This is a genomic window from Fibrobacter sp. UWB16, assembly GCF_900215325.1.
Lineage (GTDB): Bacteria > Fibrobacterota > Fibrobacteria > Fibrobacterales > Fibrobacteraceae > Fibrobacter.
In genome coordinates, this window is record NZ_OCMS01000002.1 from 1,037,241 (window position 1) to 1,094,911 (window position 57,671).

The 57,671-nt window shown below is 48.1% G+C and carries 49 protein-coding genes and 1 tRNA gene (1 of these 50 only partly in view); 27 read left to right on the forward strand and 23 right to left on the reverse strand.

The features are described from left to right. Together CRN95_RS09675 and CRN95_RS09680 are read right to left on the reverse strand one after the other, a co-directional pair. Positions 1–1,176: the 5' portion of an FKBP-type peptidyl-prolyl cis-trans isomerase N-terminal domain-containing protein gene (locus CRN95_RS09675; protein WP_088629690.1), read on the reverse strand. It extends 141 nt beyond the left edge of the window; only the first 1,176 of its 1,317 coding nucleotides appear in the window; it begins with the start codon at positions 1,174–1,176; its stop codon lies beyond the left edge, outside the window. A 74-nt stretch (positions 1,177–1,250) separates the two neighbouring features. Continuing rightward, positions 1,251–2,369 (reverse strand): DUF2914 domain-containing protein, encoded by a 1,119-nt coding sequence (locus CRN95_RS09680; RefSeq protein ID WP_088629689.1) that lies wholly within the window; start codon positions 2,367–2,369, stop codon positions 1,251–1,253. A gap of 190 nt (positions 2,370–2,559) precedes the next feature. Here CRN95_RS09680 and CRN95_RS09685 point away from each other — a divergent pair, with 190 nt between their 5' ends. Together CRN95_RS09685 and CRN95_RS09690 are read left to right on the forward strand one after the other, a co-directional pair. Further along, positions 2,560–4,254, forward strand: a complete 1,695-nt coding sequence (locus CRN95_RS09685) for a proline--tRNA ligase (RefSeq protein ID WP_088629688.1) — start codon at positions 2,560–2,562, stop codon at positions 4,252–4,254. Positions 4,255–4,440: 186 nt separating this feature from the next. Beyond that, positions 4,441–5,733 carry a PAS domain-containing protein gene (locus tag CRN95_RS09690; protein WP_088629687.1) on the forward strand — a complete coding sequence of 431 codons (1,293 nt, stop codon included), beginning with the start codon at positions 4,441–4,443 and terminating at the stop codon, positions 5,731–5,733. A gap of 343 nt (positions 5,734–6,076) precedes the next feature. On the opposite strand, the gene CRN95_RS09695 is transcribed toward CRN95_RS09690, so the two are convergent. Together CRN95_RS09695 and CRN95_RS09700 are read right to left on the reverse strand one after the other, a co-directional pair. Further along, positions 6,077–8,605: a GH36-type glycosyl hydrolase domain-containing protein gene (locus CRN95_RS09695; protein ID WP_088629686.1), complete on the reverse strand. Its 2,529-nt coding sequence runs from the start codon at positions 8,603–8,605 to the stop codon at positions 6,077–6,079. 227 nt (positions 8,606–8,832) lie between these two features. After that, positions 8,833–9,429: a PadR family transcriptional regulator gene (locus tag CRN95_RS09700; protein WP_088629685.1), complete on the reverse strand. Its 597-nt coding sequence runs from the start codon at positions 9,427–9,429 to the stop codon at positions 8,833–8,835. A gap of 164 nt (positions 9,430–9,593) precedes the next feature. Here CRN95_RS09700 and CRN95_RS09705 point away from each other — a divergent pair, with 164 nt between their 5' ends. The 5 genes from CRN95_RS09705 to CRN95_RS09725 all read left to right on the forward strand — a co-directional run bounded on the left by CRN95_RS09705 (position 9,594) and on the right by CRN95_RS09725 (position 15,206). Continuing rightward, positions 9,594–12,170 carry a response regulator gene (locus CRN95_RS09705; protein WP_159462298.1) on the forward strand — a complete coding sequence of 859 codons (2,577 nt, stop codon included), beginning with the start codon at positions 9,594–9,596 and terminating at the stop codon, positions 12,168–12,170. Positions 12,171–12,221: 51 nt separating this feature from the next. After that, entirely contained in the window at positions 12,222–12,899 is a 678-nt protein-coding gene (locus tag CRN95_RS09710) for a hypothetical protein (protein ID WP_097020736.1), read from the forward strand. 6 nt (positions 12,900–12,905) lie between these two features. Further along, positions 12,906–14,600, forward strand: coding sequence for a M3 family oligoendopeptidase (locus CRN95_RS09715; protein WP_097020737.1), 1,695 nt, complete (start codon positions 12,906–12,908; stop codon positions 14,598–14,600). A gap of 183 nt (positions 14,601–14,783) precedes the next feature. Beyond that, positions 14,784–14,868: transfer RNA gene (locus CRN95_RS09720), tRNA-Ser, on the forward strand. 23 nt (positions 14,869–14,891) lie between these two features. Then, the gene (locus tag CRN95_RS09725; RefSeq protein WP_097020738.1) at positions 14,892–15,206 is read left to right on the forward strand and encodes a hypothetical protein; all 315 of its coding nucleotides are present in this window, start codon (positions 14,892–14,894) and stop codon (positions 15,204–15,206) included. Between the two features lie 253 nt (positions 15,207–15,459). On the opposite strand, the gene CRN95_RS09730 is transcribed toward CRN95_RS09725, so the two are convergent. Then, the gene (locus tag CRN95_RS09730; protein WP_088629680.1) at positions 15,460–16,617 is read right to left on the reverse strand and encodes an RICIN domain-containing protein; all 1,158 of its coding nucleotides are present in this window, start codon (positions 16,615–16,617) and stop codon (positions 15,460–15,462) included. A gap of 143 nt (positions 16,618–16,760) precedes the next feature. On the opposite strand from CRN95_RS09730, the gene CRN95_RS09735 reads away from it, so the two are divergent. From CRN95_RS09735 to CRN95_RS09745, 3 genes are all read left to right on the forward strand, one after another. Next, positions 16,761–17,144, forward strand: coding sequence for a DUF4398 domain-containing protein (locus CRN95_RS09735; protein ID WP_088629679.1), 384 nt, complete (start codon positions 16,761–16,763; stop codon positions 17,142–17,144). Positions 17,145–17,156: 12 nt separating this feature from the next. Further along, on the forward strand, positions 17,157–18,038 hold the full coding sequence (locus tag CRN95_RS09740; RefSeq protein ID WP_235002977.1) for an OmpA family protein: 882 nt from the start codon (positions 17,157–17,159) through the stop codon (positions 18,036–18,038). 176 nt (positions 18,039–18,214) lie between these two features. Beyond that, positions 18,215–19,213, forward strand: coding sequence for a class II fructose-bisphosphate aldolase (locus CRN95_RS09745; protein WP_088629678.1), 999 nt, complete (start codon positions 18,215–18,217; stop codon positions 19,211–19,213). Between the two features lie 66 nt (positions 19,214–19,279). On the opposite strand, the gene CRN95_RS09750 is transcribed toward CRN95_RS09745, so the two are convergent. Beyond that, the gene (locus CRN95_RS09750) at positions 19,280–19,513 is read right to left on the reverse strand and encodes a hypothetical protein (RefSeq protein ID WP_097020739.1); all 234 of its coding nucleotides are present in this window, start codon (positions 19,511–19,513) and stop codon (positions 19,280–19,282) included. Positions 19,514–19,566: 53 nt separating this feature from the next. On the opposite strand from CRN95_RS09750, the gene CRN95_RS09755 reads away from it, so the two are divergent. Beyond that, on the forward strand, positions 19,567–20,382 hold the full coding sequence (locus CRN95_RS09755) for a hypothetical protein (RefSeq protein ID WP_088629677.1): 816 nt from the start codon (positions 19,567–19,569) through the stop codon (positions 20,380–20,382). A 50-nt stretch (positions 20,383–20,432) separates the two neighbouring features. Then, entirely contained in the window at positions 20,433–20,669 is a 237-nt protein-coding gene (locus tag CRN95_RS09760) for a zinc ribbon domain-containing protein (RefSeq protein WP_235002978.1), read from the forward strand. A gap of 67 nt (positions 20,670–20,736) precedes the next feature. Here CRN95_RS09760 and CRN95_RS09765 read toward each other — a convergent pair whose 3' ends face one another. Both CRN95_RS09765 and CRN95_RS09770 read right to left on the reverse strand, forming a co-directional pair. Next, positions 20,737–24,720 carry a response regulator gene (locus tag CRN95_RS09765; protein ID WP_088629675.1) on the reverse strand — a complete coding sequence of 1,328 codons (3,984 nt, stop codon included), beginning with the start codon at positions 24,718–24,720 and terminating at the stop codon, positions 20,737–20,739. Further along, positions 24,717–25,802, reverse strand: coding sequence for an HD domain-containing phosphohydrolase (locus tag CRN95_RS09770; RefSeq protein ID WP_235002979.1), 1,086 nt, complete (start codon positions 25,800–25,802; stop codon positions 24,717–24,719). Before CRN95_RS09770 ends, CRN95_RS09765 begins: the two co-directional genes overlap by 4 nt. Positions 25,803–25,972: 170 nt before the next feature. On the opposite strand from CRN95_RS09770, the gene CRN95_RS09775 reads away from it, so the two are divergent. After that, positions 25,973–27,790, forward strand: a complete 1,818-nt coding sequence (locus tag CRN95_RS09775) for a glycoside hydrolase family 43 protein (RefSeq protein ID WP_097020740.1) — start codon at positions 25,973–25,975, stop codon at positions 27,788–27,790. 46 nt (positions 27,791–27,836) lie between these two features. Here CRN95_RS09775 and CRN95_RS09780 read toward each other — a convergent pair whose 3' ends face one another. Both CRN95_RS09780 and CRN95_RS09785 read right to left on the reverse strand, forming a co-directional pair. Continuing rightward, complete coding sequence (locus CRN95_RS09780) at positions 27,837–28,433, reverse strand: hypothetical protein (protein WP_097020771.1); 597 nt, start codon at positions 28,431–28,433, stop codon at positions 27,837–27,839. 2 nt (positions 28,434–28,435) lie between these two features. After that, positions 28,436–29,032: an FISUMP domain-containing protein gene (locus CRN95_RS09785; protein ID WP_097020741.1), complete on the reverse strand. Its 597-nt coding sequence runs from the start codon at positions 29,030–29,032 to the stop codon at positions 28,436–28,438. A gap of 155 nt (positions 29,033–29,187) precedes the next feature. Between CRN95_RS09785 and CRN95_RS09790 the strand changes: the two genes are divergently transcribed. The 5 genes from CRN95_RS09790 to CRN95_RS09810 all read left to right on the forward strand — a co-directional run bounded on the left by CRN95_RS09790 (position 29,188) and on the right by CRN95_RS09810 (position 35,012). After that, positions 29,188–29,883 carry a hypothetical protein gene (locus tag CRN95_RS09790; RefSeq protein ID WP_015732445.1) on the forward strand — a complete coding sequence of 232 codons (696 nt, stop codon included), beginning with the start codon at positions 29,188–29,190 and terminating at the stop codon, positions 29,881–29,883. Next, the gene (locus CRN95_RS09795) at positions 29,883–30,566 is read left to right on the forward strand and encodes an N-formylglutamate amidohydrolase (RefSeq protein WP_097020742.1); all 684 of its coding nucleotides are present in this window, start codon (positions 29,883–29,885) and stop codon (positions 30,564–30,566) included. Before CRN95_RS09790 ends, CRN95_RS09795 begins: the two co-directional genes overlap by 1 nt. Positions 30,567–30,707: 141 nt before the next feature. Next, the gene (gene nifJ, locus CRN95_RS09800; protein WP_097020743.1) at positions 30,708–34,277 is read left to right on the forward strand and encodes a pyruvate:ferredoxin (flavodoxin) oxidoreductase; all 3,570 of its coding nucleotides are present in this window, start codon (positions 30,708–30,710) and stop codon (positions 34,275–34,277) included. A 280-nt stretch (positions 34,278–34,557) separates the two neighbouring features. Then, complete coding sequence (locus CRN95_RS09805; RefSeq protein WP_088629668.1) at positions 34,558–34,776, forward strand: hypothetical protein; 219 nt, start codon at positions 34,558–34,560, stop codon at positions 34,774–34,776. Continuing rightward, positions 34,773–35,012 (forward strand): PIN domain-containing protein, encoded by a 240-nt coding sequence (locus CRN95_RS09810; protein WP_088629667.1) that lies wholly within the window; start codon positions 34,773–34,775, stop codon positions 35,010–35,012. Before CRN95_RS09805 ends, CRN95_RS09810 begins: the two co-directional genes overlap by 4 nt. A gap of 148 nt (positions 35,013–35,160) precedes the next feature. Here CRN95_RS09810 and CRN95_RS09815 read toward each other — a convergent pair whose 3' ends face one another. The 6 genes from CRN95_RS09815 to CRN95_RS09840 all read right to left on the reverse strand — a co-directional run bounded on the left by CRN95_RS09815 (position 35,161) and on the right by CRN95_RS09840 (position 39,884). Then, positions 35,161–35,835 carry a radical SAM protein gene (locus tag CRN95_RS09815; RefSeq protein WP_097020744.1) on the reverse strand — a complete coding sequence of 225 codons (675 nt, stop codon included), beginning with the start codon at positions 35,833–35,835 and terminating at the stop codon, positions 35,161–35,163. Positions 35,836–35,983: 148 nt separating this feature from the next. Continuing rightward, on the reverse strand, positions 35,984–36,313 hold the full coding sequence (queD, locus tag CRN95_RS09820; RefSeq protein ID WP_088629666.1) for a 6-carboxytetrahydropterin synthase QueD: 330 nt from the start codon (positions 36,311–36,313) through the stop codon (positions 35,984–35,986). A 1-nt stretch (position 36,314) separates the two neighbouring features. Continuing rightward, on the reverse strand, positions 36,315–36,968 hold the full coding sequence (gene queC / locus CRN95_RS09825; protein WP_088629665.1) for a 7-cyano-7-deazaguanine synthase QueC: 654 nt from the start codon (positions 36,966–36,968) through the stop codon (positions 36,315–36,317). Positions 36,969–37,070: 102 nt separating this feature from the next. After that, a complete protein-coding gene (bioD, locus tag CRN95_RS09830) occupies positions 37,071–37,802 on the reverse strand; it encodes a dethiobiotin synthase (protein WP_235002980.1) in 732 nt (243 codons plus the stop codon). Between the two features lie 57 nt (positions 37,803–37,859). Beyond that, positions 37,860–39,104, reverse strand: a complete 1,245-nt coding sequence (locus CRN95_RS09835; RefSeq protein WP_088629664.1) for an 8-amino-7-oxononanoate synthase — start codon at positions 39,102–39,104, stop codon at positions 37,860–37,862. A 3-nt stretch (positions 39,105–39,107) separates the two neighbouring features. Beyond that, positions 39,108–39,884, reverse strand: coding sequence for a 6-carboxyhexanoate--CoA ligase (locus CRN95_RS09840; protein ID WP_088629663.1), 777 nt, complete (start codon positions 39,882–39,884; stop codon positions 39,108–39,110). 109 nt (positions 39,885–39,993) lie between these two features. Here CRN95_RS09840 and CRN95_RS09845 point away from each other — a divergent pair, with 109 nt between their 5' ends. Then, the gene (locus CRN95_RS09845) at positions 39,994–41,307 is read left to right on the forward strand and encodes a GGDEF domain-containing protein (RefSeq protein ID WP_088629662.1); all 1,314 of its coding nucleotides are present in this window, start codon (positions 39,994–39,996) and stop codon (positions 41,305–41,307) included. A gap of 7 nt (positions 41,308–41,314) precedes the next feature. Here the strand turns inward: CRN95_RS09845 and bioA are convergent, their stop codons facing one another. Both bioA and CRN95_RS09855 read right to left on the reverse strand, forming a co-directional pair. Then, the gene (gene bioA, locus CRN95_RS09850) at positions 41,315–42,646 is read right to left on the reverse strand and encodes an adenosylmethionine--8-amino-7-oxononanoate transaminase (protein WP_097020772.1); all 1,332 of its coding nucleotides are present in this window, start codon (positions 42,644–42,646) and stop codon (positions 41,315–41,317) included. A 237-nt stretch (positions 42,647–42,883) separates the two neighbouring features. Continuing rightward, a complete protein-coding gene (locus tag CRN95_RS09855; protein WP_085490398.1) occupies positions 42,884–43,465 on the reverse strand; it encodes a flavodoxin family protein in 582 nt (193 codons plus the stop codon). A gap of 110 nt (positions 43,466–43,575) precedes the next feature. Here CRN95_RS09855 and CRN95_RS09860 point away from each other — a divergent pair, with 110 nt between their 5' ends. The 5 genes from CRN95_RS09860 to CRN95_RS09880 all read left to right on the forward strand — a co-directional run bounded on the left by CRN95_RS09860 (position 43,576) and on the right by CRN95_RS09880 (position 48,804). After that, positions 43,576–44,916, forward strand: a complete 1,341-nt coding sequence (locus CRN95_RS09860; RefSeq protein WP_097020745.1) for a carboxylesterase family protein — start codon at positions 43,576–43,578, stop codon at positions 44,914–44,916. A 163-nt stretch (positions 44,917–45,079) separates the two neighbouring features. Continuing rightward, the gene (locus CRN95_RS09865) at positions 45,080–46,153 is read left to right on the forward strand and encodes a family 16 glycosylhydrolase (protein WP_088629660.1); all 1,074 of its coding nucleotides are present in this window, start codon (positions 45,080–45,082) and stop codon (positions 46,151–46,153) included. A gap of 188 nt (positions 46,154–46,341) precedes the next feature. After that, entirely contained in the window at positions 46,342–46,821 is a 480-nt protein-coding gene (locus tag CRN95_RS09870; RefSeq protein WP_072828643.1) for a single-stranded DNA-binding protein, read from the forward strand. 15 nt (positions 46,822–46,836) lie between these two features. Further along, positions 46,837–47,793: a hypothetical protein gene (locus tag CRN95_RS09875; RefSeq protein ID WP_088629659.1), complete on the forward strand. Its 957-nt coding sequence runs from the start codon at positions 46,837–46,839 to the stop codon at positions 47,791–47,793. A 21-nt stretch (positions 47,794–47,814) separates the two neighbouring features. Next, positions 47,815–48,804: an aspartate-semialdehyde dehydrogenase gene (locus CRN95_RS09880; protein ID WP_088639785.1), complete on the forward strand. Its 990-nt coding sequence runs from the start codon at positions 47,815–47,817 to the stop codon at positions 48,802–48,804. A gap of 244 nt (positions 48,805–49,048) precedes the next feature. On the opposite strand, the gene CRN95_RS09885 is transcribed toward CRN95_RS09880, so the two are convergent. The 5 genes from CRN95_RS09885 to CRN95_RS09905 all read right to left on the reverse strand — a co-directional run bounded on the left by CRN95_RS09885 (position 49,049) and on the right by CRN95_RS09905 (position 54,104). Beyond that, the gene (locus CRN95_RS09885; RefSeq protein WP_097020746.1) at positions 49,049–49,435 is read right to left on the reverse strand and encodes a hypothetical protein; all 387 of its coding nucleotides are present in this window, start codon (positions 49,433–49,435) and stop codon (positions 49,049–49,051) included. 27 nt (positions 49,436–49,462) lie between these two features. Next, positions 49,463–50,437 (reverse strand): hypothetical protein, encoded by a 975-nt coding sequence (locus CRN95_RS09890; protein WP_097020747.1) that lies wholly within the window; start codon positions 50,435–50,437, stop codon positions 49,463–49,465. 161 nt (positions 50,438–50,598) lie between these two features. After that, on the reverse strand, positions 50,599–51,837 hold the full coding sequence (locus CRN95_RS09895; protein ID WP_097020748.1) for a hypothetical protein: 1,239 nt from the start codon (positions 51,835–51,837) through the stop codon (positions 50,599–50,601). Positions 51,838–51,939: 102 nt separating this feature from the next. Beyond that, positions 51,940–53,055, reverse strand: a complete 1,116-nt coding sequence (locus CRN95_RS09900; protein WP_097020749.1) for an aminopeptidase — start codon at positions 53,053–53,055, stop codon at positions 51,940–51,942. A gap of 101 nt (positions 53,056–53,156) precedes the next feature. After that, a complete protein-coding gene (locus CRN95_RS09905; RefSeq protein WP_097020750.1) occupies positions 53,157–54,104 on the reverse strand; it encodes an AgmX/PglI C-terminal domain-containing protein in 948 nt (315 codons plus the stop codon). 499 nt (positions 54,105–54,603) lie between these two features. Between CRN95_RS09905 and alr the strand changes: the two genes are divergently transcribed. From alr to CRN95_RS09920, 3 genes are all read left to right on the forward strand, one after another. Beyond that, positions 54,604–55,827, forward strand: coding sequence for an alanine racemase (gene alr, locus CRN95_RS09910; RefSeq protein WP_097020751.1), 1,224 nt, complete (start codon positions 54,604–54,606; stop codon positions 55,825–55,827). 17 nt (positions 55,828–55,844) lie between these two features. Continuing rightward, positions 55,845–56,405, forward strand: a complete 561-nt coding sequence (locus CRN95_RS09915) for a methylated-DNA--[protein]-cysteine S-methyltransferase (RefSeq protein ID WP_097020752.1) — start codon at positions 55,845–55,847, stop codon at positions 56,403–56,405. 127 nt (positions 56,406–56,532) lie between these two features. Continuing rightward, a complete protein-coding gene (locus CRN95_RS09920) occupies positions 56,533–57,456 on the forward strand; it encodes an FISUMP domain-containing protein (protein WP_159462299.1) in 924 nt (307 codons plus the stop codon). Positions 57,457–57,671: the final 215 nt, after the last annotated feature.

A 57,671-nucleotide genomic window follows, 5' to 3' on the forward strand; every position in this document is an offset into this window, starting at 1 on the left:
GTCATCCTTTTCGCGTTCGAATGCAGCGTACTGCTTGTACGAGCCATCCGGGTTCACGAGATAGACCTTTGGAACGTAGCCATCGCTATAAAGTTCACCGAACTGGCGGGATTCATCCCACATAACGCTGATCGTTTCGTCAAACTTGGCATCGTCGATAAAGCGACGAATACCCGGCTTATTGTTTCCACCGCTAGCGATAGCAACTGTGGTAAGACCCTTCGGAGCAAATTCCTTTGCAATTTCGAGAATCTGCGGAGCGGCGTGTGCGCAGTGACCACAAGTAGCGGAGAAGTAGAACATGAGGAGCGGCTTACCTGCATAAGCACTCAAGTCTTCGCCCTTGACCGTAACGCCAGAAGCCTTCACCTTGAAATTCATCTTGGCCGGCATACCATTGGCAAGCGTGTCACCACGGAGAGATGCGACTTCTGCTTTGAGCTTTTCTTCTTCTTCCTGCTGCTTCTTATTCATTTCTTCACGGATTGTCTTCAATTTTTCTGTAAAGCGATCACCCACAGCCTTAAGAGAATCATCCGAGAGAACCAACGTTACCGTCGAATCACGATGCTTCTTGCCAGCATCGCGAAGACCGAGAACAAAATATTCCGCATCAAATTGAGTCTGGAACTGGCGGCCAATGCTAAAGAACTGGTTACCGAACTGAGCACCGACAACATAGGAGAACTTCTGCTGTTCAGAAGCATTTGCCTGGAGCATGACCTTTTCGTTCTTGACTGCCGGAGCGGCTTCAACCGGCAAAGCCTTGCGGAGAGAATCCACATAAGCACGGATTTGCTCGTCGTTCATACCCTTAACAACAGCGGTATCCGGCTGGGTTTTGAAATAACGTTCACGCATAGATTGCTGAACACGTCTGCTAACAGCAGCAATGGAATCCTGCGGAAGCTGGAGCTTAGCCGTAGAATCGTTCAAGTTTGCCAAAGCATCGCGGAAACCCTGAACCGTAACATCTTCATCAATGCCATGACCCGTCTGCCACGGAAGATTCGTAAAATTCTGAAGACCGAACTGAGCACCAAGCATGTAGGCAAACTTTTCGTCATCTGTAGAGTTCGGCGTAACAGCAGCAACCTTAGCAATCGGTTTCTGGGCTTCACCGCATGCAACCAAAGCAAGAGCGGCTGCACCAAGAGCAATCTTTTTCAGTTTCATTTTTTTAGACTCCTAAGTCAAAAAATCTTTAGGAATGCACCCATTCCTATTATCGCGCTTTAATATACATATTTTTAGCGTAGGGAATCACGGACAAAACCTTTTTTAGGCATTCCTTCAAGCACTTTAAATGAAGTCGAACCGATAACAGCCCCATCTTTATATGCTGTTTCTACACGATAATCCCCTGTTGGGATATTTTTCTTTTTGGAATAGCTGCGATACCCAGCATCTCGCCCTCCACGAATGACCATTCGACTCGACGAAATCTTATCCGTCAACTTAAATTTTCCCGTAGAAGGTTCTTTGTAGTACCATCGGAATTCAACAGGGGCCTTGAGCTCTGCCGGGCCATAGACCGACGACATAAAATAAATTTCGTCCCCTTCATCTTTATGGATAGTCGCCTGACTAAAGCCATTCCGTTGCCAAAAATTGAGCCGATCAGCATCACACGAGTATGTTTCGTTATCAAAGTTCTTGCAGACAATTTGCTGTTTCAGAACTAGCGGAACAGGCGGAATCCAATTGACGATATAGGCAATAGAAAGCAAGACGCTTATAGCGACAGGAGCAATCAAGACTCGCTTATGGCGTTCCGATTTAAACCAAAGTAAATAACAGATTGCAGCAGAAACAAACGTACTTAAAAAGAACCAGAAAGCCCCCATCCCATGAACCAAATGCGGAATTAAAAAATTAAAGAACATCGTTCCAAGCAGGCAAAAGAACGCAAGGCTTACGCCAAATTTTTCATATTTCTTTTTCAAGAATTCATTTCCAACTAGGAGCGCAACTAGGATTAATACGATGATAAACGCTGCAATAGAACCGGAGCTTTTGAAATAGCAAATGACAAGCGCACTATAAAGGTTACCAAAGCAAAATTGCACAGCCCAGGTCAATCGATCAATCCAAGACGAATCCCATTCGTGATTCAAGACTCTGCTAAAAAAAGATGATTCTACATCAATTTGATTTTCATCTTTGACAACACTTTTTGAGGCAATAAAAAATATCGAAACTAAAGCAAGCAAATAATAGAACGACAAGAAAATCAAATCGCTCCCATAGACCTTACTCCCGATAGTCATCGAGTCCCAGCTAAATCCACCCAAAAATGCTACAGCCGGGATAAACTTTTCAAGTTTTTGAACTGCGGCTTTTTCCCGCAATCTGTCTAAAAATTCCATGATAGCAAAATAAAAAAAATCCCATAAAGATTAATAATCTTTCGTCTCTCGCCTTTGCACATTCACTTCGTTCATGTGCCAAACGCTAGCCTCGGCCATAACAATACAAGTATTGTTTCGGCACTCGACTTACGCATTTGTCGTCTATTTTCTACATTTACGCCGTAAAAAATTTTAAAAGGCAAAAACAATGAAACTCTCCAAGTACTTTTACGTCACGCTCCGCGAAACGCCGAGCGATGCCACCATGCCCTCCCACATCTTCCTCATGCGCGGCGGCTATATCAAGCCTGTTTCTACCGGTATCTATTCCATGATGCCGATCGGTTACCGCGTCATCCAGAAGATCGTAAACATCATCCGCGAAGAAATGAACAAGATTGGCGGTATCGAAGTGGATCTCCCGGTGGTGCAGACCGCTGAACTCTGGAGCGAATCGGGCCGTTACCAGGCTATTGGCGAAGAACTCCTCCGCTTCAAGGATCGCAACAACCACAACATGGTGCTCGCCATGACGCACGAAGAAGCCATGACCGACCTCGTGCGCTACGTGCTCAACAGCTACAAGCAGCTGCCGGTGATGCTCTACCAGTTCAAGACCAAGTACCGTGACGAAGCCCGTGCCCGTGGCGGTCTTATCCGCGTCCGCGAATTCTTGATGAAGGATGCTTACAGTTTCCACACCAGCCAGGAAGACCTCGACCGTCACTACCAGGAAGAATACGACGCCTACCTCCGCATCTACCGTCGCGTGGGCATTGAACCGGTGGTGGTGCAGAGCGATACGGGTATCATGGGCGGCAAGGTCGCTCACGAATTCATGCTGGATACTCCGAACGGCGAAGACTACTTGATCCTTTGCAAGAAGTGCGGCTACCAGGCCAATCGCGAAATCGCCAAGTTCCAGCGTGTGCCGTTCAAGGGCGACGAAAATGCAGCTCTCGAAAAGGTCGCTACGCCGAACAGCGAAAGCATCGACGAACTCACCAAGTTCCTGAACGTGCCTGCCGAATCGACCGCCAAGTGCGTGTTCTTCGACTTCGAAGGCAAGCTCATCACGGTTGTGGTTCCGGGCAACCTCGATGTTTCCGAAATCAAGCTCCACAACCTCTTGAAGGCCAAGGAACTCTATCCGGCTGAAGACAGCCTCATCAAATCTTGCGGCATGGTTCCGGGCTTTGCTTCCCCGATTAACGCTCACGACACGCGCATCATTGTCGATGAAGCTATCGCTGATTCCTTCGACCTCGTCACCGGCGCAAACGAAGAAGGCTATCACTTCAAGCATTGCAACCCGAAGCGCGACTTCCCGAAGTTCGAAGTGGCGGACATCGCAGAAGCTTCCGAAGTTTGCAAGTGCCCCTGCTGCGGCGAACTCCTCACCGAAACTCGCGGCATCGAAATGGGCAACATCTTCAAGCTCGGCACCAAGTTCTCAGAATCCATGGGCGCCAAGTTCCTCACCGCCGAAAAGACGACCGCTCCGGCCATCATGGGCTGCTACGGCATTGGCGTGGGTCGCTTGATGGCATCCGTCGTGGAAAACAGCCACGATGACTTCGGACCGATCTGGCCCAAGTCCATCGCTCCGTTCCAGGTGGAAATCGTCCCCATCGGCAAGGAAGCCGAACTCATGGAACTCGCTGAAAAGTTCGAAAAGGAACTTGAAGCCGCCGGCATCGACGTGCTCGTGGACGACCGCGACGAACGTCCGGGCGTGAAGTTCAAGGACGCCGACCTCTGGGGTTCTCCGGTGCGCATCGCCATCGGCAAGAAGGGCCTCGCAAACGGCGAAGTCGAATGGAAGTTCCGCAACGAAAAGCAGTTCACCATGGTCAAGGTCGAAGACGTCATCGCCAAGGCCAAGGAATACTTCGCAGAATAAGACGAAAGAACGCCCGCATTAGCGGGCTACAGACGAGAGACGAAAGCGTGTACAGATGTCATGCCGCACTCTGTTGCGGCATCGCCATTTCAACACAGACTTTTAAATTGCAAGCCTGCCATCGTGGCAGGCTTTTTTCTTTGCTCTATTGTCCCACCCCTGTAAAATTGATTATCTTATAAACGTATGATGAACTCGATTGACTGGTCTGTGGGTTGGTGCTATGTCTGCACCGTACTCTTGCTATTATTAATTGTCACCATTTTGCTGTTGCTCGACTACTGGAAAAGGCAAAAGCTTTATACGCTTTTCGCGGGCAACCTCGGTGAGTTCATCGTCGTACTTTCCGACAAGTTTGAATTTATCAGTTCTCTGCCGCAGTTCATGTCGGACCCGCTCTTTGACAACTTGAGCAAGGACCGCTTGTTCCGAGACATTCTTCCGCCAAAGGACTGGGCTCGCCTTAAGCTTTACTTCGATGACATTGACAAGCACCCTGAAATGCCGTTTATGTTCTCGTACAAGCGCGATGATGGTACTACGCTCTGGTTTGAAATGCGATGCCAGCACCAGCGTCTTTCGATGGACGAATCTCGTTATATCTGCTTGATTAAGAATATTTCGAACACCGTCGAAAACCAGCACCGCCTAGACGAAGCCGAAACAAAGCTCAAGTCCTTGCTCCGCAATACCGGCGATTTCCTGTGGAAATTCGATTTCGAAAGCCGACAGCTCTTTTTGCTCACACCGATGATGGACGATGACTACCGCGACGTTCCTCGCTCTGGCGGCGTTGTCGATATCGAATCGCTCATGCCAGAAGACGATTTCAAGTTGCTTGAACGCGTGATGAACGAATGCATGATGAAGGCCGGTGGCGAAGCCGCTTATGATGACAAAGGGCACTTGCTCGATGAACAAAGCCAGCTCAACCGCCTCGCCAATGAAAACGCCCGCTTCGGCACGCTCAAGATTCGTTGCTGGAACAGTGAAAAGAACCTCGTGTGGTACGACTTCCGTGGCCACCTCGCCCCCGATGATGAAGACCGCATTGTGATGATGGGGTCTGCCCGCCGTGTTGAAACATCCCCAGAAATTCCGTTCCTCATGAAAAGCGGCGTCGAGGAATCTTTGATAAATTCACTTTTCAACTTCCCAAACATCGGTATTTTCTGGGTCGACCGCAACTTCACCATTCTCGGCTGCAACAACGCGTTCGCCACAGATTCTGGCTTTGCCAAAACGGACGAAGTCGTCAATCAATCTTTGAAAGACGTCATCTCCGTCAAGTACCTTCCCTATTACGATTCCATGATCAGGGACGTATTCGATAACGGCTCGCCCAAAAGCTGGAAGGGTAAATTTGATGATAGCAATCTAATTTGTACCATCAACGTGGTTCCCATGCTTAAATCGCTTCTCAAATCCGGTTATACCGTAAGTCGTGTACTTTGCGTTTATATGCGAATTTCAGGATAAAACGCCTTTAAGTATAAATTCAAAATTCCATTGCGAACACAACGGGAATTTTTGTATAAAAAACACCAGCCTCGTAAGAGACTGGCGCTTTTGAAATGTTCAAGATTCTCCGAGAAGGAGGAGCCCGCTCGATGGCGGGCATGACATCCTCATTCAAGAAATACAGAGAGCAAAAAAAGTCTGCCTCGTTTGAAGCAGACCTAACATTTCGAATTTGGATTAGAACGAATCTTCTCATTCAAGAAACACAGAGAGCCTAGCGAGAGCAGGAAAGATCGCCCGTAGCGTAGTTTCCTACGTGAGGGCGAGATTGACGAACTATCGCGACGGCTATATGTGTTTCTTAACCCAAAGTGACTTCGACCTTGTGCACACCCTTCGTAAAGATCGGAGCGACGTTGGAATCGATTTCCTGACCGTCAACAACCATCTTTGCAACGCCCTTGCAGACGTGATCCGGGTTCTTCACCGTGATCTGGTAAGTAGCACCGCGGAACTTACGGGTAGCTTCGAAGCCAGCCCATGCGCTCGGGATGCAAGGATCGACAACGAGACCGTTGAAGCTTGCGCGGATACCGAGGATGAACTGCGTTGCTGCCTGGTAAGTCCAAGTAGAAGTACCGGAGAGCCATGCGTTACGGCCCATACCGAACTGCTTGTGTTCGTCACCGAGGATGTTCTGCGGATAGCAGTACGGTTCAGATTCGAACACGTCAAGGATGCCATTCTTGGAAGCCGGGTTGATCTGGTTATAATACTGGAATGCGTTGTCGCCACGGCCGAGGATCGTTTCGGCAATCATCACCCACGGGTTCGTGTGGAGGAAGATACCGCCGTTTTCCTTTGCTCCAGGAGGATAGGTGGAGATGCCACCGACAGCCGGTTCAAAGCCACGGTAACCCGGAGTAGAGCTCTTCACACCGTACTTGGTGTTGAGAAGCTTGTTCAAGCTGTCCATGCCCTGCACTGCGCGGTCGCCGAAAGCGATGCCAGCGATGACCGGCCAGGACTGGCCGTTGCAGTAAATCTTGCCGTACTTGGCAGAGGAAACACCGTAGCCGTTGCCGTCCTTGTCGAACCAACGAGTCCACCACTTGCCGTCCCAAGCGCTGTCGTTGAATGCCTTCTTGACATCTTCGTACCAGCCCTTGTACATTTCAACGGCTTCCTTGTCGCCGAGAGCTTCTTCAATGCCCATCATTTCGAGCAATGCCTTAGCGTACAAAGCAGTGTTGAACGTAGATTCTGCACCGAGCGGGAGGTTCATGCAGTCGTTCCAGTCGGCAAAGCCGAGGAGCGGGAGGTTGTGCTGACCGAGGTGTTCGCGAGTGAACTTGAGAGCGCGCTTCAAGTGTTCGAGAACAGTGCCCTTCGGACGTTCAGCATGCTTCTTGCCTGCAACGTAGAACGGAATTTCTTCGTTGAGGAGGTCCATCTTGCCGGTTTCCTTGAGGTAGGTAGCGACAGTGAGGACGATCCAGAGGTGGTCATCGCCGTACCAGTCAGCGTATGCCGGATTGCCGTTAGCGTCGAGAACGCCAGCCTTTTCGCGGGAGTCACCGGCGTTAGCTTCGTTACCCGTGTCTTCAGCAAGGGCGAGCGGAGCGTACTGGTGCATAGCGTTACCTTCCGGACGCTGCACGGAGATGAGGTTCTTGGTGAGAACGAGAGCTTCTTCAGGCATGTGGCTCATGACGCCCATGAGGTCCTGAGTAGAGTCACGGTAACCGATACCGCGGCTGGTGCCGTAGCCCAACTGATAGAGGGACAAGTAGCGGCTCCAGTTCTTGGTGGTGTGGCACTGACGCGGGTTGTGCACATTCACCATCGTGTTAAAAGATGCATCCGGGGTCTTGACCTGGATCGTGGAGAGGTAGTTTTCCCAGAACTTTGCGAGTTCTTCGAAAGCCTTGTCCACGTTCTTGAGATCGCGGTACTTCTTGATAGCCTTGGCTGCAACCTTGAGGCTCTGTTCCTGACCGAGCTGGGTGCAGGTACGGAAAGTCTTCTTGGCAGCGATCTTGCCAGCGTGGATCATGAGAGCGGCAATGTTGTCGCCACGGTCGCATTCGCTGTTAGCAAGTTCCTTGTTCTGGAGGCTGAGCGGATTTGCCCAGGAACCCATTTCGTTCTGGCCGAGGAATACGCGGCGGTCACCATCGAAGGAACCAACCTTGCAGTCAGCAGTAACGTAGTTCACGGCGTAGTCACGCTTCATGTAAGCGTACTGTTCCAAAACAACGTGGCCGTCCTTTTCCCAGTGGCCCTTGAGGGTCATGGTCTGCGGAACCCAGTCGGCGTTCGTGAGCTGCTTTTCAGCTTCGAAGTGGCTGAATTCATAAACCGGGATGATGTCCACTTCCTTAGAACCACCGGCGATGTTCGTCACCTGGATGTCCTGGAGGAGAGTGTTGGAGCCCGTCGGGACAAAAATCGTCACCTGAACGCGGAGGCCGTAAACTTCGGCAATCCAGCGCATGTAGGAAAGACCCACGTGGCATTCCCACTTGTCGAGCTTGACGAGAGTCGGAACGTAGAACGGGGAGAAAATCTTGTAGCTCTTGCCATCCTTGATACGGATGTAGATAGTGCTGGCCTTGAAGTCAGAGCACGGCATCTGTGCAATGTACTTGGTGATACGGTTGAGAGCCGGGTCGCCTTTGCAAACGAGAGTGCCGCCGGTCGTATCGACGATACCGCCGAAGTTGAGTGTACCGACGTAGTTGCACCACTTGATCGGGGTTGCCGGGGTGGTGAGCACGTATTCTTTTGCAGCGTCATCAAAGTAGCCATACTTCGGGGCAGCGACCTTAGCGGTCTTCTTTGCCGGGGCCTTCTTTGCAGCGCTCTTCTTCACTGTTTTTGTAGCCATTGTATCTCCGTTAGAGAGGGGGGTTAGTTAAAATCGTAAGTAGGAATTTGGAATCCAAAATTGCGAATCAGGGATTCGAAGTTCTGGATTCGGAAATATCCTTTAAACTTTTGCGGGGTAAATATAGTTTTTTATTTCGTCATTCTGAGCGAAGCGAAGAATCCAGTCAAAGAATGCACTGGATCCTTCCACCTACGGTGTCAGGATGACGAGTTTTCGTCTAAACTCTACTCATCAAACTTTTCGAAATCGCGGTTACCGAAATTGATATAGAAGTATCCACCGAGTTTCTTGCTACGGACCGGGTCGCGCAAAATGCCGATGGCAGCACGCACGTACTTGAGTTCCACAAGAATGTGGTCACGGCTCATGCAGTTGAGGAACGGTCCTTCGGGGTAAAGCGTCGGGCGCGGTTCTTCGGCAATCATCTTTTCAAGATTTTCGATTTCCTGAACCAGTCTACGTTCATGCACTTCGAGCGTACGGATAACTTCCTTGTTGTCGGCACCGTAGAGGAAAGCAAAACCAAGCGTACGCGGATCGTCATTGAAACCAGTCAAATGCTTCAGGACCTCTTTGCGGAGAACGTCCTTACCCTTGTCCGTGATGTTGAACACCATGCGTTCCGGGCGGTTTCCGTCGCGTTCGGAATGACCGACAATGCATTCATTCTTTTCGAGCGTTATCAGTCTATTATAAACGGTCGAAGTGCTAATCTTAGCCCAGCGGTCAAGTTCACGGTCACGAATCTCCGTGATGATATCGTACCCACTGCGTTCGTGTTCCAAAATAAGGCCGAGCAATACTAGATCGTAACGATTCATTTATATTCCTTGATTTTGCTACTATTCCAAGTTGGAATAATTGACTTAACAGAAAACTACATTATTTTTGCAAAAAAAATTAACCATCCCAAAAAAATCCGAAAAAAAATGATTTACATCGAGATTTAGTTATATTTCTAATGAAAAAAAGGCTGGGGAGCAACGTGCAAACTTTTCAAAAATCGCAAAAAAAGAATAATCGCTTAAAGCACTCCGTTATAAGGTTTGCTCCTCTTATCGTCGTCATTTACTTAGTCATTGCAGCATTTACGACATTCCAGGACGAAGACCGAACGGCAGTTGCGGCACGAAACAAGGACTATATTAAAGATATCACCTTGGCCATGGCCGATAAAATCGACGACATTTTATCCAACTCCCTCAAATCAATCGAAGCACTCGCAAAGCTCAGTTCAGATGTCATCGAAAACGGCCAGATGAACAGCGTTTTTCTAGCCGAACTCGAAAAGATGGTGCAATTCGACCATGTGCAATTCATCGATACGAACGGAATAGCTCAGATGTCATCGGGCGAAAAAATGGAATCCGCAAACAAGCCTTACTACATCGAGGGGATGAACGGCAACAGCGGTATTTCTGTCATAATGCCAACAAACACATCAATGGCCTACATTCTTTTTTATGCCCCCGTATTCAACCACGATAAAATCATCGGCATCCTCACCACCTCGTTTGACGAAAATACAATCAAGAGACTTCTCGATTACAAGGTTTACGGCGCACACGCATCAGCAGGCATCGTAAACGTCGAAGGCAAAAGTTTCATCGCTCTAGAAACCATGAAAATCCATCAAACTTCGATTCAAGGTCTCCCCCGCGACAACTTCAAAAGTTTTCTCTACACATCAAAATTTGACGAAGAAAACCGCAACAACATCATCCGCGCTTACGCAACACGCACCCAATCACATTACAAATACCAAGGTTCATCCGATGAAATTCACGGTTACATAGCTCCGCTGCGCACAGTCCCTTTAAGCGTTTATTCAAACTTTCCTATCGAGGCCGCCAAAAGTCTTTATTCCATGGGCATCCAAGCCGGCCGCACTTTGCAGTTTTTGCTCATTTGCATATTCGGTAGCTACATAGCCTACCTCATGATCGTGCAAATTATTATCAGGCGCAAGGAAGCACGCCAAAAGCGCCTCGAAAGCTACATCGCCAAAGCAGAAAACGCCATCGCAAGAGCAATGATCTTTGTCGATGCCGAGAAAGGAACCTTCGAAGACCTGTCCTTCATGCCAATGCCATTCCCCAAAACAGGGAATCTCGAAAATCTAAAAGAAGGCTTCATCCGCTACAATGACGATATGCAAAACGGAGAGGAGTTTAGAAACTTCTTCGAAGTCGTCATCAAAGAACGCAAGGTTCTCAACCGCATACCAAGTGTCGTATTCTGCAGTACCCAGCCTGATGGATCCAAAGAATATATCACAATGGTCTATATCCCTGTAGAAGTTAAGAGCAACCTTGTTCACAAAGGAATTATTTTATTTAGAAATATCACTACAGAGAAATCAAAAGAAATCGAAGCGAACAAAAAGCTTTCTCAAGCCCTAGCCGCAGCACGTGATGCAAGTAATGCCAAGACGACATTTCTGTTCAACATGTCCCATGACATCCGAACCCCAATGAATGCAGTCATGGGCTTTACCGCAATGGCCAAAAAGCACATCACAGATACAGAAACCACCAAGAAATATCTGGACAAGATCGATATTGCCGGCAAGCAGCTTTTGTCATTGGTAAATCAGGTTCTCGAAATGTCTCGAATAGAATCTGGAAAGATTCTTCTAAACGAACAGAAATGCGACCTAGAAAGCATCATCAAAGCAATATCAACCACATACGGAACACATGCAGAGTCCAAGGGAATCCTGTTCTCGGCAACAATTTCAAATGTTATCCATAAGTTTGTTCTAGTTGACGCAGACCGCCTCAACCAAATTGCAGCAAATATTATCGGCAACGCCATCAAGTACACAAAAGAAAACGGAACAATCACATGTTCATTCAGCGAACAGGAATGCGACCGCGAAGGCTACGGGCTTTACACGCTTACCGTAGAAGATTCAGGTATCGGAATGAGCCAAGACTTTTTGGAGCACATCTACGACGAGTTTACTCGCGAAAGGTCTAGCACAGTCAGCCGAATCCAGGGAACAGGCCTAGGCATGACGATTGTAAAAAAGCTCACCGATCTCATGGAAGGCACAATCCATATTGAATCCCAAATCGGACAAGGGACAAAGATTTCCGTAATCTTACCAATCAAGTGGTGCGATGACCTTCATCCTGAAAACTCCGAGCAGAAAACGGTTACGACCATCCCTCTTAACGGAATGAAGGTTCTGCTTGTCGAAGATAACGAAATGAACCGCGAAATTGCAGAAGAAATTTTGACCGAGAACGGCCTTGTCGTCGATACGGCAAATGATGGAGACATCGCCGTCGATAAAGTGCGCAAAGCACCAGCAGGCACTTATGAGCTCATCTTGATGGATGTGCAGATGCCTCATATGAACGGTTACGAAGCCACTAAGGAAATCCGCAAGTTAAGCGACCCTGGCAAGTCAAGCATTCCAATTATCGCCATGACCGCAAACGCCTTCGAAGAAGATAAGAAAAATGCACTTGCAGCAGGGATGAACAGCCATCTGGCAAAGCCTATCGATGTTCAAAAGCTCATACAAACGCTTAGTGACTTTAAACAGAACTGACAAAGAAACAAATATTTTATTATAATAAGGACATGAAGAAAAGGAGATAATATGAAAACCAAATTCTCACACCTTACTCTATCATTCGTTATCGCAGGTGTTCTCGCACTTGTCGCAACAACCTTCACCGGCTGCTCGCTCTTCAAGAAGATTCAGGCAGCTAAAGTCCTCATCCAGACAAAAATGGAATACAAGGACCTCACCTTCGATAACGTCGATGTTTACGAGGACGTTATGGAACTCGTGAATAACGGAATGGACGGTTTCTTGCCGAACCCGAAGGCCGTTATGCTGGTCAAGGACTTGTCTCAGAACATCATCAACAAGAGCCTCGGTAATGCAAACTTTGACGTTTACCTGAACGCCAACAACACAACCAAGGATACCTTGTGGATCAACAAGCTCCAGATCGAAATCAAGTTCGATACGCTTGTGACTGTTCCGCTGACACTCAAAGACACCGTCAGACTTGCTCCGGGTGACAACGACTTGCACTTCAATGCTGCGTTCCCTCTGGACGCCAATGTCTTTAAGATTAACCAAATCACGTACTACGGCATTGCCGGCTTTATCGACGTATCCCTCACCGAAGGTGGCGAACCGGTCACTCAGGACTTCGAAATCAAGAGAGACGTAAAGCCTGAAGACGTCGAAAAGCTCCAGAACCTCGTCCGCGACAGATTGTTCGATCTCCTCGTGAACAAATGGCTCGGAAAAATTATTAAATAATAGCACATGAAAAAACGCAACTTTGTTCCGGAGAATTTGAATCCGGATGATGAAAAAGAAATCTCTAAACTATATCGCGCTCTCTTGCAGCGCGATATTCCTGTAAACGTTGAAACCCTCCGTCAATGGGTAATGGACTGGAGCGAACTGGAATCGGTACTCGGTGAAGTTAGCTCTAGACGTTACGTAGCCATGACCTGCGATACCCGCGACGAAAAGGCAGCCAAGGCTTATTCAGATTTTGTCGAAAATATTCAGCCGCTCATGATTGAATACGATGACAAGCTGAACAGGAAGCTCATGGCGCACCCGTCCAAGGACGCACTCAAAGGCGAATTTGGCGAATGGCTCAAGGGCGTGCAAGTTTCTCTAGACTTGTTCTCCCCCGACAACATTCCTCTTGAAACCGAAGAGAACAAGGCTATTCAGGCCTACCAGAAAATCACTGGTGGCATGAGCGTCGAATTCGACGGCGAAGTCAAGACCATGCAGCAGCTCGCTGCCTACATGGAAAAGACTGATAGAGATCTCCGCGAACGCGCCTGGCGAGCCATGTGGGAACGCCGCCTCCAGGACAAAGAAGCGTTAGACAATTCTTACGATAAGTTGTTCGAAATTCGCAAGCAGATTGCCAAGAATGCTAACTGTAAGGATTTCATCGACTACATCTTCCTTGCAAAGCACCGTTTCGACTACACTCCGGCAGACTGTGAAGCTTTCCACGAAAGCATCGAGAAATTCGTACTGCCGTTGCAGAAAGAAATGTACAAGCGCCGCGCCAAGAAGATGGGACTTGATCGTTTGCGCCCGTGGGACTTGGATGTCGATCCGCTGAGCAGACCACCTCTCAAGCCGTACCAGAGCGGTGACGAGCTGATTGAAAAAGTCGATTCCATTTTTGAAAGCATCCATTCGCAAGCCGGCAAGTGGGCTCGTGAAATGCAGGCGAAAAAGCTTATCGATCCGGATTCCAGACTGGGCAAAGCTCCGGGCGGATACCAGATTGGTTTTGATGAAAGCCGCCTCCCCTTCATTTTCATGAACTCCGCCAATACGGACCGCGACATTTACACGTTGTTGCATGAATCCGGCCATTCGTTCCATCAGTTTGCACTTGCAAACCAGCCGATTTTTGCTTACCGCGATGTTCCTGCTGAATTTGCCGAAGTCGCAAGCATGAGTATGGAACTCATCGGCATGTCGAACTTGAAGCCGTTCTACGGTGACGACCACGAAGCGATTGTCCGCAGCACCGAAGGCGAACTCGCCGACGTGATTTGGTTGTTCCCGTGGGTGGCAAGCATCGACAGCTTCCAGCATCGTCTGTACAACTTTCCGACGCACACCGCCGAAGACCGCAGCGATATCTGGAGCGAAATCATGGACCGTTACGATGCAGGCGTGGATTACAGCGGACTTGAAGCCGTTCGCCGTAACCTGTGGCAAAAGCAGCTCCATCTCTTCGAATGCCCGTTCTACTATATCGAATACGGCATCGCACAGATTGGCGCTTTGCAGGTCTGGGCAAACTTCAAGAAGGACCCGCAAAAGGCAATCGACGACTTGTTCAAGGCCGAAAGCCTGGGCAGCAGCCGTCCGATTCCAGAACTCTTCGCTACGGCCAACATCAAGTTCGATTTCACGCCCAAGACGTTAGAACCCTTGATGCAAGTTGTGTGGGATGAGCTTGGTAAATTATGAATTCGGAATTAGGATGGATGAATTGATTCTCTAGCATGCCCGCCTCCGTGCGGGCATCTTCTTTTTCCTAAAACCTAATACCAGACACCTAAAAAATCAAAAAAAATGAAATTTTTTTCGTTTTTTCGCCCATATCCCTTGACAAAGCAAAAATAAAAAGTTATAATTGGCGCACATCCTAATGGAGGGATGGCCGAGTGGTTGAAGGCGCACGCTTGGAAAGCGTGTTTACCTTACGGTAACGAGGGTTCGAATCCCTCTCCCTCTTCTAAAAATTTTTCGAGGTACCTAATGGCTGAATCTCAAAGAGTTTATCTTGACGATATTTATGCTAGTGAAGAATGCCAGGGTTCGGTTTTCCGCGCCGTTGTCATGATGGCTCACGAAGCCCGCTTCATTAACAATCAGTCCAAGCAAGGTTACATTCAGCTCACTCAGAAGCCGACAACTATTGCTATGAACCGTTTCAAGGAACATAAGCTTACGATGGTTGAAAAGGGCGTTAATGACGTGACTGAAGATGCAGTAAAGGCATCCGTTGCAGAAGTTGCTCCGACTGCTGAAGCTGTTGCAGAAGCAAGCGAAGCCGCAACTGACGCATTCTAATCTTCGAAAAATAAGATTTCAAAAGAGACCGCTTTCGAGCGGTCTTTTTTTGTTTTGTCGTCATAATGATTCATCACCGTCATACTGAGTAGCGAATAGTCGCGAAGTATCCAAAGCTGAACAAAGTCATGCCCGGCACGGACCGGGCATCTCCCATTTATTAACGAGAAGGAGATTCCCGCTTTCGCGGGAATGACAAAAAAAACTACTCCGGAGAGTCGGAATTTTTAGATTACAGGCATCACCCTTTCAATTAATTTCTTTTCAAGATTCTCGACGTTACACCGCGACGAATTTGGCCGGCAGCACGCCCTAAAGCGTCAAACAATCGCTCCGGCACAGAAACATCCGAAATCTTATTAGGAATTCTTCGCTTGGCAATAGACACCGGCCCATCCTTTGAAGAGGTGTCCTGCCCAGCTTCTACAATCTGCCAAGTGAAATCGGGCTGCGGTTCCGAGCTTACAGATAAAACCAACTTATTCTGAACCACATTTTTTCCAACAGCCTGCAAATAAAGTCCGCTTTTGAAATTTTTGAGGAAAAAGACATTCGGCATGTTTGCTCTAGGCGCACCAGCTTTTTCAAACACGTAACGCTGGTGAGCACCGCCGTTGTAACCGTAAGTCGAAGCGACAACGCCCGCCGCCGTCGATTCGTTCGGGATATCGACCACGCGGTTCCCGAGCTGGATGCGGTAAGTAACAGGATTCTCGCCTACCGAATAAATTTTCACGAAAGTAGCCGAATCAGTGCAGCTCATCAATTCAAGAGCATTAGATGACGTAATCCCCATGCAAGTTTTTTCATCGAGGAGAGACACGACCCTCCCCTGCATGTAGAACGCTTCCTTGAAGATGTCTTGATACATGGCGTTCACGATTTTTACGTGATTGATCAAATCCTGTTCGGAATGGACTTCGCTCTTGTAATTGATGCCATATGGCCAGAAATGCTGGCTATCGCCCTTGAGTACGGCATCCGGACCATCAATTTCCTTGATAAGCGCTTGGGCTTTTTCGCCCAGGAACACGCCATCCTTAAACATAGCCTTGTATTCCGAGGTCGTACCCATGCCCATGGTATGCGCCATTTCGTGCATGGCAGTGCCCACATACATATAATTGCGATCCTTACCAAAACGTAAGTCGCCATTGCTGCTCGCTTCAGCTGTAGGAACGCCCGTGCTGTAGTAAACTTCGATATGCTTTGAAAGGTCTGAATATTTATTGTACAGGAATACCGCCGAATCCATCGCCGCCGTAATATGTTCGTAGGCGTCCAGTTCGTCCTGGGTAGGGTTCGCTGATTTATTCAAATGGTATTCAACGTTGCCGGCAAAAACGCTAGACAACGGAAGCAGGAAGGAGAAAATTCCTATAAAACTTGATTTTTTTACAAAAAGATTCATAAAAAACCTTCCTATACACACTTTCAATCTACACAAATACCTATATATATGCAAGTAAAAAAAGTTTTCGTGAGAATGAAAGAACTTTTTAACAAACCAAAATGTAATTTTAACGCGGAATATCAATCATAGGAGAAGCCCCAATGAAGGCTAAAATATTCGCATGTTGTTCTGCCCTTGCTCTCGTAGCCCTCACCGGCTGTTCGAGCAGCCAAAATGCTGTCAACCGTTCTCTTGGCCAGGCCGAAGCGACCCGCACGCTCGCCAGCGACACAGAACTTGACAAAAACATCACATCAAGCGCAAACTCCAAGCTTGAAAATGCCAAAGCTCTCAAGAAAGATGGCAAAGAAGAAGAAGCACAGGCTCTTGCAGAACAGAGTGAACTCGAAATGCGACTCGCTATAGCCAAGTCCGAAAACGAAATGGCCAAAAACGAAGACAAGAAACTCGAAGAAGCCCTCCGCGCAGATGAAGAACGCAAGGAACTGTATCAGAGCGTTCTCAACAAGGAAACTAAGAAGTAAGGAGCCGCAAAGATGAAGAAGATTTTGACACTCGGCACACTCGCCCTCGCTGCCACCATGAGCTTTGCTGAAGAAGCTCCCTCCGTCACTCCAGTGGACCAGTGCCGCCTTGCCCTCGACAACGCCAAGGCATCGCTCCCGGCAAACGCCTACTCCGCAAAGCTTACACTCGCCGAAGGTTACGGCACGTTGAGCGCCCTCGAAACAATCTATGCAGACGATGACGATTCCAAGCTCATCCCGACCGTCTTGGAAAACTGCAACAAGTATGCAGAAATCGCCAAGCTCCAGGGTGAAACGCAGGCCGTCCGCAACCACATTGCTGAAAACTGGGAAAGGCGCGCTGCCACGAACCGCACCATCGAAGCCATCCAGGAACAGATTGGCAACGCCCGTAGCGGTAAGGTCTTGGACCTCGAAGCCGAAAAGCAGGCCATTAAGGCCCAGAAGGACAAGCTCGAAGCAAGCAAGCAAGAAGCTATGGACAAGCTGAACGCCCTCCAGTCCCAGATGATCCAGGTGACAAAGGACGCTCGCGGCATCATCCTCTCGATGTCTGACATTTTGTTTGAAATCGGCCAGGCCTCCTTGAAGACCGACCTCAAGACAAGCCTTGCAAAGATTGCCGGTATCCTCTCCGTTTACCAGCAGTTCGACGTCTCTATCGAAGGCAACACCGACAACGTCGGTTCCGAAGAATTCAACTTGAAGCTTTCTCAGCAGCGCGCCGAGAACGTGATGAACTTCCTCGTGGAACAGGGCATTGCCGAAAACCGCCTCTCCGCCAAGGGGCTTGGCATGTCGATGCCGATTGCCGACAACGCCACCAAGGAAGGTCGTCAGAAGAACCGCCGCGTGGACCTCGTCATCACCGACAGAACGCAGAAGAAGTAATTCGGAATTATTTTGGAGTCATCCCGGCCTTAGTGCCGGGGTCTCTTTTTATACAGGAAAAATCATCAACTTTTTGATAGAAAAGCCTTTTAATCGAGCCTATTTTTTCTAAATTAAGGCATGTAACTTTTAAACCGGCGGCGCAAGTCGCCAATCAAAAACAAGAGGTAAAACAAATGGCAGTTTCTTACAAGGAACTCGGCTTGGTTAACACCAAGGAAATGTTTGCTAAGGCAGTTAAGGGTGGCTATGCTATCCCGGCTTTCAACTTCAACACCATGGAACAGATGCAGGCCATCGTGCAGGCCGCCGTTGAAACCAAGTCTCCGGTGATCATGCAGGTCTCTAAGGGTGCTCGTAACTACGCTAACGGCACCATCCTCCGCTACATGGCTCAGGGTGCTGTTGAATACGCCAAGGAACTCGGCTGCGCAAATCCGCAGATCGTGCTCCACCTCGACCACGGTGACTCTTTCGAACTCTGCAAGGACTGCATCGACAACGGTTTCTCTTCCGTGATGATCGACGGTTCTGCTCTTCCGTACGAAGAAAACATCGCCCTCACCAAGAAGGTTGTTGAATACGCTCACGCTCACGACGTTACCGTCGAAGCTGAACTCGGTGTTCTCGCCGGTGTTGAAGACGAAGTTGCTTCTGAAGTTTCTCACTACACGAAGCCGGAAGAAGTGATCGACTTCGCTACCCGTACGGGCTGCGACTCCCTCGCTATCTCCATCGGTACTTCTCACGGTGCATACAAGTTCAAGCCGGAACAGTGCACTCGTAACGCTCAGGGCAAGCTCGTTCCGCCTCCTCTGGCATTCGACGTGCTCCACGCCATCGAACAGAAGCTCCCGGGCTTCCCGATCGTTCTCCACGGTTCTTCTTCTGTCCCGCAGGACGAAGTTGATACGATCAACGCTCACGGCGGTAAGCTCCCGGATGCAGTTGGTATTCCGGAAGAACAGCTCCGCGAAGCTTCTCGCTCTGCTGTCTGCAAGATCAACATCGACTCTGACAGCCGTCTCGCTATGACTGCCGCTATCCGTAAGTATTTCGACGAACATCCGGAACACTTCGACCCGCGCCAGTACCTCAAGCCGGCTCGTGAAAACATGAAGAAGATGTACATGCACAAGATCGTGGATGTGCTCGGCTCCAACGACAAGCTCTAATGAGATGCGGCTCGGCCGCATTGCGTAAAAGCTTTACAAAACCGCTAGGCAATCCGCCTGGCGGTTTTAATTTTTTGATGAAACAAGAATTACAATTATTCCAATAACAGATACGGATGCCGCAGCAATCCCAACCTTCGTTATTGTTGAAGCGGCTTCTGATTTCGCATTTTCTTCAGCAACACATTCTTCGTATTGCGTCTTTTCCGCAGAAATAGCAGAACAATTTGTCGAAGCGCACCCAAGCAAGTTACAACAAAGAATTGCAGACAAAAAAGTAAACACAAACGATTTGACCATGGAATGTAATATAAAAACTTTTGTTATATTAAAAGCAAATTAAAAAGGATTTTATGTTTATGCTCGGAAAGTGCAATCTTTTATTTTTTATTTCAGCTGTTCTTTTAACTTTGGGTTCCGTCGCTTCGGCAAACAAATGCACGGAAGCTTTTTTCAATGCGCAAGCACATTCAATTTTTAATCAAGAAAGCAATTTGCGCTTAGACTCTATTTATTACAGCCAATCACCAGCTGGATGGAATGGAAAAAAATATTTTTATAACGAATCGCAAATTGAAAAGGTTGTGGTTGACTTTGTAAACAACGTGATGCCACCCGCTTATTGGTTCTTTTATAGAGATACAAATGAAACCGTTATAAATCAAAAGGACTTTTACGAATATATTGACTCCACTTACAGAAAACAGGATACTTTGTTCCACTATTTAAAAGCATACTATAAAACGGAATACGCATATACATGGATCATTAAGATAACGACAGATTATTACAGTGAAAAAAGGATTTACGAAGATGAGACAGATTTATTAGAATCATTTTTTAAGCAGGACACGATAATAGAAATAAACCATTCCAACTACAATACAGATTCATCTTCAGTAGAAAAAACATTTTACATCGCAGACATTAATGATGACAACAAATGCTATGGATACGATGAACAGCTAAATCTTCTATACACATTTACATACAGCACCACTGAGAACGGGTTTTCTTTAAAACAAAAAAACGGCGACAATTACATCGAATTATTCGTTATCAATGAAGATAAAAATATTACTTCCCTCCGTAAAACGGTAAAGCCCGTCAAAATCGCCCCCAAAGCCCGTTACTTCGACCTTCTGGGACGATTCAAGTTCACAAAATAATACTGGATCCTTCACGGCTACCGCCGTTCAGGATGACACATCGGTCTATTATGATTTGTCCTCATTGCGGCGCCGAACTGAAACAAGGCGCAACCTTCTGCCCCCACTGCGGGAGCGACAAGAACACCGGCTGGAAAGAGGGCGCTGAATACAGCGACCTTGACCTCCCCGACTACGATGAAATCGTCGAGAATGAATTCGGCGAAAAGAAGAAAAAAGCAAGCCCGCTTGCCATTGCAGCCGCCATCATTGTCGCACTTGCATTTATCGCGACTATGATTTTCTGATAAAACAAGATGGAGATGCCCGCATCCTTCGGCTTCGCTCAGGACAGGCTCCGGCGGGCATGACATTTTAGATGTTAGACGACAACGTCTCTTCCAAGCTCTTGAGGGTTTCTTCAGCAGCGGAGAAGTCGTAATCGTCAATTTGATTACGCAGTTTCTGCAAAAGAGATTCCTGTTCCTGCGAGAACATGATTTCGTCGAGCGAATCGAGAATTCGCTTGCTGGCAGTAAGCGAACAAGACTCCACAGCCGGCTTGAGTTCTTCAAGCGCTTGAGTGAGCTTGCTTATAGCTTCAGGATCCACATGCTTGATAATAACAGCTGCATTAGACTGCTCGGAAGCGATATTCTGCAAGACAATTTTCAAGTCGTCAATTAAATCTTCTAGTGCATCTACAAACGCATTGTATTCGCTGTAATTCTGCTCTTTCTTGAGGAGCGAATTTTCGAGCATCACGCCAAGCGTCTGCACATGATAAGAACCGATAGTCCCGCAAAGGCCCTTTATCGTATGGACAATGCGTGTCGACTCTTCATAGTCCCCACCTTCAAAAGCCTTCTTAAGCTTGATAGTTTCACTACTGTAATCGCGAACAAATCCCTGAATAATCTTAAAGTACAGATTCTTATTGTCATTAGCGTGATACAACCCAGCCGCAGCATCAAAGTTGCGGACTTTCTGGAACTGAGTAACCACGCTGTCATCCGTACTTACAGGCTTTAACTCTGGTTCGCTTACGCTCGCAACAACTGGCATTTTATCAGCGACAGGCAGATACTTGGCAAGTTCCGCATACAACAACATGGGGTCAATCGGCTTTGCAATATAAGAGTTCATGCCAGCCTTGATACAGTCATCACGGTCTTTCTGGAACGCTCTTGCACTCATGGCAATGATAGGAACATTCTTGAAATACTCATCAGAACGGTTGCGAATAGCCCTCGTCGCATCCAAACCGTTCATCACCGGCATCTGGATATCCATGAGCACAAGATCAAACGCATTTTGCTTGAGCAGCTCCAGCGCAATCTTACCGTTTGCAGCCACCATGGTCGCAAGCCCCACGCTGTTCAAAAGCGATACGGCCAGTTCCTGATTCATATCGTTATCTTCAACAAGCAGGATTTTAGCTTCCTTGAAGAAAATTTTATTCTTTTCGACCTTGGCGGGCTTCTGATACGTCAGCTTTTCTTCAAAAGCTTCCTGCATGGCACTAAGCAAGGAGCTTATCTGTAGCGGCTTTGCAGCGCAGCTATCGAAACCGATTTCAGCAGCCAGGTGATAATTGCGTTCATCGAAGTGAATGGGGTGCATGAGGATTTTCGGGATTTTCCTCATGTTTGCAGGCAAGCCTTGTACAAAATCAAAGCCATTCAAAAGTGGCATCTGGTAATCGACAATAAAGAGGTCATACGGAGTCTCCCCCGCCTCTTCATGAGCCTGGATCAAGTCAAGAGCCTCATCCACAGAAGCCGCTTCTTCAACAACGCAACGCAGTTTCGTCAAGTAATGTCTCAACACATCGCGTAGGCATTCGCAATCATCGACGAGCAAAACATTCTTGTTACGGAATGTCGTGACCGATTTCCACTTTGGCACAGCGGCCTGCGGCGCCATAGCAAGCATTATCGTAAAGAAGAACCTGGAACCCTTACCATATTCACTTTCAACTTGCAGTTCACCGCCCATGAGTTCCACAAGTGACTTTGAAATAACAAGGCCAAGTCCCGTTCCTCCGTATTTACGCGTAATGGATCCATCCGCCTGCGTAAAAGCATTGAACAAATGATGCAACTGATCATCAGTCATGCCGATGCCAGTATCAATCACACTAAACGAGAGTTTGACATTGTTCCCGACAACCTGTTCCTGCTTAATTTGAAGCGTAATACTCCCACTTTCAGTGAACTTTGTCGCATTATTGATGAGGTTTGTGAAAATCTGTGAAAGTCTAAGCGGATCCCCCATCAAGATTTCAGGAATTTCAGGATCGATATCGATAATCAATTCAATCGGGCGGCCAGCAATACGCACTTCAGCAAGGGCTGCCACTTCACCGATAATATCTTGCAGCACAAGCTGCGTGATTTCCAAGTCCTGTTTATTCGCTTCGATTTTCGAGAAGTCAAGAATGTTGTTAATAATGCCGAGCAAAGATGTTGCGGCATGGCTAATACGCTCTATAAATCCAAGCTGGCGTTCATCCAGTTTCGTTTCTTGAATCAAGTGAGCCATACCGATAATGGCATTCATTGGCGTACGGATTTCATGGCTCATGTTCGCCAAAAATTCGCTCTTTGCCTGAGTGGCGTGTTCAGCAATTTCACGGGCGGCAACAACTTCAGAAATATCAATCATCGAAAGCATGTAACCGACAATAGAATCCTGCACCTTGAGCGTACAGGCTTCGCCACGGAACCAAGTGTCCGTATGCGTATTGAGCGTCTGGAGCATGAATGTATCTTTCCAGACTCCTTGATTATCAAATGTCTTTTTAAGCGCTTCGACAACATCTTCGGGCATGCCACACTTCGGCAAGTTATCCAAAGGCTGTCCAATGACTTCTTTCCAGTCCGTCACAAGATAGCCGGCAAGTTGCCTGGACATGTACATGACTTTACGGTTCTTGTCAAAAATCACAAGGATGGAATTCCCTGCCGAGAGCATAATCGTATCTAGAATTGTATCCTTCTGGATGCCACTCGTTTCATCTGAAATCAAGAACAAATAGCGGATGGAACCGTCGTCTTCGACGAGGAACTGGAAAATAACTTTCCACCAGGCATCTTCCCCCGTACAGCTGCGAACCGGAATGATAATCTGGCGTTCGCTCGCATGCATTTCACCGCCCTTCGAGACCTTATAGACAAACTTTTTAAATTGTTCCGAGCGGAAATATTTCCAGAGGATTTGACCACGGATGTCGTTTCCATTATTGAAGAATTCTGCGATGTAGGCGCTCGCATGCAGGATATCAAAAGTATCGTTAGTAAGGACAAGCCTGAAATTATCACTCCCCAAAAGGGTCTCGAACATTGTACTGGAGCTGACGCTTTCGTTCAAGTCTTTTTGGATAAACAACTTGAAAAGGAATCTCACAATGAGCCATGTAAGGAATATCAGCGCCAAGACGACAAAAGCCACCACCACGATAATCGCATTTAGATTTTCTTGAACCTTTGCGACAACCTTATTTTTTTGAACAGCATGGATAACATAAAAAGGAGCGTTCTTTAAAGGAACGACCATGAATATCAGCTTACGATTTTGAACGTCAGTCTTTTCAAAGCGGGTCACCCCTTCATGGTCAAGGCTATCAAAAACAATATCCTCCTGCACCAAGTGCAATAGGCCTACAACGGTATCTGCAACAATATTATGCAAGCTGGTCTCGTACGGGAAATACGTAAACAGGCTATCGTTTTCGGTACTCACGAGCATCGTGATGCCACCGTCAATCCTTGCATATTCCCCCATCAACTGCCGAACTTTCTGTAAGTCGACATCAACAGCGACAGCCCCCATAAATTTGCGATTTTTCTCCCAAAGCGGATACGAGTAGGTCAGTACCCTTTTTTTGGCCATTTCATTGATTTCTGGCCCCGTAATGGCAAGCCCCTTGTGTCTTGAGGCTTCTAGGTACCAAGGCTTTACTCGAAATTCCTTTTTGCCTTCATCTAGCTTAAAATCCCTAGCCGATATATATTTGCCATTTTTGTTGCCGTAATAGGCATCGACAATAAACGACGAAGACTGCTGGTGCTTTTTTAGAATTTTCTTGATTTCTGTTTCTTTTGTATGCTGAAGAAGTTGCGGAAGAGGCTTGAACTGCTTTTCAAATTTGGAGAAAAACAATTCCATGTCTTGTACAGTCTTATCCTGAAACTTTGATTCAGAAGAACTGTACGACGAAGAAATCAACGTGGATTTAAGATAATTCGAAAATACAATCACCAACACGATGGTGAAAACAAGCATCGGGATCGTATAAACGAGCGAAATACGCCAACTGAGATGGCGTTTCTTTTCATTGATTGGACTTGGTGTCAATCCTTACATTCCTCAGAAGAAGAAGTGTCCTTGAACTGCTCGTATATTTCAGGAAGTTGCTCCGCTATCGATAAGAACGCATCGACGACATCCGGGTCAAACTGCGTCCCGCGGCCTTTGATGATTTCTTCAACCGCCACCTTGTGCGGGTATGGTTCCTTGTACGGGCGTTTCGATACAAGCGCATCGTAGACATCGGCAACCGCCATAATACGGGCGCCTATAGGAATATCGTTTTCTTTCTTGTGGTTCGGGTAACCTTCGCCATTCCAGTGTTCATGGTGGCCAAGAGCCATTTCAGCGGCGATACGCACCATTGGGCTATCGTGCAGTTCCTTGGTCGCCTCCTGCAACACATCGTAGCCCATCTGCGGGTGCTGCATCATGATTTCGCGTTCGTCTTGCGTGAGCGATCCCGGCTTGCGCAAGATGCGGTCATGAATGCCGACCTTGCCTATATCGTGAAGCGGAGCTGCAGTGGTGAGATTTTCAATATACTCCGGCGTAATCGTATCTGCAAACTTCGGATTTTTTTGCAGTTCTTCAGCAATGCGCTGTACAATAATTTGCGTCCGCTTGATGTGCTCCCCCGTTTCAGGATCGCGGTATTCGGCAAGCGAGCCAAGGCTTGTCAGCATCACCTTAAGCGTCCGGCGCAAATCTGCCGTTTTTTCATCAACAAGTTCGTGTAAGTGATCTCGCTGCTGCTTGAGCTGGAGTTGATTTTTGATTCGAAGCGTAACCAGAGCTGGATTGAACGGCTTGGTAATGTAATCGACGGCACCGAGATCAAGCCCAGTCTGCTCACTTTTGCTATCGGCCTTAGCCGTCAGGAATATGACAGGAATGCCCTGCAAGATGTTCTTTTCTCGCATGATTCTCAATGTTTCATAGCCATCCATTTCAGGCATCATGACATCGAGCAAAATCAGATCAGGGCGAATCTTTTCGGTGAGTTCAATAGCCTTTTTCCCATTGAGGGCAACACAAACGTCATAATCATTCGACAAAATACCTTCCAACACGTCAATATTCGTCTTGGTATCGTCTACAACTAAAATTTTTAAACGAGTGCGATCCATATTCATAATATACGTTAAATAATCTAATTATTACAACTCATTTTATTACACCATAGAACATAAAATAGTCTTATTTTTCTCTATGGATTATTTCTCAAAGGTTCCACACCATGATTTAGTGATTTTCGTCATAGCAGAAAGTATATTAGAAGTATAAATTTGGAGCTTTTATGAAAAATCGTTTGGGATGGACCAAAGTACTCTTTACTAGCGCATTTCTGGCTAGCACAGTTCAAGCCGATGAAATTGTCGATATCACTCCGTTCTATCGAGCTGTCGATAGCGTGGCCCTTGGCAACATAATCAACGACCTTTATAATGACCTTACCCTCCCCGACACAATAAAGTTGGGCGGGGAATCCTTTGCAATCACCTGGGAAAGCAGCGATACGCTGTTCCTCACCCATGATGGACACATCAATGGTCGTTTTGTCGGCGAAAACAAAGAAGTCACGCTCACGGCGACCGTGCAAGACTACTTGAGCGATAAAAAACAAGTTGTAAAGAACAAGGTTTCCATCCACGGATTCGAGCCTTATTCCAACTACCTTTTCGCTTACTTCCCCGCCAATAACGACGAAAACATCTATTACGCCCTCAGTAACGACGGATACAACTTCACCCCGATGAATAACGGCAAACGCGTCGTTGCCGCCGACTCCGTGAGTATCAAGAAAGGGCTCCGCGACCCCCACGTGCTCCGCGCACCGGACGGCTGGTTCTACATGGTCAATACCGACATGAAGAGCGCTGAAGGCTGGGCTAGTAATCGCGGCATGGTGCTGATGAAGTCCCGTGACCTCATCAACTGGAAGCACAGCACAGTGCATTTCCCGGAAAAATACAAAGGCAAGAACTTCGCGAACGTGACCCGAGTTTGGGCTCCAGAAACAATCTGGGACGAGAATTACGAAAACAAGGACGGGAGCAAAGGCCGCCCGCTCGTATATTATTCGCTTTTGACTAACGACGGGACCATCTCTTACGACCAAGTGTTCTTCAACTACGCGAACGAAGACTTTACCGACCTCGAAGGCGACCCGAAGCACTTCTTTGACCGCGGCAAATCCACCATCGACATGGACATCGTCTACAACCCAGTGGACAAGCTCTACCACGGGTTCTACAAGAACGAAGGCGACGGCGGCATCTGCAAGGTGCAAGCAAGGACTCTCACCTCCGAAAATGGGACTAAGGGGCCAACGTGGTACAACAGAACCGGCGCTTTGCAGCAAACAACCGAAGCGGTCGAAGGGGCAGGAGTGTTCAAGCTCATCAACCAAAATTCCTGGGTCTTGATGTACGACTGCTACGTGAATGGGCATTACCAGTTCACGTCTAGCTCGGACCTCAATACATTCAAATTCGTGCAGAACACCAAGACAAGCGGCGCATTCACGCCACGTCACGGTACAATCCTCCCGCTTACCGCAGCAGAAACGGCAGCGCTCATGAAGGCTTTCTCCACTCCGGACTTTGAAGCAAAAGTCATCGACATTCCCGATTCCATCGGTGTTTGCGATGGCAAGAAAGTTGTTGGACCATGTAGCGCAACAAAGATTATCCCTTACGTGAAAGTAGGCGATGGCGGCTGGAACGAAACGCTTGATGTGAAAGTCGCCAAGGGCGCAACAGTGCAACTTGGCCCGCACCCGTGGGATGGCAAAATTTGGAGTTGGGAAGGTCCGGACGGATTCAAGTCCACAACTCGTGAAAACACGCTTAAGAATCTGGATGGTACCAAGAGCGGCTACTATTCTGTGACGTACACAAATGAAACAGGCTGCAAGAGTGTTGCTAAAATCAAGATTGTCGTCGATGATCCGGACCATCCGTACAAAGAACCAGATTCGACAACGACTGCAATTGGAAAACGCACCCGCGAAAGCAGCAGGGATTTACATTTAAAACGCAATCCCATCTATTTCGATTTGCTCGGCAATAGGCTCAAAAGCAAACCGAAAAACGGAATGTTTGTGGTGAGATGACGCGAACGCGTCATCCTGACCCCGCAGGGGGAAGGATCCAGTAAAATCAGATTCCTGTAACAACCCTATTAAGCTTTATAAACGCATTCACGGGGTCTGCGTAATTCCAGACGCCACCGAGCGAAGCGACGCCGGCAGGCGAAATCTTTTTGAAATCGTCAATCGTATCCGTATCGACGCCTCCCCATAAAATGAGGGAGGCTTTTGCATTTATGCTTAAAGAAGATCCAAGCGTTTCAACAGGTTCAATCGCCGAAAGCGGCTGCATAATCGGGCCGACGAGAGCGCCCGCCACCCATTCCGGGAGCTTTTCTGCTTCTTCCGCATTTTTGCAAAGAGCGACACAGTTGATGCGTTTCCAGCTTTCGGGAACCTCGCCCATGAAACTTTGTGCATCGCAGACGCAACCGCGAACATCAAGCTCTTCGGCCATGTCTGGCGTTCCACGCACCCATATGCGGTCGCGCAATTCCATCGGGAGACCAAGCAGCCAACGGTCATAATCGTTGAAAGTCGCGCGAGCATTGCCACCTCGCCCGCGCTTGTCAAGAATCAAACGGGTTAAGCCTCGGCGAAACATTTCTTCGATATCGTCGTGTTCTGCGGCAAAATCATCAGGACAAGTAAAGAGCCAAAGTCGCATTTTCATTTCCTCACACATCTGACGGAGAGGGCAAATTCTTCGTAGGTTTCATCGTACGATACGCTAGAACGGTCTTTTTCGAGCATTACAGTGCGGGCGTAATTTACACGGACCTCGTCTGTCGTCCAAAAGTAGGCGTATTCGTCAAAATAATTATAGTACTCCAAGAAATGGTAACCGCCACCGATTTCCGAAATAAATTCCAGCGCCATCAAGGAATCGGCGGCAAAATCAAAACCGCCTACAGCTTCAATCAAGTTGTCAAAATCTGCTTTTGATGGGATTTTCCAACCTTGCGGGCAAGCAACCATCGCTACATTCCAGGCGTAAAGTCTCCCCTGCTTCTCACAATATTCTGCGCTGTCGTTATAGCAAGAAGTTCTCTTGTAAAGCGAGTCCGAAGTATCAAAATAATTCAAGTTTTGAGCCATCCAGACTTGGCCACCAATTTCAATGGTTTTGTAGCTTTGCGAATCGCGAGCGTCAACGAAAATGCCTGCGCGAGAATCCTCGTCCCCAGCGCCCACCGAAGAATCCGAACACGCCCAAAACGCGAATGCTAAAAAGACTGAAACGAAAGCCCAGAAAAATTCTCTCATATTATCAAATATAATAAACGATTTTTTCGCACTACAAGATGGCGATTCCGGCTCGGAGGCCGGAATGACATGTCAAACCAAGATAATATTTCTATATTTGTGTGCGGATTGACGATTTGATGAACAAACCGCCACGGTTAATAACGAGGCACTCGATGGATTTGAAAATACTCCCTCAGCCAGACGATGTTACGTGCGGACCGACTAGCCTACACGCTGTTTACTCTTATCTTGGCTATAACATTCCCCTTAAAAAGCTCATTTCCGAAATCGAATTTTTGGAAGAAGGAGGCACGCTAGGTGTTTTCCTTGGCATAGATGCCCTCAAGCGCGGATTCAAGGCGACCATTTATTCTTACAATCTCAAGATTTTTGACCCGACGTGGAGCAAACTCAAGATGCCCGAGCTCCGCGAAAAGCTGGTCGCTTTGCACAAGGCAAAACACGCACCCAAGCTCAAAAAGGCTATTGACGCCTACATCCGATTCATTGACCTTGGCGGAACCGTTGCTACCGCAGACCTCCGCGCAAGCATGTTCGAAAGCTATTTCAAGCGAGGCATTCCGGTGCTTTGCGGCCTCAGCGCCACCTATCTTTATCGTTCCCCTCGCGAATACACAAACGAAAAAGACCAGTCCGTCTTTGACGATATCCACGGCGAGCCGATGGGGCATTTCGTAGTGCTTTACGGACTCGATGAAAAGAAGCAGTTCATGGTTGCTGACCCTGATTGTACAAACCCGATGGCAAACGGTCCTTATTATAAAGTGGACAAGTTCCGTCTGATTCACAGCATTTTGCTGGGTGTCATGACTTATGACGGAAATATTCTTGTTGTGGAGAAAAAGTAATGAAAGCTCCGGCACTGATGATTACCTGCGAACATGCGAGCAACGCTGTGCCGGATTTCGTCCTGCGCGCGCTCCGCGATTCAAAGATTCCCGATGACATTCTCGCCTCCCACCGCGCTTACGACATTGGCGCATACAAAGTATTTTCAATTCTTGTAAAACGTTTAAAGCCCGACTTCCATTGCTCTAGCCGATTTACAAGACTCGTGGTCGACATGAACCGCAGTGCGACCAACAAGACGTTCTTTTCGGAGTACACCGTCGGATTACCAAGCTCTGTAAAATCGCACATGCTGAGCCTTTGGGAAAAGTACCGCGAGAAAATTGAAAGCTTTGTCGCGAGTGAAATTCCTGAGAGAGCGCGCAAAAATGAGAAAAATGCACCTAAGGAAGCGCCGCTCAAGGTCATCCACCTCGGTATTCATAGCTTTACGCCTATATTAAATGGTATCGAGCGAGATGCCGATGTCGGGATTCTCTATGACCCGAGCCGACCTGCCGAAGTAAAAATTGCGCAAACGCTCATCCAGAACATCCACGAACGCGCACCGTGGCTTAAAATCCGCAAGAATTACCCGTATTTGGGCAAGTCCGATGGCCTTACGACCACGCTTCGCCAAAAGTTCGGCCCAAGTTACGCGGGACTTGAAATCGAGATTAACCAAAAGCTGCTTAATTTTTAAACTTTTTTCAAAAATTGGTTGTCCGTTTGGGGTAATCTTATTTAATTTTATGCGTGGATTTTTGCCCTTCTTGCGTGTAATGCACGCCGAAGGTGTATATGATCAGATTTTTTACGAAAAAACCTAAAAACGGAGATATCCATGGCAAAAAAGATGATTGCGTGTGACGGTAACGAAGCCACCGCTAACGTTGCATTTGCGGTTAGCGAAGTCGCTGCAATTTACCCGATTACACCGTCTAGTCCTATGGCTGAGCACGCCGACAACTGGAGTGCTGCAGGCAAGAAGAATATTTGGGGACAGGTTCCCCGCGTGTTTGAAATGCAGTCCGAAGGTGGCGCTGCCGGTACCGTTCACGGTGCTTTGCAGGCCGGTGCTTTGACCACGACCTTCACCGCATCTCAGGGTCTTCTCTTGATGATCCCGAACATGTACAAGATTGCGGGCGAACTGACCCCCACGGTCTTCCACGTCACTGCACGTGCTCTTGCAATGCAGGGCCTTTCCATTTTCGGTGACCACTCCGACGTTATGGCTTGCCGCCAGACGGGTTTTGCAATGCTCGCCTCCAGCTGCGTCCAGGAATGCCAGGACCTCGCTCTCGTGGCCCACGCTTCTACTCTCGAAAGCCGCGTTCCGTTTATGCACTTCTTCGACGGTTTCCGTACCTCTCACGAAGTGATGAAGATTGAAGCTCTCGAAGACGGCGTTATCCGTAACGTCATCGACGAAAAGTATGTGAAGGCTTGCCGTGAACGCTGCCTCACACCGGACCGCCCGACTATGCGCGGTACCGCCCAGAACCCGGACGTCTACTTCCAGGGCCGTGAAACGGTGAACCCGTTCTATGCAAAGGTTCCGGAAATTGTCCAGAAGTACATGGACAAGGTTGCTAGCTACACTGGCCGTCAGTACCACATCGTGGACTACGTCGGTGCCGCTGACGCAGACCGCGTAATCATTTCCATGGGTTCTTCGACCTGCACCATCGGTGACACCGTCAAGTACCTGAACTCCAAGGGCGAAAAGGTCGGTCTCGTCAACATTCGCCTCTACCGTCCGTTCCCGATGGAAGCTGTTGTTGCCGCTCTTCCGAAGACTGTCAAGAAGATTGCTGTCCTCGACCGCTGCAAGGAACCGGGTTCCGCTGGCGAACCGCTTTTCCAGGATGCCCTGACCGCAATTTCCGAAGCCGTGATGGCAGGCAAGATGGCTATGCCGAAGATGATCGGCGGCCGCTACGGTCTTTCCTCCAAGGAATTCACGCCGGCTATGGTCAAGGCCATCTTCGACGAACTCTCCAAGGCTGAACCGAAGGCACGCTTCACAGTCGGTATCAACGACGACGTTTGCCACACGAGCCTCACCATCGACCCGAACTTCAAGCTCGAAAGCGACTTCTTCCAGGCTATGTTCTTCGGTCTCGGCTCTGACGGTACTGTCGGTGCCAACAAGAACTCCATTAAGATTATCGGTAACGAAACCGACAACTACGCTCAGGGCTACTTCGTTTACGACTCCAAGAAGTCCGGCTCCATGACCACCTCTCACCTCCGCTTTGGTAAGAGCATCATCGACGCCCCGTATCTCATTGGCGAAAACGAAGCTGATTTCGTAGCTTGCCACCATACTCCGCATCTCGAATCCATCGACATGCTCAAGTATGCCAAGGTCGGTGCAACGTTCCTCGTGAACACCCCGCACTCCGCCGACACCGTTTGGGATACCTTCCCGCGTCCGGTGCAGGAAGCCATCATCAAGAAGCACCTCAAGGTGTTCGTCATTGACGCTTACGCCGTTGCCGCAAAGACCGGCATGGGCCGCCGCATCAACACTGTGATGCAGACCTGCTTCTTCTCCAAGCTCGGTAACGTGCTCGATGCAGAAACTGCTATCAAGTACATCAAGAAGTACGCCGAAAAGACCTACGCCAAGAAGGGCATGGAAGTGGTCCAGAAGAACTGGGACGCTATCGACGCCTCTCTTGCCAACCTCTTCGAAGTCAAGGTTCCGTCTGCTGTCACCAGCACAAAGGAATTCCGCGCTCCGATCCACGGCAACGCTCCGAAGTTCGTGAACGAAGTCACCGCAGAAATCATCAAGGGCAACGGCGAACTCCTCCCCGTTTCCAAGATGCCTTGCGACGGTGTGTTCCCGACCGCTACCACCAAGTACGAAAAGCGCGACCTCGCCCTCAACATCCCGTCCTGGAATCCGGACGCTTGCGTGCAGTGCGGCAAGTGCGCCATGGTCTGCCCGCATGCAGCCATCCGTATGAAGGTTGTGGACGAATCCGCCGTGAAGAACGCTCCGGAAGGCTTCAAGTACACCCCGGCCAAGGGCTTCAAGCTCGAAGGTTCCGAAAAACCGGTATTTGCAATTTCCGTGTCCAGCTACGACTGTACGGGTTGCGGCGTTTGTACGCAGGCCTGTATCGGTAAGGACAAGACCGACGCCACCAAGAAGGCCATCAACATGGTGCCGCAGGAACCGATCAAGGTTCAGCAAGGCAAGTGCTGGGACTTCTTCGTCGATCTCCCGGAATTCGACCGCACTAAGGTCAACAAGAACCTCGTCAAGCAGGCCATGCTCCTCGAACCGTTGTTCGAATTCTCCGGCTCCTGCGCAGGCTGCGGCGAAACCGCTTATGTGCGTCTCGTTTCTCAGTTGTTCGGTGACCGCATGGTTGTCGCCAACGCTACGGGTTGCTCCTCCATTTACGGTGGTAACCTCCCGACCACTCCGTGGGCAAAGAACAAGGAAGGCCGCGGTCCGGCTTGGGCAAACAGCTTGTTCGAAGACAACGCTGAATTCGGTCTCGGTATGCGCCTCGCTATCACGAAGCATGCCAAGCAGGCTTTGAGCCTCCTCGAAGCCGTGAACGTTCCTGCAGAACTCAAGGAAAAGCTCACGACCCAGAAGCAGGACGATGAAGCCGGCATCAAGGCCCAGCGTGAAAACGTTGCCGCCCTGAAGGCAGCCCTCGCCGGTGCTACCGACGATGCATCTGTAAGCCTCCGCGACGAATTCGCCGACTACCTCGTGAAGAAGTCCGTGTGGATCTTCGGTGGTGACGGTTGGGCATACGATATCGGTTACGGTGGTCTCGACCACGTCATGGCCACGGGCGAAAACGTGAACATCTGCGTCCTCGATACCGAAGTGTACTCCAACACCGGTGGACAGGCATCCAAGGCCACGAACCGTGGCGCAGTCGCCCTCTTCGCTGCAGCTGGTAAGCGCGCTGGCAAGAAGGACCTCGGCCTCATCGCCATGAGCTACAAGAACGTTTACGTGGGCCGTATCGCCCTCGGCGCAAACGATGCTCAGGCCCTGAAGGTTCTTCAGGAAGCAGAAGCTCACAATGGTCCGTCGCTGATTATCTGCTACTGCCCCTGCATCAACCACGGTTTCGATCTCAACAGCCAGCTTCAGCACCAGAAGATGGCCGTGGATTCCGGTTACTGGACTCTGCTCCGTTACAACCCGGCTCTCGCCGCCGAAGGAAAGTCTCCGCTTATCCTCGACTCCAAGAAGCCGACGATTCCGGTTGCAGAATACATCTACACCGAAAACCGCTACAAGCAGCTCACCCGTAACAATCCGGAAGTGGCCAAGAAGCTCGCCGACGACCTCCAGAAGGAAGTCGATGCCCGCTACGCATTCTACGACGCCATGTCTAAGGATACCGAAGGTCTGATCAGCCTCTAATCGGTTAACGATTAATTAAAACGCCCCGTCACTCAAAAAGTGGCGGGGTGTTTTGTTTCACTGCCAAGCGAAGGAGGCGACTCTTAAGTAGCCTTCGTAGCGCGGAGCATTCAACTCCATCATAAGTTCCTTATATGCGATAGTTGAATGCGGAGTCTCATAAGAACGGGGCCTTTTTTATTTAGAAGCGGGCGTCCCTCTTTTCACAAATTGTACCATATTACATTGTGTATTGCACAAACGAGTAGAATAATATATATAATGGTAAACGGAGGTCGATATGACAAACGCAGCATTTGCAGAACTTGAAACCCAGGTGGAAGAACTCCCCCTGTTTCAGATTATTGTCCTTCGTCAGAAACTGGACAATATTTTGGAAGAACGAAAAGCCGAAAGGAACATTTCTGTCGGTCTGGCAATGCTAGACGAAATCGCGGGTTCTGTAAATCGTGATATTGACTTCAAAAAAGAACGAGAAGAAAGCAGGGATGCTAAATGAATCTGCTAATTGATTCAAATATTATCCTCGATATGGTCCAACGTCGAGAACCATTCTCGGCCAATTCCAAAGAAATCATAGCGGACTGCATCAAACAAAAATATCAAGGTTTTGTTTCTGCACACTCGTTATGCGACATCTATTACATCCTCAGGAAGGATTTGTCTGTTATCCAGCGTTTGAAACTGGTTGAAATGTTCTGCCAGTTCTTTACTGTAATTCCAGTGTGCAACTAAAAGCGGACTAGATTACATTGTAACGCGGAATATAGACGATTTCAAAAATTCATCTGTTCCTGCGATATTGCCATCAGATTTTCTAGCACAAAACAAGTAAATCGATAAACTATTAATGAGCGACAAGAGATATCTTGCCGCTCGTTTTTTATACCCCCCGCATGTCGGGGTTCCACACGATTTTGTGCAGTTGCACTTGGAAGCGAGCGTTGTTTTGCGTCATGACCTTGCTACCCACCATCCAATTGACAATTTGCTCGTTGGTGAGTTCGCCCCATACCGGCGAAATAAAGATGTGCGGCATATTATCTGGAGATGTTAGCGAGAGTCGCGCGACAACGCCTTCCGCTTCTTGCAAGTCTTCGACACTCCCGACAACGAACTTAAGCACGTCATTTTTGCCGAGTGAAATGATATTTTCCATCTTCATTCGGGCCGACATGCCGCTACTTTTGCACTTCCAGTCCATTGTGTAGAACAGCCCTGGTAACTGCCATTTGCAAGGGACCGTGCCGTTTGTTTCGATGTTGACTTCAAAGCCCGCATCACTGAATGCAGTAAGCAACTCGCCCACGTTTTCGTGAATCAGCGGTTCGCCGCCCGTGAGCGTAACGCACTTGACACCGGATTCGTTGCGATACGCTTCAACCGCTGCAAGGATCTCCCCCACGCTCATCTGCTTAAAATCGGGACCTTCGACCGCATACATCGAATCGCAATAGCTACAGCGCAAGTTACAGCCGTGCAGACGCACGAACACCGCCGCCTGCCCCATGCGAATCCCTTCGCCTTCGATACTTTTAAAAATTTCACAAACTTTCATATAAACTCAAAAAGTCTCTCGTCAATTGCGTCATTCTGACGCCGTAGGCGGAAGAATCCAGTTATTTTTTTAACTTCACTGGATCCTTCGCTATGCTCAGGATGACTAATTGCGGGATTATTGTTTAACAAGGCTTTAGATTCACCCGCTAAACTTCGTATTCGACGGTATTGCCTTCGCTTTCCTGGACCTGCACCTTGTAGCAATGCGGCACTTGTTCGCAAATCCAGCGAGCCATGTTCTCCGCCGTCGGATTAAAGTCCACAACATCGTTCAAGAACTGGTGATCGAGTTTGCCCTTCACGATTTCCTTGATGTGCGAAAAATCGACCACCATTCCGTTCTCGTCGAGCGTTTCGGACTGACAGAACACCGTGACAATCCAGTTATGGCCATGCAGACCTCGGCACTTGCTTTCGTACGGGAGCGAGAGCTTGTGAGCCCCAGAAATTTCAATACGCTTGATAACTCTGTACATATTACGCCTCGTATTCCGTTGTGTCGTTGATGCCCGCCTCGGCGAGAGCCGCCTTGCGTTCCAAGCAGGTTGCGCACTTGCCGCAATGGATTTTACCGCCCTTGTAGCAAGACCAAGTTTCGCTGTAATCCAAGCCAAGAGCCTTACCCTTGCGAGCGATATCCGCCTTGGAAATGTTCGTGTACGGAGCATCAATTGTGATGTTTGCGTATGTACCTGCAGAAATCGCCGCCGACATGTTCTTCACGAATTCTTCGCGGCAGTCCGGGTAAATCGCATGGTCACCAAAGTGGTTTGCCATCATCACGCGCTTGAGGTCACGGCTTTCGGCAAGCCCTGCCGCCACAGAAAGCATAATGCCATTGCGGAACGGCACCACCGTCGATTTCATGTTCTCATCGGCGTAAGTCCCTTCTGGGATAGCGTCAGCACCCGAAAGGAGCGACGAGGTAAAGTAATCGTGCATGAACTTGAGCGGAATCGTAATGTGCGGAATCCCGAGTTTTTCGCAATGCATGCGCGCAAAAGGAATTTCTTTGTCGTTGTGATTGCTGCCGTAATCGAATGAAACTGCAAGAGCAATTTCTGCGGCGCGTTCGTAGAGCAAGGTCACACTGTCCATTCCACCGGACAAGACCAGCAGTGCGTCTTTCATAAAATCTCCTAGTTTTGTTTAAAGTCAGGATGGGTCTCGAACTGACTAATGTCAAAGATAGAATTTTTATGACACTTTTCAAATATTAAAAATGGACATGCTTTAAAATATCTGTACGCCTAAATCGGTGTCGCCGTCCTTGACTTTTGCAAGAATTTCAAGCCCTGTCAAGTCCTGCATCATGCGGATATTGTCATCTTCCATTTCAAAATTGCCGCTACAGCCGTAACGGTTCACGATAATTCCACGGATATCTAGGCCGCGACTACGAGCGTATTCTATAGTGAGCACGCAAGCGTTGATGGAGCCGAGCGCCGCCGTCGTTACGATAAGCAGCGGAAGCTTGAGCGTCTTGATGATATCTTCGAGGAAGATTTTCTGGTCATCATAGCGGATGGGGCAAATGATTCCCCCGCTACCTTCGGCAAAGATGAATTCGTGGCGGGAGCAGGCTGCGTTAAAGTCCGCCTGAACTTTCGAAAGTTCAACGGGATTGCCTTCTTTTTGTGCGGCCAGATGCGGCGAAACAGCCTCTTTGTAAACGTAACTGACGAGCTGTTCTTGCGTGTCTGGGAGATTTGCAATGCGCTTGACGTAATCAGCGTCGCCCGCAATCCACTTGCCATCACGGAGTTCAGCACCACTAAGAGCCGCCTTGTAATAGCCCGCGTCAATGCCGGAATCGCGCCATTTTTTCACCAAAAGACCCGTGATAAAAGTTTTACCGACATCCGTACCCGTCGCCGTAACGAAATAACCTTTGGGCTTTGAGGTATGAGGTCGTTCGCCATTGGCGAACTCTGAGGTTTGAGCTTGCAATTTTTCTTCAAACATAGGTTTATCCGTTTTTACGAGTCGTCATCCTGAACCCCGAAGGGGTGAAGGATCCAGTTAAGTCTTGGAGAGAACTTCTGCAATTTCCTTGGCGGCAAGAGCAAGTTCCTCGTGAGTATGTGTTGCCATAAGGCTCGCGCGTAAGCGTGCCTGCCCTTTTGCAACCGTCGGATAACGGATTGCTGGAATCAAGACGCCCTCATTCTGGAGCGTTTCCGAAATCCGCAAAGCCTTCGCTTCATCCCCAATGATAATCGGGATAATCGCCGATTCCGTTTGCGGAACTTGTAACCCATGCAAGCGCAAAGCATCGCAAAAGAATTTCACGTTGTCACGCAATTGCTGGACGCGTTCCGGGTGCGCATCGATGAACTGCAAATTGCGGAGTGCCGCCGCCGCTACCGCAGGGGCCATCGCTGTCGTGAAAATAAAACTGCGAGACTTGTTTTTCAAGAATTCAATCAACTGCTTGGAGCCGGCGACAAAGCCGCCTTCGGCGGCCACGGCCTTGCTCAAAGTCCCAACAGTTACATCGGCATGTTCACAATTGTAATGTTCCGCAAGTCCGCGCCCCGTGCGCCCAAGGACGCCCGTGGCATGCGCCTCATCAATCATGAGCAACACGCCATGCGCTTTCGCAATCCGCAAGAGTTCCGGCAAATTCGCCAAATCGCCATCCATGCTGAAAACGGCATCCGTCACGATGAGACCACGGAAGGGATGCGCACCTTGTTTCGCATTTCCCGCATCACTTAAAGCGGCGCTTGCCGATGCGCTTTGTGCTAAGAACTCCGCCTTGGCAGTTTCAATCGCGCGTTCCAAATCGGCCATGTCATTGTGCTTGTACACAAAGCATTTTGCACGCGAAAGGCGAATGCCATCAATGATGCTTGCGTGGTTCAGTTCGTCGCTGAAAATAAAATCGTTCTTGCTACACAACGCAGAAATCGTTCCCACGTTCGCCATGTAGCCCGTGTTAAAAGCAATTGCCGCCTCTTCGCCTTTGAACTTTGCAATAAACTCTTCGAGTTCATCGTGCGGAGTCTTGTTGCCGGTCGTGAGGCGAGCGCCACCACTCCCCGTTCCCCATTCAAGGACCGCATCCGCCATCGCCTGCTTGAGTTCAGAAACGTTCGCCAAATCCAAGTAAGAATTCGAAGCGAGCAAAACCGTATCCTTACCCGCAATCGTCACATGCGATGCTTCTGGCGACGAGATATGGCGCAACGTGCGGTACGTATTGTTCGCACGCGCCGCTTCAAGCGCATCTTTCGTGAAAAAGTCTAAAATTTGTTCGTTCATTTTTTACTTCTGAATTTTCACGAGTACTTTCTTCTTTTGCAAGTACTCGATGCATTCTTCGGCGGAGGCTTTTCGGGAATCAAACAAGAAAATGCGGCCTCCGTTTTCGTCGCCCATTTCCTTCATTTTCATGATGCGCACATAGCCGAGTTCCTTGCTCGCGACATAGCCTGTCACATAATTCGGGTCATCGCTTACGCAGAATTCTGCCACCATACCCGGTGCATTCGCCACCTTGGTCGCAAGGACGATCGCTTCGTTAAAATGATTCTTGCAGCCATCGACTTCGCTCGAATGGAGCGCATCCATGTAAGTCGCACGTACACCGCGTTCGTGGTCTGGTTCCAGGCGGTTTCCCGTCGCAATGTCGTAAAGCATCGCCCCACGCATCGGGAACGTCTCGCGCAGAAGATCCTGCAATTTTTCTTTAAATTTTTTTGCGCCATCACAAGGTCCCTGAGCCTGCCGAAGGGCCATCAGCGGAGTAATCAAGCCAAACGCTTTCTCCAAGCCTTTCTGCCACGTTTCTACATCTACGCGCGTTACAGGGAGCGATTTCAAGACCTGAATATCGCTTTCGTGAACCTTTTCAATTTTCACATTGATAAAATCCGGGTCGCCTTTGGAATGATTCATCGCACGGCGCACCATCGCCGCACAGACAGTTTCCACGGAATCACGACCAACAATACGTTCAGCACCGGAAATATGCTGTTCATGGGAGTTTTCGCCTTCGCCAACATGCTGCGAGGCTCGCATTTTTAAACTGTAGTAATCCATAAGAGCCTTCTTTTACGCGCCACAATTTAGAAAAAAGGTCTTTATTTTTTCATTGAAATGAATATATTTTTACTAGTAACGGGAGTAATGACTTTTCTTGGTAACTGATATGGGTGATTGCAAAAATTTTATAGCGGACTTTCCTGTGGACTCTGCGGAGTTTTTCACAGCTATAACTTACGCCACATCTGAGCTGTACATTTCAATGCATGTACTTGATCTTGAGAATAACACTGCGTTTCCTATCAAGACCAACGAATTCATCGATAAGTTCATGAAATGCGGCAGCACCCTACAGGATAGTATTACCAATATCATGGTGAACCTTGCATGCCCAGAAAGCGTTTCAACCATCAAGAATTTTACGATCCTTTCAACATTGTCGGAACGCATGAAGAATGCAAATGTTATTTCCGAAATTTTTCACGGAAAGATTCACGGCTGGAGTAAGGCGATGTTTGTACGCGTTGGTGATGACAAGCCACTACGTCGAGTCCTGTACGTTGTCGAAAACGTGAATGCGCAAATGACAAAGCTGGAACAAGAGAAAGAGCTCTTGGAGCAGAACCGCAAACAACAAAATATGATCAATGCGCTCATGAACGGATACGCCTCTGTAGTCGGAGTTGATTTTGTCACAGAAAAGGTGGAATTTTTCCGCACAAGCGATCGAGTCAAAAGTGCTCTTGGCTTCATGAAAGAACCGCCTCCGTTCAAGATCCTTGTTGAAAAACTTATCAATACGGCTGTACACGAAGAGGATCGAAAAAGTATCCGAGAAGTGGCTGATGAGTCCTATATTAAGGAATACTTGCCAGTCGGCAATAGTTTGTCAAAAATTTTCCACAACGAAGTCGGCCAATATGTTGAAATGAAAATTGTGCGAACCGGCGAAGAAACAACCGTGTTCGGTTTCACCGACAAAAATAACGAAATCACAGAAATAAACGATAAAATCTACAGAGATTCGTTGACTCAAGTGATGAACCGCAAGTATTTTGATGATAAACTATCATCGCGTAATAGTCAAGCCGTCGTAATGGCTGATATTGACTTTTTCAAAGATGTTAATGACAATTACGGCCACCAGTGTGGTGATGCAGCCCTTGCCGCCGTAGCATCGATATTGAGTTCATCTGTTCGTAATTTAGACCGCGTAGTACGTTATGGTGGCGACGAATTTTTAATCTCGTTCAAGGGTATTACTCATGAAGTGCTGAGAAACAGACTTGAACAGATGCGCGCTCGGGCAGAAAAAATTAAACTGCAAGATTACCCAGATGTAAAGTTGACGATGAGCTTTGGCGGAACATTCGGAGACGGAATTGTTTCAGACATGCTCTCCTTTGCCGACAAGGCGCTTTACGTATCAAAGAAAAAACGGAACTGTGTGACCTTAGTTCCGTTTGAAGAAAAAATTTAAGTTGTATTTACTCGTGGAATTCGTCTTCGCCATCCACAATCGGCGCGGGTTCGCATTCTCCAATCATCTTAATCGCTTCGCAAATGCGGTCCACTTCAGCATCGCTCGTGATGAACGGCGGCATCGTATAGACGTAATTGCAGAACGGACGTAGCCACACGCCAGTTTCGCGAATCACGCGCAAGATATCGTCTGCACTTGGCTTTGCCTTAAGTTCCAAAACGCCAATTGCACCGAGCACACGCACGTCCGCCGCATTTTCGAGCGAACGTAGCGGTTCCAAATTCGCTTTCAAGCGCTTTTCAATACGCGCCACGCTTGATGCATAATCGCGACTTTCAAACAGCGAAAGCGAAGCAATCCCAGCCGCGCACGCTAGCGGGTTTGCCATGTACGTCGGGCCATGCATAAATGCAGGAATCTTGCTATTTGTAATCGTGTCGGCAACTTTCTCGGATGCGACACAAGCCGCCATCGTAATGCTACCGCCCGTAAGCGCCTTGCCGATGCACATAATGTCCGGCTTTATAAAGTCGGCGCAATCCTGTGTTGCGGTATGCATCATCGCAAATCGCGGGCCCGTGCGATAAAATCCAGACGCAATTTCATCCAAAATAAGCAAGATGCCATAGCGGTCGCAAAGCTCGCGGAGGCGCTTGAGGTAGCCAGCATTGTAAAGCCACATGCCATTTCCGCCTTGGAAAACAGGCTCGCAAATGACAGCCGCAATTTCATTTTTATGCTCTTCGACAACGCGTTCCATCGATGCAAAATCGCTATCGTCCCAAGCGCTATCAAAACGGCAATTCGGGCGTTCCGCAAAGTAATGATGCGGCATGATTCCGCGGAAAAGCACATGCATGCCGTCAGGATCGCTCAAAGCCATTGCACCTGCAGTATCGCCGTGGTAGCCGCCCTTCAAGGCGACCAACTTACAGCGCTCCGGGCGACCCAGCGAATGCTGGTACTGCACCGCCATCTTGGCGGCGCATTCCACGGCGATGCTTCCCGAATCAGCAAAGAAAATCTTGTTCAAGCCTTCGGGCAAAAAGTTCACCAACTTTTCGCCAAGTTCAATTGCAGGCTCGTGCGTAAAACCGCCGAACATCACGTGGCACATCTTTTCGCTTTGCTTGCGAATCGCTTCAACAATTTCAGGAGCGTTATGCCCGTGAGCCATGCACCACCAGCTCGATACGGCATCAATCAGTTTCAATCCGTCGGCGGTTTCAATCGTCGTTCCGTGAGCCGACTTTGCAAGGAATCTTGCGGGAGTATTTTTCAGCGCAGCATACGGGTGCCACAAATGCTCGCTGTCGAAATTCAATAGCGTATTCATTTGCGGCGCAATATAGAAAATTGCGCGGTATTTTTCTATCAAAAAGGAGATGCCCCATCAAGTGGGGCATGACAGAATCCAAGTCGGGCATGACAAGTCGTAGGTATGACAGGTCGTGCACATTTTTCAATGGCATTCCCCGGCGGCATCTCGAATCAGCGCGACTTCTCGTAATTAAAAGTGCCGCGCGGCATTTACCGGCGGCATCTTGAAACAGCGCGGAATCTCGCGAAGTTTCTATCGAATGAAGTTCGTATAGACTTTCTGCTTGGCGTCAGGCTGCGTCACGCCCGCCTGCTTGCCCGCATCAATGCTCTTGAGGAGCCATGCCATATTGCGGCCCAGTTCCTTCATAATCTGCACGCCTTCTTCGTCCTTCAGCACATCTTCCGGATTCGAACCGTGAACCATGTTCCAATAGCGCGAAGTCACGAGCGGTTGTTGCGCATAAGTCGGGTACTTGTTAAGCACATCGAGAGTTGCGGTCGTCCCTGCACGGCGTGCGGAAACCACGTTTGCCGCCGGCTTGAATAGCAGATTTGCCTCAGCAACACCATAAAGACGGTCGAGGAACATCAGCATTTCGCCACTCGGAGAAGCGTAATAAACCGGAGAACCGTAAACAACGCCGTCCGCCGTTTCCAAGAGTTCCTTGGCTTCGTGGACAACTTCGTTCACCTCGCCCTTGAGCACTCGCCCACCGACAAACACGATTTTCGTCTCGATTCCAGCGGCCTTGAGCTGGTTTGCGACGATGTTCAGAGCTGTATAAGTGCAGCCATTTTCACGACGGCTGCCATTAAACAAGATGACCTTCATTTTAGAACCTCCATGTTACCTACTAAAATAGTATAAAAAATCAAAATATTTTTGACAAATGTTAAATTTTGTCTATATTTACAATATACCAATAAATCCTTGGAGAGAAGATGAGCCCCCATAAAATCAGCCAAAAGGGGATGTTTGCTGCTATTGCAACATTTGCCCTATTCGCGTCAACAGCAAATTCCGCCGACGTCCGCTACAAAGACCGCCTTTTCGAGGTCGAAAAGAAAAAGGACGTAACTTTTGCATCTGACGTTCCGTACTTAAGTTCGCCACACATGTTGACGCAGGTGATCCAGTCTATGGCAGGCGAAACGCTCTATTTTTACAGTAGCGAAAACGAAGTCGAAAACAAGCCCCTGTTAATGGACCTTTATACGCCAACCGGCGATACCGAGAAAAAACGTGCCGCCGTTATCGTCAGTCATGGTGGCGCCATGATTGCAGGCGCTAAAGACGATACAGACCAGCAGACGGTCAACTACTGCGATTCCCTTGCCGCTCGTGGCTATGTCACAGCATCCATCCAATATCGTCGAGGAGTCACAGTTTCTGGCAGCGGTATGAGCTACAGCATTGACAGCGTCGATTTCGCTCGTACAGTCTACCGCGGTGTTCAAGACGTCAGTGCCGCAGTCCGCTACATGCGCAAAAACGCAGACAAACTCGGAGTAGACCCCAATCGCATTTACCTTATTGGCAACAGTTCTGGAGCAATACTCTCGCTCGAAAACATCTATGCCAAAAAAGAATCTGACTTCCCGAGTTACATGAACAAAGCAGACGCTCCAAAACTTAGCGCTATTGATATTTACGGCGAGCAGGGCGTTGATTCTCATGCAAACGGCGCAGTCGCCTTATGGGGAGCAATCCACAACAAAGACATCATTGGAGACAACAAGACCCCAGTTCTCCTCGTCCACGGAACTGATGACGAAACCGTACTATTCAAGACAGGCAGACCCTTAGGCGGAGGATATTCTATGGCAGGCTCAACCTTGACCATCCACACCCCAACTCTTTACGGAAGTTTTGTCATTGATTCGATTTTGACCGCCAAGAAAACCGAACACGAAACTTATTTTGTCGACGGTGCCGAGCACGAATTCTACGATGATTACGAATACGAAAAGCCTGTTCAAGACAAAGTCTTCAACTTTTTATACAAACTCGCTTCGGCTGAAAATTCTGGTTCTACAGACATCAAGCACCGCGTATTTGCTCAAGCCCAAAATTCCGCCATCCAGATGGGGAAAGGCAATATGCATTTTAGCATTGCACGCGGAAACAACCTAAAATACGCAATCATGGATATCCGAGGCCGTTCAGTCATGACAGGCAAAGCATCCGCAGGCCAATCCGTTGACTTGACTGCTTTGAACAACGGCGTTTATGTGTTGCGCGTACAAGGCGAAAAAGCAATCCGTTTTAGCATAACTCGCTAATTGAATCACCCCAAATATCGGCTGGCATTGCATCAACAATACAGCCGATACAGTTGATTTTCTAAATACATTCTATTTTATTGGTTATTCAGGCTCGCTAACTTATCTTTATGTTCGGTTAAATGGGATTCTGTTTTGTACAGAAACTTCATGGAGATAAAATATGAACATCAAGAAAACTGCAGTCAAGAGCGCTCTCGCCGTAGCAGCCGCCGCAGCAGCCCTCACCACCAATGTTAGCGCAAAGGATTTTAGCGGTGCCGAACTCTATACTTTAGAAGAAGTTCAGTACGGCAAGTTCGAAGCACGTATGAAGATGGCAGCCGCATCGGGAACAGTCAGTTCCATGTTCCTCTACCAGAATGGCTCCGAAATCGCTGATGGAAGGCCCTGGGTAGAAGTGGATATCGAAGTTCTCGGCAAGAACCCGAACAGTTTTCAGTCCAACATCATTACCGGTAAGGCAGGCTCTCAGATAACAAGCGAAAAGCACCATGCTGTTAGCCCCGCCGCCGATCAGGCATTCCACACCTACGGTCTCGAATGGACTCCGAATTACGTCCGCTGGACTGTAGACGGCAAGGAAGTCCGCAAGACGGAAGGTGGCCAGGTTTCCAACTTGACAGGTACACAGGGACTCCGTTTTAACCTTTGGTCGTCTGAGAGTGCGGCTTGGGTTGGCCAGTTTGATGAATCGAAGCTTCCGCTTTTCCAGTTCATCAACTGGGTCAAAGTTTATAAGTACACGCCGGGCCAGGGCGAAGGCGGTAGCGACTTTACGCTCGATTGGACCGACAATTTCGATACGTTCGATGGCTCCCGCTGGGGCAAAGGTGACTGGACTTTCGACGGCAACCGCGTGGACCTCACCGACAAGAATATTTACTCCAGAGACGGCATGTTGATTCTCGCCCTCACCCGCAAAGGTCAGGAAAACTTCAACGGCCAAGTTCCGAAAGACACCGAATCCGCTCCGGTCTCTTCCAGCAGCACTCCGGCATCTTCGAGCAGCGCCCCCGCTCCGTCTAGCAGCAGTATCGCTTCGAGCTCTTCGAGCGCACCGGCTTCTTCGAGTAGCGAAATTATTCCGCCGAGTTCTTCTAGCGTAACGAACTCCATCCACGGAATCCGCACGACTCCGACAGTTACAAGGGAACATCGTGGACTTGTGAACGCCAAGGGTGCAAAGGTAAATCCGAACGGTCACAAGCGTTATCGTGTGAACTTCGAATACTAATCGTGGCAGTTTCTCTTTATAATTCTCCTTATCGTAAAAGCCATGTGGTTTATGCCACATGGTTTTTTGTTATGTCCACTAAAATTAGGGGAATTTCTCCATTTTTTTTGAATTTTGACACTAAAATGTCAAATTAGTTTTTGTATTTTTGATTTCGAAATTTTTAAAAATTAAAATAGGATAGTTATATGGCTTATTTGAATAAGGTTATGCTCATCGGTAATATCGGTAAGGATCCGGAAGTACGCGTTAATCCCAACGGCGGTCGCAAGCGCGTTTCTTTCTCCCTCGCCACTTCTCGTCGCTATCGTGACAACAACGGCGAACAGAAGGAACAGACCGACTGGCACAACATCATTGGCTGGGGCAAAATCGCAGATATCGTTGAACAGCTTGGCATTCGCAAGGGCATGAGCCTCTATGTTGAAGGTTCCCTCACCAACCGCAGCTGGACAGACCAGACAAGCGGCCAGAAGCGCTACGTCACCGAAATCAACATGGACACGTTCCAGCTCCTCACTCCGCGTGGCCAGGGTGGCGCACCGGCAGCAGGTGGTTTCAGCCAGGCTAACAGCTACCAGTCCAACAGCTTTAACGGCATGCAGCAGAATAGTGCTCCGGCCTATGATGCAGGCATGGCAGAAGAAGACGTCGATCTTCCGTTCTAATTCAAGACTTTGTGAATGAATCAAGGAATTGCAGAAATAGCGCTCATCTACGCATTGCCGTTAGCAATCTCGTTTGTCACGTTGTTTGCTACGGCAACAAGTCCTGGGCGTAACACGAAGGTCGTAGGAGCGATTCTTTCGACTCTTACGATTGTTATAGACTGCTTGTTCTATTTCGTAAAAAACACCATCATCATCCAGAATGTTGAAGGTGGTATTTTGCTGTCGTTCTTTTTGCTATTTCTGTTCAGCATTTTTTGCATTGTACAAAGCGAAGAATGGTCCACACGAGCTTCATTCCTGTTGTTCTCTATGTGCATGCTCGTTGGCTGCATCGGTACGGCATGTTTCGAACGCCCGACCCTGGTACTCACGTCCTCCTATTCTCCAACTGATTTTGTGTCGCACAACAAAAAGTACGAAGACTACATTTCGTCTTTTGACAACGCAAACAGAGAAAGCAATGTTCAGGAACTTCCAAACACGGCCGCTCAAGACAACAGCAAGCCAGCAAACGTAGATATCGATGAAGATGTCGAACTCGCTCCTGAAGTCATGGACCGCCTTGACACGTATGCCAGCAAAACCGAAACGGTCATCGACAAGATGTTCGACATTATGCGAGCTGTCGATTCCTTTGAGCCGTTGGAACAAAACGCAGGCGAAATGGAGCGCGAAAAAAGAAGCCAGCAGGCTCTCGCGATCAACAACAAGGCAACATCGCTGAACCGTAAGACCATCGGGATATTCCACCCCATGGAAGCAAGAGAAGCCCATTCGGAACTAGTTCAGGCCGCTGAAACAATCCGCAGTGCCTCTCACGCGTTGTATTCATACTGCCTTCTGGAAGACCCAGAGGAAGCCATGAAAAAATACACGCAGGCTCGTGAATTAATCGTGATTGCAAAAAGGCATATCGACAAATTCAACAAGAACATTCAAAATTTAACGAACAATCAACCTCAACAATAAGAATAAACAAAGGTTAAATCTATGATTCGTAACGTAGCGATCATGGGCGCCACTGGCGCAGTAGGTCAGGAACTCCTCAAGATTCTTGAACAACGTAACTTCCCGCTTCAGAACTTGAAGCTCCTCGCCTCCGAACGCAGTGTCGGCCGTGAATATGAATTCAAGGGCGAAAAGCTCAAGGTTGAACTGACTTGCAAGGACGCATTCAAGAATGTTGACCTCGTGCTCTCTTCTGCAGGCGCAAGCGTTTCCAAGGAATTTGCTCCGATTGCTGTTGACGCAGGTGCCGTCGTCGTCGACAACACGAGCTTCTTCCGCATGGACCCGAACGTTCCGCTCGTTGTCCCGGAAGTGAACCCGGAAGACATCAAGCTCCACAAGGGCATCATCGCTAACCCGAACTGCACGACCATCATGATGGTTGTCGCCCTCAAGCCGATCAACGACTTGAGCAAGATCAAGACCATTCACGTTTCCTCTTACCAGAGCGCAAGCGGTGCCGGTGCAACAGGCATGGCCGAACTCAAGCAGCAGTATCAAGAAATCGTCGAAGGCAAGCCGGTCACCGTGAAGAAGTTCGCACACCAGCTCGCATACAACCTCATTCCGCACATCGACGTGTTCACCGACAACGGCTACACGAAGGAAGAAATGAAGATGTTCAACGAAACGCAGAAGATCATGCACAGCGACGTTCGCTGCGCAGCAACCTGCGTCCGCGTTTCTGCACTCCGCTGCCACTCCGAAGCCATCAGCTTCGAAACGGAACGCGCACTCTCTGTTGAAGAAGTCCGCAACGCCATCAAGAACGGCGAAGGCCTCCAGCTCTGTGACGATCCGGCAAACAACGTCTACCCGATGCCGCTCAACCTCATGGGCACGGACGACATCTACGTTGGCCGTATCCGCAAGGACCTCGCATGCGACAATGGCATGAACATCTGGATTGTCGGCGACCAGATCCGCAAGGGTGCTGCTCTCAACGCCGTCCAGATTGCAGAACGCCTCTAATCACGTTGCGCTCCGGCCAAAAGCCGCGAAACGCATTTAAAAAAGAGTCTAGCCTTTGCTAGACTCTTTTTTTGCATTATCATCAAAAGCAATGTGAAAACAACCTCAGAAGGCGAGAGTTGCAGCCATGCTTGCATGGATATAACCGAGCCAAAGAGGTTGGGGCTTGCCCCATCCAGTTATTTCTAAACAAACAAATAACGCCTCCCGAATGGGAGGCGTTATTAACATTTTTTGTTTTAGATTATTCGTTTACAACAACCGGATTGCCGTATTCAACACCCACACCCCAGAAAGAGCAAACATGCTTTGTGGAGTGGAGCTTGCCGAACTGATCGTAGTCCTTGATTTCGGCGTTGTTCCAGTGGATTTCATAGACGTTATCGATGCGACGACCTTCTTTGATACCGGTAACCTGCTGGAGGAACTTGACTTCGGAGCAAGTTTCTTCATCGGTTCTGTAGTTATAGAACACCGGGGTAACGCTCTTGATTGCCAAGTGGACAACGCGGATGTTGCCGTTCGGATCCTTCTTGGGGCTCTGTTCGTATGTTGTGACTGTTTTCGGTCCGGAGCATCCCACGATTGCGATGGCGATTAATCCAAGGACGAATGCCTTTAACTTGTTCATTTTATCTCCTGTTGTTAAAAAATGTGTTTAAAAAAGCCAGTAGTTGTAGGTTAGCGCAAACGAAGTTTTATACAAAGTTTCTTCCGAAATGTTCACCTTGAGGCCAACTTCGTGACTCTGTCCGAGAACTACTGATGCACCGAGTGTAAAACCGGCAGAAACTTCGGTTGGAAACCAGCTATCAAATCCTTCGTAGTCAGTATGGTCCAATTCGAAAACTTCGAGGGATAGCTGTGTTCCGACTTCAATGTTTATCATATCCATAATTTGATATCCAACGGTTATGGGTACATATGTATTGATGCTATATTTTTTAAGAGTATCTTCGTAATAATGATGGTAGCGGAATTCTCCCATAAAATGCATCATAGAAACGCTGCAGTAAAAGCCCGTTTTTACAAACATATCGCCTACAATATTTTTCAGAGCGAAGATGATACCAAATTCTGCTTCTACAGCGTTTTCGGCATCAGCATAAACCTTGAAATCGTAGTCATCCTCATAGAGTCTAACGGCCTCTGGGCTTGCAGAAAGATAGCCCAAACCAGCATGCAACCCCAGCTTGAACGAACTATTCTTTGAGCTTCCGCTTTCACCAGAAACAGCTGCATCAGAATCGTCCGCAAGGAATCCAAAGCCGAACAAACCGCCAGAGGTTTGAACTTCTTTCTTTTTAGGAGTGTCGTCGCCATCGCGCGGGTCGGGAGCATCAGCCGGGTCGTCTTCACGCAGCGTCAGCTGCATAACAGACTTGCTGACCGGAACGTAGTCGAGTTCGTTGCTGATGTATACTTGCTGCGGTTCTTGCTGTTTAGCTTTAGCCTTGGATTTCTTAGCTGTAGGCGTTGGAGCGACATCTACAATGGTGGGAGCTTCCGTTTCATCAGCTACGGGAGCTGTCGATTCTTCTACAGGAAAGTCTTGATTGCTATCAGCCGCATCTTGTGCGTGGATGAATGTTGCAATGCCCAAAATTGGTAAAATATGTTTTAAAATGGTCATGTGCTATTCGTAAATAAAAATTTTCGCCAAAAATAGATATCTTTAATAATTTTGTAAAGAGATTTTAATGAAAATTGTAAACTAAAAAAATTTTTGTGATTCTTTTCACAAAAAAACGCCTCCCGAATGGGAGGCGTCCTTTGCGTAATTTCGACTAACTATTAGAAGCGGACCATTGCGCTGAAGTCAACAAACGTGTTCTGACCATTGAAGAATGCACCAGCGTCAGTGAAGAGCTGCTGGCCAACACCAAATTCAACAGCGAGGAAGTCCTTGTACTGGTAACGGAAACCGACAGAAGCATTGACTGCATCCATCTTATCCATCATGCGACTTACATCAGCATCGCTATCCTTCCAATACTGGAAAGCAACCCAGTCATAACCAACTTCACCATAGAACATGAAGTTCTTGTTTTCACCAACGAAAACTTCACCCATCATGCTCGGCTGGAGAACAGCGGTAAAAGCATACTGTTCAACCGGATCATCATAGTTTCTGTAAGAGAAGATTGCAGCGCCGCCAATAAGGATACGGGCATTTTCGTTTTCAAGAACAGAGAGACCACCGCGGATGTACGGAGAAACGTCCCAGAAAGAAGCTGGGTCGTTAGCCTTCTGGACATCGCCGTCAATTTCAGTTTCATTGTTGAAGCTGACGAATCTTGCACCGAGAGTCCAGGTGAAGTTCTTTGCCGTCGGAGCGTTGGTCAAGCTAAGGCCAACGGTAAGGCTATCAAAGCGGTCCTTGGTTTCAATGCCATTGTCCGGGTCATTGTGGGTCTGCGTCTTCGTGGTAACCCAGTCCACATTTGCAGCGACGTTCATGCCCAAGAAGCCCTTGGCAATTGCAGCAGCCCAGTCATCGCCACCGTAGGTCTTGCTCACAACGCCAGCATCATTGCTGACTCTGTCGCGGCCAAGACCGGCTCTGATGTAGAAGCCGAAGCCCGGAACAGCGTAACCGAGAGTGAGACGGCCAAGCTGTTCGTCATTTGCATGAGGAGCCTTAGAAATATCAAAGGCCGTGAAGAAAGAACCGAGAGAGACAATGCCAAGCTTGTTAACCGGTTCAATGTAGAAGAACTTGCGGTTTGCAAACAAGTTCGGGAAGTCGAGCAAGAGGTCCGTGTTGTTAGCGGCGGCCATGTTGCTGTTTCTGTTATAGGACTTGCCATGCAAGATAGCATTGAACTGAGTTCTTCTAGATTCCTTCGGAATATCCGGCTTCACAAACGGAACCGGAGACGTGAGGCTTTCAGAAGCAGCAGCCTGTTCTTCCTGCTGCTGGAGCTGCTGTTCGCTATAGGACGGAGCCGTTGTAGCAGATTCAGAAGCTTCCTGTGCAAATGCGACACCGAAGCTAACGAGGCCAATGCCAAACATCGTTTTTAAATTCATAGTTTTTCCTTGTAATAAGATTTTTTGAATTGTGTGATAAAAATATAATTAATTCTAGTTATCAGTCTTTAACCAATGTTGCTAGAAGAAAGATTTTTACCACTATCCTAAATTCTCAGGATTCAAGCACTTAAGTTCATCGACTACAAAAAGTCCGTCCTTGCGGATAAGCTTGTCATCAAACCAAATTTCGCCACCACCGTATTCCGGACGCATGATCAAAACCAGGTCCCAATGGATGGCAGACTTGTTCCCGTTCGGGGCATCTTCGTAGCACATGCCCGGCGTAAAGTGGATGGAACCCGCAATTTTTTCGTCAAACAGAATATCGCACATCGGAGAAAGCACAAACGGATTGAAGCCAATAGCAAACTCGCCTACGTAGCGAGCGCCTTCGTCCGTATCAAAGATGGCGTTCAGGCTCTTGTTGTCGCCAGTTTCGCAGGTCGCTTCGACAATCTTACCCTGCTTGAAGACGAGACGGATATTGCTGAACTGCTTACCTTCGTAAAGCGTCGGCGTGTTGTAATGGATGACGCCTTCGATACTCCCCTGCACTGGCGCCGTATAGACTTCGCCATCGGGAATGTTCATGTTGCCGCAGCATGGCACCGCCGGAATGTCCTTGATGCTGAACGTGATGTCCGTATCCTGCGCCACAAGACGCACCTTGTCCGTCCTGTTCATGAGGTCGACCAGAGCCTGGGCGGCGCGCTGCATCTTCGGATAATCGGCAAGGCAAGCCTTGAAGTAGAAGTCTTCGAACGCTTCCGTGCTCATCTTTGCGCCCTGGGCCATGGACGGGTTCGGCCAGCGGAGCACGCACCAGCGAGTGTTGTTCACGCGATAGTTGAGCACGTCCTGCGTGATGGTCCTGTAGGCAAGCATCTTCTTGTCATCGATGTCGCAATTTTCCATCGCATTGTTCATCGCGCGGATAGAGAGGTAAGCCTGCATCTGCTTCATCTCGTTCATCGCAAGGTCCGCAGAGAGCTTCATCTGTTCTTCGGAGGCGCTACGGATAACTTCACGACGCACACGGCTATTGTAATTGTGGACAAATGTGTTACCGTCAACTTTGGCAACAGCCTTGATGAGTTCTGTCGAGAGCTCGTCCGGCGTATCGGTCGTTTCGATTAAAATATTTTCGCCCGCCTTGAGAGCTATGGCGTTGTTGATCAAATTTTCTGCAAGTTGCGTAATGCGAGGATCTTTCATTCTTTACCCCATAAATTAAAATCACCGAAAGTCGGCGACAAGAATCGCCGACTTAAATTTAAAAATCTATTTGTCTTTATTCTACTCCAAATGCCATTCCATTACTCCGTAAAGGTAAACGGAATCGTCACTGTCGTATTTCCAGATTTGACCTTGCCAAACATCCATCCACTTACAGCCTTCTTGACTTCGCTATCGAATTCGGCATATCCCGTCGTAGAACCCACCACAGCCATGCTGATGATTTCGCCTCCCGGCGCAATAGTGAACTTCAATGTGACCTTGCCTTGGAAACCAGGTTTCTTTTTCAAGAACTTGTTGTAAATATGGCGGAGGCCAGGTGTACGCTGACGCACGATTTTCATGATATCGGACGCCGAGCGAGATCCCCCAGCAGAGCCCATATCGATTTCATTCGGCTTTGGAGTTTTGATATTACCCTTCAATCCCGATGTTGCAAGGCGACCTGCAGAACCTCCCATCAAGCCTCCAAACAGATCGGAAATTCCACCCGTTCCACCAGACGCAAAACCGTCATTGTAACCGGCATTCACCGGACCGCGACGTTCGCCAAGTCTCGCTGTACCATGTGTTTTGAGACCATTTACACGAGTGATTACTTTGTCGATATCTTTAGCGAGCGTCACCTTAGCGTTATCAAACGCACTTGCCGATGGATTGTTTTTTAACGCCGTCAAAATCTTAAGCACACCACGTTCGAGAGCGGCCTTGGGATTACCTTTTCCCTTTGGTTTTCCACCGCCACCCGGTTTCTTACGATAGATGTTTGGATTCTTTGGCGGACGCTTTTTTTCTACTTTCTTATCCTCCTTTTTTATGGGATCGTTCATGGTGATTTTTGTGACGATTTCAGTATCTGACTTTGTGTCAAACATGATCTCATCAATCATCTGTTCATACGTCGTTGCCCAGAAGCCAAGCATCAACGCGACAACAAGCGATGCACTGGCAATGCGCACCATCTTCTTGTCGGAATCTGGCATCAAGGATGCGATGAACGCGTCTTGAGTTTGTTTTGTCGTTTTCATGATTTTATCCTCCCTTTTCAGGAAATTGGATGTTTTTGTTTTTTTGGTATCAGCAAACCAACTACCCCGTGAGCGGAGTATCAATTTGCCGAATGGCAATACTTCGGAATAAGGCTACCCGAACAAGCCTTTATTGCGAAGTTTCACGCGATTACATACAATGTCAGAAAAACTTTATTACAAAGTAAGGTATTTACTTAAACAACCCACATCCTTACCACACCCATAAAGTACCAATAAAAAAATCGCAAAAACCACTCCAAAACAGTAAAGAAAATTTCATACGAAAGATTGTAAACTCAGATAAAATAAGGCTTTGCGCGTAGTTATTGGGTTCGCTCGCATTTTTCGATTTTTTCTCGGCCCTAGATTTTTACAAAACTTAGACCAGTATAATTTATTCCAATTTGGAATTAAATTTGCAAAACACCCCCTATATTTGCGCTTTTTTACCGAACGAGGACCCATTTTTAAAAGACTTACCTATATTTCCATTATCATGAAACTTTTAGCTACTCCTCCTGACTTAAATAAGATTGCTCGCCCGAACTGGATTGAAATCAACCTAGACGCTCTCTGCAACAACATTCAATTTATCAGAAGCCAAATTCCGGCTTCTACAAAAATTTTGCTCCCCGTCAAGGCCGACTCTTACGGCCACGGAAGCCTCGCCTGCTCTTTTGCTGCCAAGTTCGGTGGCGCCGACTACCTCGGTGTCGCCCACATCAGCGAAGGCATGTTGCTTCGCCAGTACGGCATGGACTTGCCGATTCTCGTGCTTGGTCCTTGCACACCGTCTGACTTTGCGTACTTTGTTGAATACCAGCTCACGGCAGCCATTACCGACATCCGCACTGCAATGGCCTTTGACCAGTTCCTTGGTGAAACTGGTACAGAATGCAAGGCTCATCTCGCTATTGACACTGGCATGAACCGCTACGGCTTTGATGCCGAAGACTTTAACAACATCCGCGCAGCACTTTCTCTCAAGCACCTCAAGTTCGAAGGCATGTTCACGCATCTCGCTACAGCCGACATGCCGGGGAATCCCAAGACCGAAGTGCAAATTCAGCGGTTCTCTCGCCTTGTCGACGTTCTTGAAGCTGAAGGTCTTCGCCCGGAAATTTGCCATTGCTCCAGTTCTGCAGGCACGCTCACGCACCCCGAAAGCCACTTCGACATGGTGCGTCCGGGCCTTGCGCTCTATGGTTACAACTGCATGGGGGCAGCTCCTTCCCCATGGCCCATCAAGCCTGTCATGAAGATTAAATCTACCATCCGCCACGTGCACGACGTGAAGCCTGGCGAAACGGTGAGCTACGGTGGTTACTGGGCTGCTCAACAGCTTACACGCATTGCAACCATCGCAATCGGTTATGGTGATGGTTATCTCCGTGGCGAATACAACAAGGGATTCGTCTTTATCCGCGGACAGCTCTGCCCGATTCTCGGACGCGTTTGCATGGATGCGACGATGGTCGACGTAAGCCACATTCCTGATGTGCAAGTTGGTGAAACTGTTGATGTTGTCAATGGTGAACTCGACTTCCGCATCTCGATGGAAAGCGTTGCCGACGAGCATCACACGATTCCATACGAACTAACAAGCCGTGTGGCTCGCCGTTTGTACCGCAAGTACTATTGGAAGAACCGCCTTGTACGTTGGGATTACCTCAAGGAAGAATTCGGTGTACAAGAATACAAGGAATACCCCTTGCGCTAGGAGAAATACCGCATGGTATGAAGTTTGATGACACGAAATTCACAAAGATAAGCCACCGGAATGTCTGGGGCGAATGGACCTTTATCTTCGAAGGATCCAAACTTTGTGGCCTAAAATTTCGGGAAACTTCAGACGAAATAAAAGCGACTCCGAGCAACGTGCAGGCATGTGCCTACGCAAGCCCCGACATGGAAACTGAATTAAATAACCGCGTTCGCAGCGCCTACCGCAAGGCAGTGAGCGAACTTAATTTGTACCTCGCAGGCAAAATCTGCGAGTTTTCTATACCCATAAAAATCTACGGGACAGACTTCCAGAAAAAAGTTCTTGAGGTCACACGACAAATTCCTTACGGCAAAACTTGGACTTACAAACAAGTTGCACAAGCCGTAAACCATCCGCAAGCTGTTCGTGCCGTCGGGAATGTATTGCATAGGAATCCGATTCAAGTCGTCATCCCCTGCCATCGCGTAATTGACAGCCGCGGTCGCCTGAGTGGCTACGCACTTGGCGTCGGATTAAAAAGAAGGCTCCTCTGCATGGAGGGAGCCATTCCGAATGAACTAATGCTGGAATAACGTTTTTATACAAAATTACAAACTTCCGTTTTTTTTACTTACATTATAAAAATTTGCTAGTCAAATCAATATTTTATTTTAAATTCACTGTTTAAAAGAATAACTATGAATTTCTGAGGAGCAAATTTTGAAATCAAGATTTTTCACCTATTGTATTGTTGCCGCAAGCCTCTTATCTGCCTGCGGAGATGATTCTTCCACAAGCCCAAGTACAAATACTGGCGATGCAAATGTTTCAAGTTCATCGGTCTCTAAAGAACCCACATCATCTGCAAAAGAAAACAATGAATCAAGCACAAACTCTAGCAGTTCAATTGAAGTTTCTAGCAGTTCAGCAGAAAACAACTCTAACGAAAAAAGTTCATCAAGTAATGCAGATGTCAAAGGTTCCCCTGCAAATTACAATCCAGAAACGGGAATTTTGACGGACGAACGCGATGGAGAAGTTTATAAGACCGCAAAAATCGGCGATCAAATTTGGATGGCTGAGAATCTTAACTTTGACATCAAAGATTACAAAAACACCATAATAACCGACCTTGATGAATTAATGGGAGAAAACAACGGATACAAGAATGAAACCAGATGTCCCAAAAGCAGCACAGAAGATGATTGCAATCAATACGGAAGACTTTACACTCAAATAGGTTTTCTATTATCATTAAATGACAAGCGTGTCTATAAAGCATACCCATCGGTAGACGAATCGCTTCGTCCTTATCAAGGAGTTTGTCCTACAGGATGGCACATTCCAAGCTTGGATGAATGGCAAACCCTATTTGACAACGCTTATTTGAATGAGCTTATATCCGTTGAAGATGGCGGGGACAATAAATCAGGATTTAATGTCAAACTTATTGGCTTCGCTCATAAAGAATCAAATGTTGTTTACGAAAAATCACCTAATTACAATAACGAAATGACATCATTTGCAACCGTAGACGATGCGAATGCCGAAAAATTTACGGCTATTTGGGTCAAAAAAAATAACGCAAACACACTTACCGCCGATAAAAAGCTTCATTATGCAGTCCGTTGCCTAATGAACTAACTATCAAAAACAATTTTTATCCAAAGAGCCTCCCGCAGGGCTCTTTTTCCTTTAATATCTCTTGTTTTCTCGAAAAGAGTTTGTTAAATCAAGCACATCCGTTCTTGATAACGCAAATTGTTTTCAAGAACTTTTTTGCTAGATCGTTTTCTATATCCTTTGCTATATGAGATTGCGTACCAGTTCGCTTTAAATAACTGGCTCCACAAAACAGA

Coding starts and splice junctions, on each gene's coding strand:
- CRN95_RS09740 (WP_235002977.1), top strand. CDS start 17,157: ATGAAGAAGATTTTGACACTCGGCACACTCGCCCTCGCTGCCACCATG.
- CRN95_RS09710 (WP_097020736.1), top strand. CDS start 12,222: ATGAAAACCAAATTCTCACACCTTACTCTATCATTCGTTATCGCAGGT.
- CRN95_RS09760 (WP_235002978.1), top strand. CDS start 20,433: ATGATTTGTCCTCATTGCGGCGCCGAACTGAAACAAGGCGCAACCTTC.
- CRN95_RS09785 (WP_097020741.1), bottom strand. CDS start 29,032: ATGAGAGAATTTTTCTGGGCTTTCGTTTCAGTCTTTTTAGCATTCGCG.
- CRN95_RS09805 (WP_088629668.1), top strand. CDS start 34,558: ATGACAAACGCAGCATTTGCAGAACTTGAAACCCAGGTGGAAGAACTC.
- CRN95_RS09845 (WP_088629662.1), top strand. CDS start 39,994: ATGGGTGATTGCAAAAATTTTATAGCGGACTTTCCTGTGGACTCTGCG.
- CRN95_RS09890 (WP_097020747.1), bottom strand. CDS start 50,437: ATGACCATTTTAAAACATATTTTACCAATTTTGGGCATTGCAACATTC.
- alr (WP_097020751.1), top strand. CDS start 54,604: ATGAAACTTTTAGCTACTCCTCCTGACTTAAATAAGATTGCTCGCCCG.
- CRN95_RS09745 (WP_088629678.1), top strand. CDS start 18,215: ATGGCAGTTTCTTACAAGGAACTCGGCTTGGTTAACACCAAGGAAATG.
- CRN95_RS09685 (WP_088629688.1), top strand. CDS start 2,560: ATGAAACTCTCCAAGTACTTTTACGTCACGCTCCGCGAAACGCCGAGC.
- CRN95_RS09870 (WP_072828643.1), top strand. CDS start 46,342: ATGGCTTATTTGAATAAGGTTATGCTCATCGGTAATATCGGTAAGGAT.
- CRN95_RS09695 (WP_088629686.1), bottom strand. CDS start 8,605: ATGGCTACAAAAACAGTGAAGAAGAGCGCTGCAAAGAAGGCCCCGGCA.
- CRN95_RS09735 (WP_088629679.1), top strand. CDS start 16,761: ATGAAGGCTAAAATATTCGCATGTTGTTCTGCCCTTGCTCTCGTAGCC.
- bioA (WP_097020772.1), bottom strand. CDS start 42,646: ATGAATACGCTATTGAATTTCGACAGCGAGCATTTGTGGCACCCGTAT.
- CRN95_RS09835 (WP_088629664.1), bottom strand. CDS start 39,104: ATGAACGAACAAATTTTAGACTTTTTCACGAAAGATGCGCTTGAAGCG.
- CRN95_RS09730 (WP_088629680.1), bottom strand. CDS start 16,617: ATGAATCTTTTTGTAAAAAAATCAAGTTTTATAGGAATTTTCTCCTTC.
- CRN95_RS09795 (WP_097020742.1), top strand. CDS start 29,883: ATGAAAGCTCCGGCACTGATGATTACCTGCGAACATGCGAGCAACGCT.
- CRN95_RS09865 (WP_088629660.1), top strand. CDS start 45,080: ATGAACATCAAGAAAACTGCAGTCAAGAGCGCTCTCGCCGTAGCAGCC.
- CRN95_RS09680 (WP_088629689.1), bottom strand. CDS start 2,369: ATGGAATTTTTAGACAGATTGCGGGAAAAAGCCGCAGTTCAAAAACTT.
- CRN95_RS09775 (WP_097020740.1), top strand. CDS start 25,973: ATGAAAAATCGTTTGGGATGGACCAAAGTACTCTTTACTAGCGCATTT.
- queD (WP_088629666.1), bottom strand. CDS start 36,313: ATGTACAGAGTTATCAAGCGTATTGAAATTTCTGGGGCTCACAAGCTC.
- CRN95_RS09915 (WP_097020752.1), top strand. CDS start 55,845: ATGAAGTTTGATGACACGAAATTCACAAAGATAAGCCACCGGAATGTC.
- CRN95_RS09780 (WP_097020771.1), bottom strand. CDS start 28,433: ATGCGACTTTGGCTCTTTACTTGTCCTGATGATTTTGCCGCAGAACAC.
- CRN95_RS09855 (WP_085490398.1), bottom strand. CDS start 43,465: ATGAAGGTCATCTTGTTTAATGGCAGCCGTCGTGAAAATGGCTGCACT.
- nifJ (WP_097020743.1), top strand. CDS start 30,708: ATGGCAAAAAAGATGATTGCGTGTGACGGTAACGAAGCCACCGCTAAC.
- CRN95_RS09900 (WP_097020749.1), bottom strand. CDS start 53,055: ATGAAAGATCCTCGCATTACGCAACTTGCAGAAAATTTGATCAACAAC.
- CRN95_RS09715 (WP_097020737.1), top strand. CDS start 12,906: ATGAAAAAACGCAACTTTGTTCCGGAGAATTTGAATCCGGATGATGAA.
- bioD (WP_235002980.1), bottom strand. CDS start 37,802: ATGTTTGAAGAAAAATTGCAAGCTCAAACCTCAGAGTTCGCCAATGGC.
- CRN95_RS09790 (WP_015732445.1), top strand. CDS start 29,188: ATGGATTTGAAAATACTCCCTCAGCCAGACGATGTTACGTGCGGACCG.
- CRN95_RS09840 (WP_088629663.1), bottom strand. CDS start 39,884: ATGGATTACTACAGTTTAAAAATGCGAGCCTCGCAGCATGTTGGCGAA.
- queC (WP_088629665.1), bottom strand. CDS start 36,968: ATGAAAGACGCACTGCTGGTCTTGTCCGGTGGAATGGACAGTGTGACC.
- CRN95_RS09905 (WP_097020750.1), bottom strand. CDS start 54,104: ATGAAAACGACAAAACAAACTCAAGACGCGTTCATCGCATCCTTGATG.
- CRN95_RS09690 (WP_088629687.1), top strand. CDS start 4,441: ATGATGAACTCGATTGACTGGTCTGTGGGTTGGTGCTATGTCTGCACC.
- CRN95_RS09700 (WP_088629685.1), bottom strand. CDS start 9,429: ATGAATCGTTACGATCTAGTATTGCTCGGCCTTATTTTGGAACACGAA.
- CRN95_RS09815 (WP_097020744.1), bottom strand. CDS start 35,835: ATGAAAGTTTGTGAAATTTTTAAAAGTATCGAAGGCGAAGGGATTCGC.
- CRN95_RS09875 (WP_088629659.1), top strand. CDS start 46,837: ATGAATCAAGGAATTGCAGAAATAGCGCTCATCTACGCATTGCCGTTA.
- CRN95_RS09755 (WP_088629677.1), top strand. CDS start 19,567: ATGTTTATGCTCGGAAAGTGCAATCTTTTATTTTTTATTTCAGCTGTT.
- CRN95_RS09750 (WP_097020739.1), bottom strand. CDS start 19,513: ATGGTCAAATCGTTTGTGTTTACTTTTTTGTCTGCAATTCTTTGTTGT.
- CRN95_RS09725 (WP_097020738.1), top strand. CDS start 14,892: ATGGCTGAATCTCAAAGAGTTTATCTTGACGATATTTATGCTAGTGAA.
- CRN95_RS09860 (WP_097020745.1), top strand. CDS start 43,576: ATGAGCCCCCATAAAATCAGCCAAAAGGGGATGTTTGCTGCTATTGCA.
- CRN95_RS09810 (WP_088629667.1), top strand. CDS start 34,773: ATGAATCTGCTAATTGATTCAAATATTATCCTCGATATGGTCCAACGT.
- CRN95_RS09895 (WP_097020748.1), bottom strand. CDS start 51,837: ATGAATTTAAAAACGATGTTTGGCATTGGCCTCGTTAGCTTCGGTGTC.
- CRN95_RS09885 (WP_097020746.1), bottom strand. CDS start 49,435: ATGAACAAGTTAAAGGCATTCGTCCTTGGATTAATCGCCATCGCAATC.
- CRN95_RS09770 (WP_235002979.1), bottom strand. CDS start 25,802: ATGGATCGCACTCGTTTAAAAATTTTAGTTGTAGACGATACCAAGACG.
- CRN95_RS09880 (WP_088639785.1), top strand. CDS start 47,815: ATGATTCGTAACGTAGCGATCATGGGCGCCACTGGCGCAGTAGGTCAG.